The sequence below is a fragment of the Allobosea sp. genome, assembly GCF_017308015.1.
In the GTDB taxonomy this organism is placed as follows: domain Bacteria; phylum Pseudomonadota; class Alphaproteobacteria; order Rhizobiales; family Beijerinckiaceae; genus Allobosea.
Window position 1 is genome coordinate 1 of sequence record NZ_JAFKFW010000015.1, and the last position, 54,874, is coordinate 54,874.

Below are 54,874 nucleotides of genomic sequence, written 5' to 3' on the forward strand. Positions count from 1 at the left end.
GAGTCTCGATCTCGACCATGCCTGGTCCGGCGCCTTCGGGCAGACCGAGGATGGCTTGCCCTTGATCGGGCGGGTGCCCGGCCATCCGCGCCTGCTCGCCGCCTATGGCTATGGCGGCAACGGCATCACTTTCAGCTTCATGGCGTCCCGGCTGATCGGCGCGCTGGTGAGCGGGCGAGAAAAGCGCTGGTTCCGCCATTTCGCGATCGACCGCCCGCGCCCTGGCTGAGCGCCCGTCATTGCAACCATGCAATCGCAGTCTTGCCGGCCGGGTGGGCGACAAGATTGGGTGGAAGCACCATTTTAGGGTCGCGGCCGGCATGGCCGCCGCGAAAGGATTTGCCATGGTCGTAACTGCCGAACGGACGGCCTCCGCCGCCACTCTCGAAGCCCACAAGGCGCCCGTCTTCATCGGCGCAGTGACGCTCCGGGTTCACGATCTCCCGGCACTGACAGCCTATTACCGCGATGCGATCGGCCTGCGCCTGATCCGGCAGGATGCGGAGAGTGCCGAGCTCGGCGTCGGCGCGCAGGTACTGGTCCGACTGGTGGCGGGCGCGGTCCGGCCGACCTCTGCCGCCGGCCTGTTTCATCTCGCCATCCTGCTGCCGTCCAGGCGCGATCTCGCCAACTGGCTGAGGCATGCCGCCGTCAAGCGCATCTCGCTCGAAGGCGCCTCCGACCATCTCGTCAGCGAGGCGCTCTATCTCTCCGACCCCGAAGGCAACGGCATCGAGATCTATCGCGACCGCGCGCGTGCCGAATGGCCGCGCAAGCCCGATGGCGGCATCGCCATGGCGACCGAGCGGCTCGATCTCGACAAGCTGCTGAGCGAGGCCGACGAGACTGCCTATGCCGGCATGCCGGAGAGCACGGGAATGGGCCACATCCATCTGCGCGTCGGTGATACGCAGGCTGCGGAAGCCTTCTATCGCGATCTGCTCGGCTTCGACCTGATGGTGCACTATCCCGGCGCGAGCTTCCTCGCCAGCGGCGGCTATCACCACCACATCGCCGGCAATATCTGGGGGAGCCGCGGGGCCGGGCTGCGCCAGCCGGGCGAGGCGGGGCTCGACCGTTTCGAGCTGATCGCGCGGGACGAGGTCGATTTCGCGGCGATGCGCCAGCGCATCCTGGCGGCCGGCGGCAACGAGGCCGATGGCGAGCCGACGGTGACCGACCCCTGGAATAACCGGCTGGTTCTGGTGCGCTGAGACGCGCTCAGCGCGTCAGCAGATGCGAGCGGCGCGTCCCGCTCGTGTCGGGTTGAAAGCCGTTCGCTTCCCAGAAGGCGCTCGCGCGCGCATCGCCGGCGCGCAATGCCAGCTTGGGCGCCAGGTCCAGCCCCTGCTGGATCAGGGCAGCGGCCAGCATGCGGCCGACGCCGGCGCTGCGGTGCAGCGGCCGGACATAGACATGCCGGACGCGCAGGAGATCGGGCGCGGGATCGTAGGGATCGGGCGTCAGCGCCCCGATCCCGGCAAGTTCGCTTTCATGGAAGGCGGCGAAGGTGACGAAACGCTCGTCCCCGCCGCCGTAATGGCCGGCGAGCCATTCCTCGCGCAGCCCCTCGACGAAACGATAGCTTTCGGCGCTCGCCTCATGCCGCAGCGCCTCGAAATCGTCCGGCAGGCTCTCCGCCAGCCGGACGATCTGGATGGCCGTTGCGGTCACAGACCCTCGAACAGGGCGCTGGAGATATAGCGCTCGGCAAAGGAGGGGATGATCACCACGATGGTCTTGCCGGCATTCTCGGGCCGCGCGCCGATTTCGAGTGCCGCCGCGACCGCAGCACCCGACGAGATGCCGGCGGGGATGCCTTCGCTTTTGGCGAGCGCGCGCGCCGTCTCGAAGGCCGTCTGGTTACCGACGGTGACGACCTCGTCGATGACGCCGCGGTCGAGGATGCCCGGCACGAAACCGGCGCCGAGGCCCTGGATCTTGTGCGGGCCGGCCTGGCCGCCCGACAGCACGGGGGAATCCTCGGGCTCGACCGCGACCATCTTCAGGCCGGGTTTGCGCGGCTTCAGCACCTGTCCGACACCGGTGATCGTGCCGCCGGTGCCGACGCCGGAGACGATGATGTCGACCCCGCCATCGGTATCGTTCCAGATCTCCTCGGCGGTCGTCTTGCGATGGATTTCGGGGTTATGCGGGTTCTCGAACTGCTGCGGGATGATCGCGCCCGGAATCTCGTTCTTGAGCTCCTCGGCCTTCGCGATGGCACCGCGCATGCCGCCGGGGCCGGGCGTCAGCACCAGTTCGGCGCCGAGCAGGAGCAGCATCTTGCGCCGCTCCAGCGACATCGTCTCCGGCATCACCAGGATCAGGCGATAGCCGCGCGCCGCGGCGACGAAAGCGAGCGCGATACCGGTATTGCCCGAGGTCGGCTCGATCAGCGTGCCGCCGGGCTTGAGCGCGCCGGAAGCCTCCAGCGCGTCGATCATGTTGACGCCGATGCGGTCCTTCACGCTCGAGATCGGATTGAAGAACTCGAGCTTGGCCAGGATCGTCGCCTTGACCCCGCGCTCGGCCGGCAAGCGGTTGAGCTTGACCAGCGGCGTATCGCCGATCGTGTCGGTGATCGAGTTGTAGACGCGTCCGCGTCCGGGTGCCTTCGTCGATTTCTGTGCTTCGGCCATGACATGACTCCTCTGGACGAGAGAATATTCGGCCCTGAGGTTAGATCAATTCACAAAAATTGTCGAATAAAGAAATAAATCACACAATTAGATTGTGAAATCTGATTTCGTACCGGGTTCGCCGAAGACGGCTTGCGCTTGCGCGCGCCGGCACAACTCCTCGACGGTCACCATGTCGAGTCCGGCCAGGAAGGCGGCGGAGGCCTGTTCGACCTCCGGCCCGATGACCTCGTCGACAAGCCGCGACTGCGGCTCCGGGCCGAGCCCCTCCTCGATGGCCTCCTGCATCGCGGCACGCGCAATGTCGCCGGCCGTGATCTTGCGCCGTTCGCGGGCAAGTTCGTAGCCGCCGCGCGGGCCGCGCACGCCCTTGAGGATGCCGACGCGCACCAGCGTCTGCAGCAGGGTTTCGAGATGGCGCGGCGGCAGGGCGTGCCGGGCCGCGAGCAGCTTCGCAGCGACCGGCTGCGGCCTTGCATGCAATGCGATATCGACCACGGCGGCGATGGCGAGCAGGCTGCGACGCGAGAGCAGGATCATGATCCGCTTCCCATGCGTGTCCCGCCGCTGACGCCGGTCGAGCCGTAACCGCCGGCGCCGCGCGCGGTTTCGCTCAGCATGTCGACCTCCGAAAGCCGGGCATGGCTGACCGGCGCGATGACGAGCTGAGCGATGCGATCGCCGCGCGTGACCGTGAAATCCTCGCTGCCATGGTTGATCAGCACGACCGAAACCTCGCCGCGATAATCGCTGTCGACCGTGCCGGGTGCGTTGAGGACGGTGATGCCGTGGCGCAGCGCCAACCCGGAGCGTGGCCGTACCTGCCCTTCGAACCCTGCCGGCAATTGCATCGCGAGCCCGGTCGGAACGAGCGCGCGTGCGCCCGGGGCGAGTGTGACAGGCGTGGCAATAGCGGCGCGCAGGTCGAGCCCGGCCGCGCCTTCCGTCTCATAGGCCGGCAAGGGCAGGTCGGCGCCATGCGAGAGGCGCTGCAGCAGGACAGAGACCATCGTCAATCCGCCTGCCGGGCCGGTTTCAGCCCGGCGATATGGGTGATCAGGCGTGCGGCGACCTCGCTCTTCGGCAGGGTCGGCCAGGTCTCGACGCCCGTCGCTGTGACGAGATGCACGGTATTGGCGTCGCCGCCCATCACGCCGGTGCCACCGACATCGTTCGCAACGATCAGGTCGCAGCCCTTTCTGGCGAGCTTGACGCGGGCATAATCGATCACGTTCTGCGTCTCGGCAGCGAAGCCGATGACCAATGGGGGACGCCCGTTCTGGCGATGCGCGACGGTGGCGAGGATGTCGGGATTCTCGACCAGCGAGAGCGGCGGCAATGCGTTGCCGTCCTTCTTCAGCTTGTCAGAGGCCGCGTCGGCGACGCGCCAGTCGGCCACGGCGGCGGCGAAGATCGCGATATCGGCCGGGAGCGCGGTCTCGACGGCGGCCAGCATCTCGCGCGCCGATTCGACATGGATGGTCTCGACGCCGGCCGGGTCGGGCAGATTCACGGGCCCGCTGACCAAGGTCACCCGCGCACCGGCAGCCGCCGCAGCCGCGGCAATGGCGTGACCCTGCTTCCCGGAGGAGCGGTTGGCGATGTAGCGCACGGGGTCGATCGGCTCATGCGTCGGGCCGGAGGTGATCAGCACATGCTGGCCGGCAAGTGCACCGGTCGCGTGTTCGCCGCCCGGCAATCGGCCGAGGAAGCCGATGGCGCGCTGGGCATTGGGCTTCTCGCCGGCCAGCGCCAGCTCGATCGCGGCGAGGATTTCCGGCGGCTCGGCCATGCGGCCCGGCCCGCTCTCGCCGCGCTCGGCCATCGCACCGACATTGGGGCCGACGACCAGAATGCCGTCCTTTTCGAGCTGCGCCATGTTCCGGCGTGTCGCCGGATGCTGCCACATGCGCGGATTCATCGCGGGCGCGATCAGCACGCGCTTGTCGGTGGCGAGCAGGGCGGTCGAGGCGAGATCGTCGGCGTGCCCGTTAGCCATCTTGGCGATCAGGTCGGCGGTCGCAGGCGCGACGACGACGAGATCGGTCGAGCGCGAGAGCTGGATATGGCCGATATCGGCTTCGTCTGTCAGCGAGAAAAGGTCGGTGAAGCAGCGCTCGCCAGCCAGCGATGAGACGGTGAGCGGCGTCACGAACTGCTCGCCCGCCTTGGTGACGATGCAGCGCGAGGCGATGCCGCGATCCTTCAATCGCCGGATCACCTCCAGCATCTTGTAGGCGGCGATGCCGCCGCCGATGATCAGGAGAACGGAGCGGGAAGCGGACAAGACGGCTCCTCGGGCAGCGCGATGGCGGACTGACCGTTACCTAGCATCCGCCGCGCCGCGCTGTCATGCGCGGCGCGATTCGCTGTCTTCCTCAGGTGCGGGGCAGATCCGGCACCTTGTAGGCCGTCGTTGCCTTGATCCGCTCCATCGCAAAGCGCGAGGTCACGTTCTTGAGTGGGATGGTCTCGATCAGCTTCTTGTAGAAGCCGTCATAGGCGGCCATGTCGGCGACGACGACCCGCAGCATGTAGTCGACGTCGCCGGCCATCCTGTAGAATTCCATCACCTCCGGCATGGCGGCGACCATCTGCGCGAATTTTTCCAGCCACGGGCCGGAATGGTCCGCGGTCTCGATCTGGACGAAGACGGTGAGGCCGAGCCCGATCTTTTCGGGCGCGACCAGGGCGACCCTCTTCAAGATCACTCCGGCCTGTTCGAGCTTCTGGATACGCTTCCAGCACGGAGTCTGCGAGAGCCCGACTCGGTCGGCCAGTTCCGCGATCGAGATGTTCGCGTCCGCCTGAAGCACGGTCAGAATCTTGCGGTCGATGGCGTCCATTCTCTCAAGCTCGCTGTCGGGAAAAATGTTGTCGGCCTACTTTGCAGAAAAGAGATAAATCATCTTTTTTGCGACAATTCTTGGCTATCAAATAGAAAAACCTTTTATGGAATGTCAATGAGGTTGTGTTCGAGCCTGCTCGCGAAAGGGATTTGAACGATGGGCGCCGTCGGTTCCTCATCGCCGGGCTGATCCTCGCGGTGGCCATGCTCGTCGCCGGCGCGGCCCATGCGCGGAGCGTCGTCGCGGAGGCCGGGATCGTGCGTGCGGTTCGCGCGGGCTCCGGCACCGATACCGTCCGGGCGGCACAGCGATCTGACTGAACGGTCGCCTGTTTCATCAGCGGCGACATCATGGCACGCTGCCTCCCGGTCAGGGATTGCCCAGAATGCCCGTGACCTCCCGCCTCACTGCCTTGTCATTGGCGGGCGAGGACGGATTGAGGCATGGGGTCCGGATGATCAGGAATGGCGACGGCATCATGCGGCGATATCTAGGCAAGCGGTCCCTGCGGGGGGCGATGCTGGCGTTCGGGCTGGTCGTGCCCGGTTTCGCGCTTGCCGCCGAATCCGCGCCCGTCACTTCGCCGCGCGTGACTGCGACCCTGCTGTCGAGCCGCGATGCGGTCGCGCCGGGCGAGCGCTTCAAGGTCGCGCTCGTTCAGAAGCTCGCTCCGCACTGGCATACCTATTGGCTCAACCCCGGCGATTCCGGCGAGCCGACCCAGATCAACTGGAATCTGCCGGCCGGCGCGACCGCAGGCGAGATTCAGTGGCCGGCGCCCAAGGCGATCCGCGTCGAGCCCCTGGTCAATTTCGGCTTCGAGGGCACGGTGCTGCTGCCGATCGAGATCACCGTTCCGGCCGATGCCAGGCACGGCGAGAGCTTTGCGCTGAAGGCGGAAGCGACCTGGCTGGTTTGCGAGAAAATCTGCATTCCCGAGGAGGGCTCCTTCTCGCTCGAGCTGCCGATCCAAGCCGCGAGCGCAGTCGATCCGGCCGCCGAGACGCGGATCGACGCTTCCGTTGCGGCGTTGCCCAAGCCGGCTTCCTTCCGCGGCAAGCTTCGCGGCGAGGCCGGCAAGCTCGTTCTCGATCTGCCCGGCCTGCCGGCCGGCGCCGCCGATCCGCACTTCTTCCCGGTTTCAGACATGCTGATCGAGCATGCGGCCGATCAGCCCTTCGCAGCCGACGGCAAGCCTGCTCTGACACTGACCCGTTCCAGTGCCTTCAAGCTGGCGAAGCCCGAGATCTCCGGTGTCCTGACCTTCACCGAGGCGGGTGCGCCGAGAGCCGTCACGCTGCTTGCCGATGCCGATCCCGCCCTGATGGCGGCTGACGGGACGGCCGCGCCTGAAGCCAGCCCGGCCGTGGTGCGAATTCCGATGCCCGCCGAGGGCGCGGATCTCACGCTCTGGGCGGCGCTCGCCTTCGCCTTTGCTGGCGGCCTGATTCTCAACCTGATGCCTTGCGTCCTGCCGGTGCTGTTCATCAAGGCGCTCGGCTTTGCGCAGCTCGCGCATCGCAGCCGCTCCGAGGTCCGCGAGCAAGGCCTGCTCTTCCTTGGCGGCGTGCTCGTGACTTTCATGGTGCTGGCCGGCGCGGTGATCGCGCTGGGCAGCTTGGGCAGCAGCGTCGGCTGGGGTTTTCAGCTCCAGTCCCCGCCGCTCGTCATCGCGCTTGCTGTGGTGATGGTCCTGATCGGCCTCAACCTGCTCGGTGCCTTCGAGATCGGCATCTCCGTGACCGGCCTCGGCGATGGCCTCGCCAGCCGGGGCGGGCGTTCCGGCGCCTTCATGACCGGCGTGCTCGCGGTCGTCGTCGCCACGCCCTGCACCGCGCCCTTCATGGGCGCGGCGATGGGGTATGCGGTCACGCAACCGCCGGCCGTCGCCCTGTCCGTCTTCATGGCTCTGGCGCTGGGCTTCGCCTTGCCGGTGGTCGCGCTCTCCTTCGCGCCCGGCCTCCTGCGCCTGCTGCCGAAGCCCGGCCGCTGGATGCTGGTGCTGAAACAGGCCTTCGCCTTCCCGATGTTCGCGACCGCGATCTGGCTGATCTGGGTCGCCGCGGTGCAGAGCGGCCCGCAGGGCGTGCTCGCGGCGCTGGTCGCGGTGCTCGCGGCCGGTTTCGCCGTCTGGCTCGTCGGCGTGACGCGCGGGTCGCTCGCACGCCGTGCCTTTGGTTCGGTGCTCGCGGCGCTGGTCGTGCTCGGTGCCGGGTGGTTCACGCTGCAGAATGCGGTTCCCGGCGCGGCCACCGAGGCACGGGCCGGCGATATCGAGGCCTGGTCGCCCGAGCGGGTCGCAGCCTTGCAGGCGCAGGGCAAGCCGGTCTTCGTCAATTTCACTGCGGCCTGGTGCATCACCTGCATCGCCAACGAGCGCGTCGCGCTCTCGCGGCAGGAGGTGAAGGATGCCTTCGCCAAGCTCGGCGTCGTTTATCTGAAGGCGGACTGGACCAATCGTGACGGCCGCATCGCCAGGGCTCTGGCCGAGCAGGGCCGCGCCGGCGTGCCGCTCTATCTGTTCTATCCCGCCCGCAAGGAGGCGCAGGCCGAAATCCTGCCGCAGCTTCTGACCGTGGATACATTGATAGAAGCGGCCGAGCGCGCGGCTGGCCGCAATGCGAAGACGGCGGCGCTGCCGTAGGTTTTCGACTTCGACCAAGGGAGACAGACATGCAAAGCCTGACCAGACAGACTTTCATCGCCGGCCTCACCCTCGCGGCCCTCGCCTTCCCGGCTGCCGCCTTCGCGCAAGGCGTGGCCAAGGTCGGCGCGCCCGCCCCCGCCTTCCAGGCGACCGATGTCGAGGGCAAGACGCGCAGCCTCTCCGAATTCGCCGGCAAGACGGTGATCCTCGAATGGACCAACCATGACTGCCCCTACGTCCGGAAGCACTACAACAGCGCGACCATGCAGAATCTGCAGAAGGACATGGCGAAGGAAGGCGTGGTCTGGCTTTCGGTGATCTCCTCGCCGCAGGGCGAGCAGGGGCATGTCGACGCTGCCAAGGCGAAGGAGTTGACGGTCCAGCGCAATGCCGCGCCGGCCGGCATCCTGCTGGACCCGAATAGCAAGATGGCACGGGCCTATGGCGCGCAGACCACGCCGCATATGTACATCGTCGATCCCAAGGGCACGCTCGTCTATATGGGTGCGATCGACGACAGGCCGACCTCGGCTGCATCGAGCCTCGATGGTGCGAAGAGCTATGTCCGCCAGGCCGTCGCCGAGCTCAAGGCCGGCAAGCCGGTCTCGGAAGCCAGCACCAAGGCCTATGGCTGCGTCGTGAAATACGCGCCGCAGAGTTGATCGTCTTCAGCCGTCATGCTCGGGGCTTGACCCGAGCATCTCATGCCAACAGAGGCTCCCGAGCCTCTTCCTGCCGCAGGTTCTCGGGTCTGCGCTGCGCTTCGCCCGGGAATGACGGTGTTCCGTCGGCTCGCCTACTGCGACCTCGGGCCGAGATCGCGCGGCGCGGCGTTGATCGTGACGATCTGGCCGTTGCGCAGTTCCAGCACGGCGAGGCCGCGCTCGACCTGCCCGTCCGGGCGGAAGCGGAAGACGCCGTCCGCCCCGGCAAAGCCCGAGCCGTTGGTCAGCACCGCTTCCGAGAATCGCTGCGACCCTTGCGTGCGCGCCAGCGCCGCCGCGAGCGAAACCGCGTCATAGGCCAGCGTCGCTGTGCGGGTCGGTGCGCTGTTGAAGCGCTGCTGATAGCGCCCGGCGAAGGCGTTGAAGCCGGCGGTATCGGGCGAGGCGAACCAGCCGCCCTGGATCGCCGCCACGCGCGCGATGCCGGCGTCGTTCCAGACGCCGGTGCCGAGCGGCTTGACCTTGGCCGGATTGTAGCCGGCCTCCTGCAGAAGCTGGCCGAGCGTTGGCATCGTGTCGGCGGCGGCCGGCACGAACAGCGCATCGGCCTGGGCGAGCGACGGCATCAGGCGCTGGATCGCGGCCTTCATCGCGGCCGGATCGGAGCTGAAGCGCTCGATCGCGGCGACGCGCACGCCGCGATTGGCGGCGGCCTGCTGGAACGCGGCCTCGACGACCTTGCCGTAAGCGGTGTCAGGCACCAGCGCGGCGAAGGACTTGCGACCCTGCTGGGCAGCATAGCCGATCACGCGATTGACGTCGTTCTCGGGTGGGAAGGAGAGCAGGTAGACGCCGCGCGAGGCGACGTTGGAATCGCTGGAGAAGGCGATGATAGGCCGGTTGGCGCCGCGTGCGACCTGCCCGGCGGCCTGGACGGAGGGCGCGAAGAGCGGGCCTACGATCAGTTCGGCGCCTTCCGAAAGGGCCTCCTGCGCCGCGGCGCGGGCCCCGTCGGGTGTACCGCGATCGTCCTTGAGGAGCAGGGTCAGGTCGGCGTTGGGGAACTCGGCCAGCGCCATCTCTGCAGCGTTCTTCAGGGAATTGCCGACAACCGCGCCCTGGCCTTCGGCCGTGAGCGGCAGTATGAGACCGACCTTGACCTTGCCGGTGCCGATGGTCTGGCCGGTCGGCGTAGAGCCCCCGGCGGCCGGCGCGCCCGAATCGAAGCCCGGCAGGCCTGAGGTGCCTCCGCCGCAGGCGGCTAGCGCAAGCGGCAGCATGACGGCAAAGGCGCGTGCCTTGAACCGCAGAATCGGTGCGACATGCCGATGATGGAACACGGGCGATCTCCAGTCGTGACCGGGCCGGCGAAACGCTGCCCGGCGATGGTCCTGCGGAACTGTTCTACCCCCGGACCTCTCGTGCCAGTCCGAAAGCCTATTTTCAAGTTGTTAACTATAGGTTGCACGGGAGCAGATGCGCCTTGCCATGGCGCGGGATCAGCCGCTGTGGCAGCGTGGCACGATGTCGACCGATACCGCCGCCCGTTCTCCCAGCTATACCGCCTTTGGCCTGAGGGCCGAGGCCGAGCCATTGGCACCGGGCCTCCATATCGTCGCGACGCCGATCGGCAATCTCCGCGACATCTCGTTCCGGGCGCTGGCGACGCTTGCTGCCGCCGACGCGATTCTCGCCGAGGATACCCGCACCTCGAAGACGCTGCTGGCGCATTACGGCATCTCGACGCCCCTCCTGCCCTATCACGAGCACAATGCCGCGCAGATGCGGCCGAAGGTGCTGGCCAGGCTGCGCGAAGGCGGCAAGCTCGCCCTGATCTCGGATGCCGGCACGCCGCTGGTCTCCGATCCCGGCTACAAACTCGTCGCCGAATTGGTGGCGGAGGGCCTGCCCGTGACCGGCATCCCCGGTCCTTCCGCGGTGCTGGCTGCTCTGGTGCTGGCCGGCCTGCCGACCGACCGCTTCTTCTTCGAAGGCTTCCTGCCGCCGAAATCGGGCGGGCGCCGCACCCGCCTGACCGAGCTCGCGGCCATTCCCGGCACGCTGGTCTTCTTCGAATCGCCCCGCCGCCTCGCCGAGATGCTGAGTGATGCAGCCGCCGTGCTCGGCGCGCGGCCCGGCGCCGTCGCGCGCGAACTCACCAAGTTCTACGAGACGGTCAGGCGCGGCACGCTCCCCGAACTGGCCGCCCATTACGAGAGCGAGGAGGAGGCGCGCGGCGAGATCGTCGTGATCATCGGTCCGCCCGGCGCCGCCGATCTCGTCACCAGCGACGAGGCGATCGACGCGCGTTTGCGCGCGGCGATGGCTAAGGTGTCGCTGAAGGAGGCCGTAGCGCAGGTAGCGGCCGAAACCGGTCAGCCGCGCCGCAAGGTCTATGCCCGCGCGCTCGAACTCACTCGCGACGATCCGTGACCAAGGCAGGCGCCGATCCGGGCGGGCGCAGCCATAAAGCGCGTCGCTCCGGTCTCACCGGCCACCGTGCCGAATGGCTTGCCATCCTCTGGCTGACCGCAAAGGGCTATCGTTTGCTGGAACGCCGCTTCGGCGGCAAGGGTGGCGAGATCGACCTCGTGATGAAGCGCGGCCGCACCATCGCCTTCGTCGAGGTCAAGGCGCGTAGGGACCTCGACGATGCCATGATCGCGATCACCGCGGAAAAGCAGCGGCTGGTCGAGCGGCGGGTGCGGCACTGGCTTTCGCGCAATCCCTGGGCTGCCGGCTATCATCTGCGAGCTGACGCTGTGTTCCTGGCGCCGTGGTGCCGGCCGCGCCATGTGCCCGCCGCCTTCGCGCTTGTCCTGTGATGCAGGGCGCCCCACTTGCGAGAACCCCGCCCGCGGCCCGATAAGAACGGCCTGCAACAGGAAGCCTGTCATGAGCCTCAACGTCGCCATCCAGATGGACCCGATCGAGCGCATCCGGATCGCCGGGGATACCGGCTTCGCGCTGATGCTGGAAGCGCAGGCGCGCGGCCACACGCTCTACACCTACACGCCGGACAAGCTCTCGATGCGCGACGGCAAGGTCACGGCGCCGATGCGCCCGGTGAAAGTACGGGATGTCGAAGGCGATTATTTCACCGCCGGCGCCGAGGAGAAGATCGATCTGTCCACGCTGGACGTGGTGCTGCTGCGGCAGGACCCGCCCTTCGACATGGCCTATGTCACCACGACGCATATGCTCGAGCGCATCCACCCGAAGACGCTGGTGGTCAACGACCCCACTTCGGTGCGCAACGCGCCCGAAAAAATCCTCGTCACCCATTTCCCCGAACTGATGCCGCCCACGCTGATCACCCGCGACAGGGCGGAAGTTGAGGCCTTCCGCGACGAGCATGGCGAGATCGTCATGAAGCCGCTCTATGGCCATGGCGGCGCGACCGTGTTCAAGACCAGCAGGACCGACCCGAATTTCGGCTCGCTTTTCGATCTGTTCAGCAACCTCTTCCGCGAGCCCTGGGTCGTTCAGGGCTTCATCAAGGAGGTCAGTGAGGGCGACAAGCGCATCATCCTGATCGACGGCAAGGCGGCGGGCGCCGTCAACCGCGTTCCGGCGGTCGGCGACCTCCGCGCCAACATGGTGCGCGGCGGCGCGGCGCGACCGACCGACCTGTCGAAGCAGGAGCTCGCGATCTGCGAGGCGATCGGCCCGACCTTGCGCGAGCGCGGCCTGCTGCTGGTCGGCATCGACGTGATCCACGGCAAGCTCACCGAGATCAACGTCACCGCGCCGACCGGCGTGCGCGCGATCAAGAAGCTCGGCGGGCCGGATCTCGCGGCGCAGCTCTTCGACGTGATCGAGGCGAAGCGCGGCCGCTAGAGCATTTTCAAGCGAAGTGGGGACCGGTTCGCGTGAAGAAAATGCGATAAGACAAAGACCCTAAGCCGGCTTCACATAGCCTTTCCAGCAGCGCCCGAGCGCGATCTCCCGCCGGCCCGTCAGGACCGGTGCGTAGATTCGGCGCAGGGCCTCGTTTGCGACCGTGACCGGGCAGAGCGGGTAGAGCACGAGGTCCGCCTCGCGGGCGAGCGTGATCTCCGTATCGTCCGGCTTCGGCACGGCCCGGAACGGGTCGGCGCCGATGGCGATGCCGCGTGGCGCGCTCCGGTCCATCACGAACGGAAACGGGTTGACGAAATTGAGGCTCATGATCGTCTCGAAACGGCGCCCGCTCGCCTGCTCGTGTGCCAGGATCGCCGAGACGCCCTCGTCGACCGCCATCAGCCACGAAGCCTGGAAGTCGAGTTCGGAATAGAGCTGCGGTGACGGCAGCATCTCGCGGGCAGCGAAATCCCGGAATGTCGCCGAATGGAAGGCGTAAAGGTCGAGCATCGCGCTGGCGCGGCTGACGACATTGGCATGCTGCGAGACCTGGCCGAGACGGCCGAGATGCTGGTTCGGCAGCGCGGTATAGCCCGCCTGCGCCATCAGCGCCCGCGCGGCGCGCTGGAGCACGGTCTCGGCCGGCGGGATCGCGGTGGCCGCGACCAGGCCGCAGACCAGGAGCGCGCCGCGCCGGCCGCTGCCGAGCCAGCGCGACAGGATGACCAGCAGGACCGGCCAGATGAAGATGAAGGCCTGCCCGCCGGTGTTCTGGGTCTCGAAGAACAGCCCCGCTGCGAGGACGACCGCGAGCCAGGCGACATCGCGGTCGAGCAGGCGGACGAAGCCGGCCGCAGACAGGTGGCGGCGCAGCGCAAGAGCAGCCTCCGCGATGTCGCGGCGATCCAGCCAGAGCAGGGCGAGCCCGAGCGCCGCTCCGGCGCCGACGATGTCGAGATGCAGCGAGGTGGCCTGGACGAAGCGCGGCAGGATGCCGCCGGCATTGATCGCGACAAGCGCGAGAATGCTGTCGAGATAGGCGCTGACAAGCCCGGTCGCGAATTCGAGCCCTAGCATCCCGAGACCGGCCGCGGCGGCGACGAGGAGACACTGGCGCCAGCCGATCCGCCCGGCTGCCAAGGCGAAGATCGTGACGAGGCCGCCGGCGAGGAAGCCGGTGATCTTGATCAGGAACAGCGCCGTGAGCGTCCAGCCGATGATCGCCCAGAGTGCGAGGCCACGCAGGAAGACGAGGCCCGAGACCAGCACATAGAGCACGATGCTGACATGGCGGTTGTAGATGCCGAAGCCGTCCGTGCCGGGGAAGAAGGAGTAATGCTCGACATTGATCGGCAGGATCTGGAAGGCGAGATAGGGCAGGAGCAGCGCCGTTGCCTTGGCGCGCGACAGCTTGCCGACCTGGTGCAGGACGAGCGCCATCGCCGGGGCCGTCACCGCGAACAGGCACCATTGCGCCGTAAGCAGCGGCTGCGCGCGCGGAAACAGCGCGTCGAAACCGGCGAAGAGCCAGTAGCCGAGCGGACCGACCGGCGCGATGAAATCGACCAGCGGCACCTGCCCGTCGCCGATCCGGTTGGCGGCGTCGAGATACAGGACGAGGTCCCAGTACATCGGCCCGAGCGGCAGCGTCAGGGGCTGCGTCAACACGAGCGCGCAGGCGAGAAGGGCGATGCCGAGCAGAGCGAGCGGCAGGTTCGGAAACTGTCCCGCCCGTGTCGAAACGCGCGTCCCGATCGTGCCGCCGGCCTGCATGGCGCTCTTCCCCGTCCCTGTGACGGGGTTTGCTAGCAGGATCCGGTTAAAATCGGCCTTCGGCTGCCATGTTGCCGCTGAGCGGGTTGGCCTCGTCCCAGCCATAGCGCAGTGTTTCGAAGCGCATCGTCAGTGAATCGAGCAGGAGGAGCTTGCCGACCAGTGGCTCGCCAAAGCCGGTGATGGCGCGTACCACCTCCAGCGCCATCAGGGAGCCGATCACGCCCGGCAGGGCGCCGAGCACGCCGGCTTCCGCGCAGGTCGGGATCGCGCCGGGCGGCGGTGCTTCCGGAAAGAGGCAGCGCCAGGTCGGGTTCGGCTTTCCGTCCGGCCCGGTCTCATGGGCGCGGATCGTGGTGAGCGAGCCGTCGAAGCGCCCGAGCGCGCCCATCACCACCGGCTTGCGCTCATGGAAACAGGCGTCGGACACGGCATAGCGCGTCGCGAAATTGTCGGAGCCTTCCGCCGCGATATCGTAGAAGGCGATCAGCGCGCGGGCATTATGCGGATCGAGCCGCGTGACATGTTCCTCGACCACGACGTTCGGGTTGAGATTGCGCACGAAGCGGGCGGCGACCACCGCCTTGTGTGCGCCGATATCCTCGGTGGTGAAGATGGTCTGGCGCTGCAGGTTCGAGAGCGAGACGATATCGTCGTCGACGATGCCGATCTTCCCCACGCCGGCCGCGGCCAGATACTGAAGCAGCGGTGCGCCGAGCCCGCCAGCCCCGACGACCAGCACGCGCGCGTTCTTCAGCCGCTGCTGCCCCGGCCCGCCGATCTCGGGCAGGACGATATGGCGCGCATAGCGCTCGATCTCGTCGTCGTTCAGCATCATGGGCGGTAGCCTAAGGCCGGGAGCGGCCTCTGGGCAATCGCCATGCCTGCGCGACCATGCCGTCGTGATGAACATGACCTTTCGCCAGCTTGGCCGCGTCGCTTGGCCATGTCATCGTGCCGCCATCGAGGGCCGGATAACGGCGCCCGGCTGCAACAGGGGATCGCTTCCATGCGTTTGGGTTCTTTCGCGGCGGCGCTCGCCGGCGTGGCGCTTTCGGCCGTGGCGGCACTGGCACAGCCTCAGCCAATCAAGCCGGCGATCGTCTACGACAAGGGCGGCAAGTTCGACAAATCCTTCAACGAGGGTGTGTTCATCGGCGCCGAGAAGTTCAGGAAGGAGACGAATGTCGACTTCCGCGATTTCGAGCCTACTAACGACGCCCAGATCGAGCAGGCCCTGCGCCGCTTCGCCCGGGACGGCCATTCGCCGATCATCGCGGTCGGCTTCTCGCAGGCCACCGCCCTGCAGAAGGTTGCGGCCGAGTTCCCGAACCTGAAATTCACGATCATCGACATGGTGGTCGAACTGCCGAACGTACAATCGGTCGTCTTCAAGGAGCATGAGGGCTCCTATCTCGTCGGGCTGCTCGCGGCGATGGCCTCGAAGTCCGGCAAGGTCGGCTTCGTCGGCGGCATGGATATCCCGCTGATCCGCAAATTCGCCTGCGGCTACGTCCAGGGCGTCAAGGCCGGCAAGGCCGATGCCGAGATCTTCCAGAACATGACCGGCTCGACCCCGGCCGCCTGGAATGACCCGGTCAAGGGCGGCGAGCTCGCCAAGTCGCAGATCGATCGCGGGGCCGACGTGGTCTATCATGCGGCGGGCGGCACCGGTATCGGCGTGCTCCGGGCGGTGGCGGATGCCGGCAAGCTGGGCATCGGCGTCGATTCCAACCAGAACGCCCTCCATCCCGGCAAGGTCCTGACCTCGATGCTGAAGCGCGTCGACATCGCCGCCTACAACTCCTTCAAGGCGGCGCAGGACGGCTCCTGGAAGGCGGGCGTCTCGGTGCTCGGCCTGAAGGAAGAGGGTATCGACTGGGCGCTGGACGATAACAACAAGGCCCTGATCACGCCTCAGATGAAGGCCGCCGCCGACAAGGCCAAGGCCGATATCATTGCCGGCACCGTCAAGATCCACGACTACATGTCCGACCAGAAATGCACGATGTGAGGCGCGGGCGGCTCCCTTGAGTTCCGTGCTCGCCATCGAGCTTGTCGGGATCTCCAAGCGCTTCGGCCCGGTCGCCGCCAACAGGGACGTGTCCCTCTCGGTCGCGGCCGGCTCGATCCACGGCATCGTCGGCGAAAACGGCGCCGGCAAGTCGACGCTGATGTCGATCCTCTATGGCTTCTACGAGGCCGATGCCGGGGAGATCAGGATCGCCGGCGCACCGTGCCGCATCCGCTCCCCGGCCGATGCGATCGCGGCCGGGATCGGCATGGTCCATCAGCATTTCATGCTGGTGGAGACCTTGAGCGTCGTCGAGAACGTCGTACTCGGCGCCGAGGGCGGGGCTTTCCTGAAAAGCGGCGTCGGGAAGGCGCGAGCCGCCCTCGCCAGGCTCTCGCAGGACTACGGCCTCGCGATCGATCCCGATGCCATCGTCGGCGATCTTTCCGTGGGCCTGCAGCAGCGCGTCGAGATCCTGAAGGCGCTCTATCGCGGTGCCGAGATCCTGATCCTCGACGAGCCGACGGCGGTGCTGACCCCGGCCGAGGCCGACCAGTTCTTCGCCTTGCTCCGGGCGCTGAAGGCACAGGGCAAGACGGTGATCCTGATCACCCACAAGCTGCGCGAGATCATGGACGTCACCGACAGGGTCTCGGTGATGCGCCGCGGCGAGATGGTCGCCCATGTCGCCACGGCCGAAACCTCGCTGCCGGCTTTGGCCGAAGCGATGGTCGGCCGGCGCGTGCTGCTGCGGGTCGAGAAGGAGCCGCGCGAGCGTGGCGCGCCGGTGCTGGAGGCGGTCGGCCTCTCCTGCCGCGACGGGCGCGGCACCGAAACCCTGAAGGACGTCAATCTCACGCTTCATGCAGGCGAGATCGTCGGCATCGCGGGTGTCGCCGGCAATGGCCAGAGCGAATTGCTGGAGGTGCTGGCAGGCCTGATCCAGCCGAGCCGCGGCGTGATCCGGCTGGGCGGGCAGATTCTTGCCGCCGCCGACCGTCACCCTGCCCGCCTGCGCGATCGCGGCCTGATGCATATTCCCGAGGATCGCCACCGCAGCGGCCTCGTCACCGCCTTCTCCGCTGCCGAGAACGCCATCCTCGGTTATCAGCATGATCCGGCCTTCGGTTCCGGTCCCTTGCTCTCGCCGGCCCGCATCGAGGCTCATGCGCGCGAGGCCTTCGCGGCCTATGACGTGCGCCCGCCCGACCCGGCGCTGAAGACCGCAAAGTTCTCCGGCGGCAACCAGCAGAAGATCGTGCTCGCCCGTGAGATCGAGCGCGGCCCCAAGGTACTGCTCGTCGGCCAGCCAACACGCGGCGTCGATATCGGCGCGATCGAGTTCATCCATCGCCGGCTGGTGGCGCTGCGCGATGCCGGCGTCGCGATCCTGCTCGTTTCGGTCGAGTTGGAGGAGGTGATGGCGTTGTCCGACCGGATCATCGCCATGTGCGGCGGCCGGATCACCGGCGAGCGCGTCGCCGAGCAGGCCGACGAGCGCGATCTCGGCCTGCTGATGGCCGGCGTGACGGACGAGGCCGCATGAGCGCCGTACCCGTCGACCTCCCGCGCTGGGCCGATGTCGCGCTGGTGCCGCTGGTCTCGGTGATCGCGGCCCTGTTCGTCGCCGGGCTCGTCGTCGTCGGCATCGGCGAGAACCCGCTGGAGGCGACGGCCCTGCTTCTGCGCGGCGCGCTCGGCAGCGCCGAGGGGATGGGTTTCACGCTCTACTACGCCACGAACTTCATCTTCGCGGGGCTTGCGGTCGCCGTCGCCTTCCATGCCGGCCTGTTCAATATCGGCGGCGAGGGGCAGGCGACCGTCGCTGGCATCGCCATGGCGATCGCCTGCCTCGCCTTCTCTGCCTTGCCGGGCTTCTTGGCCGCACCGTTTGCGATCCTGGCGGCGGCGGCGGGCGGCGCGGCTTACGCCTTCATCCCCGGCTGGCTCCAGGCCAGGCGCGGGAGCCATGTCGTCATCACCACGATCATGCTGAACTTCGTCGCGGCGACGCTGATCGTCTATCTCTTGCGCGAAATCATCGGCAAACCCGGCTCGATGCAGCCGGAAACGCCGAATTTCCCGGCACAGGCCGTCCTGACGCCGATGCATCAATGGCTGGCGCCTTTCGGTATCGACCTGCCGTCGACCCCGCTCAACACGGCCTTCCTGCTGGCCCTGATGGCGCTCGTCGCCGTCTGGCTGCTGATCTGGCGGACGCGGTTGGGCTATGCGATCCGCACGGTCGGCGCCAATCCGCGCGCCGCCGCCTATGCCGGCATCTCGCCCGCCACTGTGACCATGATCGCGATGGCGATCTCCGGCGCGCTCGCCGGCGGACTCGCGGTCAACGAGGCGCTCGGCGTCCAGCACCGGCTGGTGCTCGACTTCACCGCCGGCTACGGCTTCGTCGGCATCGCGGTCGCACTGATGGGACGCGGCCACCCGGTTGGCGTCGGCCTCGCCGCCATGCTCTTCGGTGTGCTCTATCAGGGCGGAGCCGAACTCTCCTTCGACAAGCCGGCGATCACCCGCGACATGGTCGTGGTCATTGGCGGCGTGCTCGTCCTCTTCGCCGGAGCGCTGGACGGGCTGTTCCGCCGGCTTGTCGCAAGCGTCCTCCATAGCGGGCGGGAAGCGGCCTGATGGACCTGCTCCAGCTCATCGCCGTCATCCTCGATTCGACCATCCGGCTTTCGATCCCGCTGATCTGTGCAGCGATGGCCGGGCTCTGGTCGGAGCGGGCGGGCGTCGTCGATATCGGCCTCGAGGGCAAGATGCTCATCGCCGCCTTCGCCTCGGCGGTCGCGGCCTTCGTCACCGGCTCGGCCTGGGTCGGACTTGGCGCCGGCATCCTTGCAGCGTTGGCGCTGTCGCTGGTCCATGGCTTCGCCGCGATCACCTGGCGCGGCAACCAGATCGTCTCCGGCGTCGCCGTCAACATGCTGGCGGTGGGGCTCACGATCATCTTCGGCAATGCCTGGTACGGGCAGGGCGGGCGCACCCCCTCGCTCGAAGGCCCGGCCCGCTTCGGCGAGATCACCCTGCCCTTCGCCCGCTGGGCGCGCGAGCATGTGCCCGGGCTCGGCCTGATCTATGACGAGGTCGTCTCCGGCCACGCCGCGCCGGCCTATATCGCCCTGCTTTGCGTGTTCATCACGGCCTTCACCCTGAAGCGGACACGCTTCGGCCTGCGCATCCGTGCCGTCGGCGAGAATCCGGCTGCGGTCGACACGGCCGGCATCTCGGTCGCCGGCCTGCGTTATGGCGCGGTCGGGATCTGCGGCCTGCTCTGCGGCATCGGCGGCACTTACCTTGCCGTGGCACAATCCGCCGGCTTCCTGCCGCATATGACGGCGGGGCGCGGCTTCATTGCGCTGGCCGCCGTGATCTTCGCCAACTGGCGGCCCTGGCCGGCGCTGGGCGCGGGCCTCCTCTTCGGCCTGCTCGATGCGGTCGCGATCCGGCTCCAGGGCGTGACGCTGCCCGGTATCGGCCTCGTGCCGGTGGAAGCGATCCAGGCCTTGCCCTATCTGATGACCGTCGTCCTGCTCGCCGGCTTCATCGGCAAGGCGACACCGCCCAGGGCCTCCGGCCTGCCTTATGTGAAGGAACGCTGATTTGCCGGCCGATCCCGATTTCGAGGCCCTGTTCGCTGCCGCCGTCGCCATCCAGCCGCGCGCCTATGCGCCCTATTCGCGGTTCAAGGTCGGCGCCGCTCTGCTCGCCGATGACGGCGCGGTCCATGCCGGCTGCAATGTCGAGAACGCCGCCTATCCCGTCGGCTCCTGTGCCGAGGCCGGGGCTATCGCCGCGATGATCGGGGCTGGCGGGCGAGCCATTCGTGCTGTGCTCGTCTTTGGCGAGGGCGCCGAGCTGGTCACGCCCTGTGGTGCCTGCCGCCAGCGCATCCGCGAATTCGCGGCACCGGAGATCCCTATCGCGATCGCAGGCCCCGAGGGCATTCGCGCCCGCTTCACCCTGGAAGAGCTGTTGCCAGCCTCCTTCGGACCGGCCAATTTGCCGCGGTGATTTGCGGCCGCCTCGGCGGTCTGAAGGGAGCTTGGGATGGCGGCCGATCCGGCCTTCGACGAGGTGGCATCCATCCTGACGGATCGGGGTGTCGATGCGATCGATTGCGCGATCGTGCTCGGTACCGGCCTCGGCGCCGTCGCCGAGGACATCCAGGACGCGATCCGCATTCCCTATGCCGAGCTGCCCGGCTTCCCGCGTGGCGAGGTCTCCGGCCATGCCCGCCGGCTCTGCTACGGCATGCTGCATGGCCGCAAGGTGCTGATCTACGAGGGCCGCGCCCATTACTACGAGGGCGGCGATTCCGCGGTGATGCGGGTGCCGCTTGGCGTGCTCACCGCCTTCGGCTCGCCGCCGCTGATCCTGACCAATGCGGCGGGCTCGCTTTCGCCGGAGATGCGCCCGGGCAGCCTCGCCCTCATCACCGACCACATCAATCTGAACGGTCCCAACCCGCTGATCGGCGACAGGGGCGACGGGCGCTTCGTGCCGATGGTCGATGCCTATGACCCGCATCTGCGCGGCCGCTTCAAGCGTGCGGCGCAGAGGGCGGCGATCCCGCTCGGCGAGGGCGTCTATATGTGGTTCACCGGGCCGAGCTTCGAGACGCCGGCCGAGATCCGCATGGCCAAGGTTCTCGGCGCCGATCTCGTCGGCATGTCGACCGTGCCGGAGGTGATCCTGGCACGCCGCCACGGGTTGCGAGTCGCCGGCCTGTCCATCGTCACCAATATGGGTGCCGGCCTGCATGGCGGCACACCGCATCATGCCGAGACCCGCGATGTCGCGGGCCTCGCGGCGGGCGCGCTCAAGCGCCTGATCCGCACCTTCCTGTCGGAGTTGTAAGCCATGTCCGATGCCGATCTCGCCCGGCGCGCGCTCGCCTTGCTCGACCTCACCGATCTCGCCGATGACGCCACGGAGGCAGGCACCCGGGATCTCTGCCGGCGTGCCGTCTCCGGTCCCGTGCCGGTGGCGGCGGTCTGCCTGTGGTCCCGTTTCGTCGCGACGGCGCGGGCCGAGCTCGGCGATGGTCCCGTCCGCATCGCGACGGTGGTGAACTTTCCCGACGGCGACACGCCGATCGCCCCGGCCATGCGCGAGACGGAAGAGGCGCTCGCGGCGGGCGTCGACGAGATCGACCTCGTCCTGCCCTGGCGGGCCGTGCTCGCCGGCCAGACGACGGCTGCTACGGCCATGGTGCGCAACGTCAAGTCGCTCTGTGGCGAAAGGCGGCTGAAGGTTATTCTGCAGACCGGCGAATATCCCGATCTCGACAAGGTCAGGACAACCTCGGAGCTCGCCATCGCGGCCGGTGCCGATTTCATCAAGACCTCGACCGGCAAGACCGCGAACTCGGCCAGCATCCCGGCTGCGCGGGTGATGCTGAGCGTCATCGCGGGAGCCGGGCGCCCTGTCGGCTTGAAGCCGTCGGGCGGCATCCGGACGCTCGCCGACGCCAGGAGCTATCTCGAACTCGCCGATGCGATCATGGGCCCCGACTGGGTCTCGCCGACGACTTTCCGCTTCGGCGCCAGTGGTCTCCATGGCGCGCTCGTCGCGGCGATTGAAGGCGCCGCGCCCGATCCTGCGCCGCGCGGGAGTTATTGATGCGCCTGACCCAGGAAATCATCGCCGCCAAGCGCGACGGTGCGGAACTGTCCAATGCCGATATCCGCCAGCTCATCGCCGGCTTGCCGGACGGCACGGTCAGCGAGGGGCAGGCCGCGGCCTTCGCCATGGCGGTCTATTTCAACGGCATGACCGAGCGCGAGCGTGTGGCGCTGACGCTGGCCATGCGCGATTCGGGCACGGTGCTGCGCTGGGACGATCTGCCGGGCCCTGCTCTCGACAAGCATTCGACCGGCGGCGTCGGCGATACTGTCAGCCTGCCCTTGGCGGCGGCGGTCGCGGCCTGCGGTGGCCATGTCCCGATGATCTCCGGTCGCGGCCTCGGTCATACCGGCGGGACGCTCGACAAGCTCGATGCGGTGCCGGGCTACGTCACCCAGCCCGGCATCGACCTCTTTCGCAAGGTGGTGCGGGAGACGGGCTGCGCCATCATCGGCCAGACCGCCGATCTCGCCCCGGCCGACAAGCGCCTCTATGCCATCCGCGATGTCACTGCGACGGTCGAGACGATTCCCTTGCTGGTCTCCTCGATCCTGTCGAAGAAGCTCGCCGCCGGCCTGCACGGCCTCGCCATGGATGTGAAATTCGGTTCCGGCGCGTTTCTGCCTGATTATGGCAAGGCGCAGGCCCTGGCGCAGGCGCTGGTCGGCGTCGCCAATGGCGCCGGTCTGCCGACGAACGCGCTCCTGACCGATATGGGTGAGCCGCTCGCTTCGGCGGCCGGCAATGCGCTCGAGGTCGCCTATGCGCTCGACCACCTGACCGGCCGGCGGCGCGAGCCGCGTTTCCACGAGGTCACGGTGGCGCTCGCGGCCGAGATGCTGCTGCTCGGCAAGCTCGCGCCGGATCTCGACACCGCTCGCACCAAGATCGAGCAGGCTTTCGCCTCGGGTGCCGCAGCGGAGCGCTTCGCCCGGATGATCGTGGCACTCGGCGGTCCGGCGGATCTGCTGGAGGCGCCGCAGAAGCATCTTGCTGCCGCTCCCATCGTGAAGCCGGTCTATCCCGAAACGCCCGGGCAGATCGCGTCCATCGACACGCGCGCCGTCGGGCTGGCCGTCGTCGCGCTCGGTGGCGGCCGCGTGCGCCCGCAGGACCCGATCGACCATGCCGTCGGCATCGTCGCACTGGCGGGGATTGGCGACGCCGTCGGACCGGACCGGCCGCTCGGCATCGTCCATGCCCGTGACGAAGCCGGCTACGCCGCCGCAAGCGAGCGCTTGCACAGAGCCTATCGGATCGGAGAGGGTGCGGCGCGCGGCCCGCTGGTCGCGGAACGGTTGACGGAGAGGGTTACGGGATGAGTCTGCTTCTGGCCATGACGGGTTGGCATGTCGAGGACTGGCGCGCGCGCTTCCAGGCGCTGCTGCCGGATATGCCGATCGTCGTCCTCGGCGAGCCCTTCGACCGTCGCGCCGTCCATTATGTCGCGAGCTGGAAGCACCCGCCCGGCAGCCTGACCGGCCTGCCCAATCTCGCCGCGATCTTCTCGCTCGGCGCCGGCGTCGATTTCCTCTTCGCCGATGACAAGCTGCCGGCGGCCCCGATTGCGCGCATCGTCGATCCCGACCTGACGACGCGGATGAGCGAATACATTGTCCTGCACTGCCTGAGCTACCTGCGCCAGCAGCGCCGCTATGATAGCCAGCAGCGCGAGAAGCTCTGGGACGACGACCGCAACCAGCCGGCCGCGCGCTCGGTCCGCGTCGGCATCATGGGGCTGGGAGAGCTGGGGCAGGACGCGGCCCGCAAGCTCGGGATGATCGGCTTCGACGTCGCCGGCTGGAGCCGCTCGCCAAAGACCATCGAGGGTCTGCAGACCTTCTCCGGCGAGGACGGCATGAAGGCCTTCCTTGCCCGCACCGACATCCTCGTCAGCCTGTTGCCGCTGACTCCCGATACGCGTGGCATCATCGATGCCGAGATGCTCTCGGGTCTCGCCCAGGACGGGCGGCTCGGCGGGCCGTTCCTGATCAATGCCGGGCGCGGCGGCCTGCAGGTTGCGGATGATATCCTCGCCGCGCTCGATGCCGGCACGCTGAAGGGCGCGACCCTCGACGTCTTCGAGGTCGAACCGCTGCCGACGGATTCAGCCCTCTGGACCCATCCCGGCGTGACGGTCACCCCCCATAATTCAGCGATGTCGGAGCCGGAGGCCATCGCCACCGCGGTCGCCCAGCAGATCGGGCGCTTGGAGGCGGGCGAGCCGCTGCTCAACGTGGTCGATCCGGCAAGGGGCTATTGATCGGCCCTGGCGGGCTTCACGTGATCCGCTTGTCCGGGGAGTCGCAGAGGTCGTTCTGGATGCAGCGGACGCATTCGGGGCGAAGCGCCTTGCAGGTATAGCGTCCGTGCAGGATGAGCCAGTGATGGGCGTGCCGGCCGAATTCGGGCGGCACCGCCTTCTCCAGCCCGAGTTCGACCTGCAGTACGTTCTTGCCCGGCGCGATGCGCAGGCGGTTGGCGATCCGGAAGACATGGGTGTCGACCGCATGGGTGATCTCGCCGAAGGCGATGTTGAGCACGACATTGGCGGTCTTGCGGCCGACGCCCGGCAGGCTCTCCAAGGCTTCGCGCGTCGCCGGCACCTCGCCGCCATATTCGGCGATCAGCCGCTCGCAGAGCGCGATCACGTTCTTCGCCTTGGTACGGTAGAGCCCGATCGTCTTGACGTATTCGCGGACGGTCTCCTCGCCGAGCGCGAGCATCTTCTCAGGCGTGTCGGCAATGGCGAAGAGCGGGCGCGTTGCCTTGTTCACCCCGGCATCGGTCGCCTGCGCCGACAGGACAACGGCCACCAGCAAGGTGAAGGCGTTGGTGTGGTCCAGCTCGCCCTTGGGCTCGGGATTGGCCGCCTGGAAGCGGCGAAAGATCTCGTAGATCTCCGCCGGCTTGCGCGCGCGCGGCAACGTGATGCGCTTTACCGGCGCCGCGGCGCGAGGGGGCCTGTTCCGCTGATCCATGACGGCGTTATAATCGCCGCATGACACCCGGCAATAGCCTTGGCAGCAAGATCGCGGACGCGTCGCAGCGACCGGTCTTCGACGCCACGATCACGCCGCATCGCTCGCTCGGCCAGAACGGCTTTCGCATCGTGATGACGCTGGTCTGCCTTGCCAGCGTCATCTCCTCGGTCCCCTTCGTCGTGCTCGGCGCCTGGCCGGTGGCCGGTTTCTTCGGGCTCGACATTCTTGCGCTCTTCGCCGCTTTCCACCTCAACTTCCGGCATGCGCGCTCCTTCGAGCGCATCGTGGTGACGCCGCTGGAGATTTTCCTGCGCAAGGTCTCGCATCATGGCCGCGAGACGGTCTGGCGCTTCAATCCGATCTGGACGAGGCTCGAACGCCAGACGGACGAGGATTACGGCCTGCTCGGCCTGAAGCTGGTCTCGCGCGGGCAGAGCGTCGCGGTCGCCTCCGCGCTTTCGCCGCATGAGCGCTCGGGCTTTGCCGATGCATTGGGCTTGGCGCTGTCGAGTGCCCGCCGTGGCCCTGACTACGGTGCATCCTGAGCGGCGCTCGCTCTGGCGAGCCATATCGTATGTCCTCCGCAACTTGGGTCCTCGGTGACGTGGTCGACGACCGAGAAGCCGTTTTCCGCCAGCAGAGCCCGGTATTCCTGTGGGGCGAGGCTGCCATGATAGAGCGCCTCTCCCTCGAAACGGCCGATCGCCTCGCCGTGGGCCGGGCCGCTGGTGAACATCAGGGCAGCGCCCGGCGCGGCATGCGCCGCGAAGACCTTGAACATCCCGCGCTGGTCCTCGGGAGTCAGGTGGAAGAACGAGTCCCAGGCAATCAGCCCGCCGAAGCGGCGGCCGAGCGCAAGGCGGCGCATGTCGGCAACCTGCCAGTCGCCCTTCGGAAAACGCGCCCGGCACAGCGCGATCATCGCCGGGGCGGAGTCGACGCCGGTGACGGGATGGCCCTGCTCGCCGAGATGGCGGGCGATCGGCTGGCCGGTGCCGCAGCCGATATCGAGAATTGTGGCACCGGGCGCGAGCAGGCTCCGGAAGCGTGCCAGCCAGGGACCTTCCATGAGCAGCTTGCCGCGTAAACCGTCATAGGTGGCGGCATGGCGCTGGTAGAGGTCGATGACGGCGTCGGCGGGGGAGGTCATGGCCTTATGAACCCTCATCCTGAGCAGGTCCGCAAGCTCTCGCGAAGGAGGCTGGGAACGATCTGGAGCCTCCTTCGCGGCGCCGCTCGCGCGGCTCCTCAGGATGAGGGTCGATCGACAAGGACGACGGGGAGTGCAACCCCGCCCTTGCCAGCTTTCGGGTGGGAACGGCATGGTGGAGACCCTAGATTCGCATCATGACGAATGATGCGAGGTTCCCATGAACGCTCATGCTTCCATGAAAACGGCGATGACCCCGACGCGCTTCTCCAATGCAGTGCTGGCGCGCGCCACGGATGCGATGCCGAGCGAGGCCGATTTCCCGGCCGTCGCCCCCGGCTCCGACTATGACACGGTCCGGCGCATCCTCTCCTTCATCACCCATAACTGGCGCGAGCAGCCGACGATCGAAGCGATCGCCGAGGCCGCCGGAGCGACTCCGACCGATGTCCACCACCTCTTCCGGCGCTGGTGTGGGCTGACGCCGAAGGCGTTCCTGCAGGCGATCACGCTCGACCATGCCAAGGGGCTGCTCTCGTCTTCCGCCAGCATCCTCGATACGGCGCTGGAAGTCGGCCTGTCCGGCCCCGGCCGCCTGCATGATCTCTTTGTGACGCATGAGGCGATGTCGCCCGGCGAATGGAAGACCGGCGGCGAAGGCCTGAAGCTCTCCTACGGCTTCCATGCATCGCCCTTCGGCGAGGCGCTGGTGGTCATCACCGATCGCGGCCTTGCCGGTCTCGGCTGGGTCTCGAACAGCGCCGATGGCGGCAAGGTCGTCGGCGGCCGGGCCGAAGCGCTGGCCGACATGATGCGGCGCTGGCCTCATGCCGACTACCATTATGATCCGGTGCTGACGGCGCCCTATGCCGGCCGGATCTTCGAGCCCAAGGCCTGGTCGCCGGAGACGCCCTTGCGCGTCGTGCTGATCGGCACGGATTTCGAGGTGCGGGTCTGGGAGACGCTGCTGCGTATTCCGGTCGGCTGCGCCACGACCTATGGCGAGGTCGCCAGCCATATCGGCAAGCCCAGCGCGGCACGCGCCGTCGGCATGGCGGTCGGCAAGAACCCGATCTCCTTCGTGGTGCCCTGCCACCGGGTCATCGGCAAGTCCGGTGCGCTGACCGGCTATCACTGGGGCCTGACGCGCAAGCGCGCCATCCTCGGCTGGGAGGCCGGCCAGACCGCTGCCGGCTGAGCTGCCCGCTCTATTTCTTCAGATACATGTCCCAGCAGGGCGCGAGCGCGATCCGCTCGCGCCCTTCGAGTGCGGCGGCGAAGTGACTGCGGATCATCTCGCGCGGCGTCGTTACCGGGCATTTCGGCATCAGCATCGCGTCGGTCTGCCTGAGCGCCTCGATGGTGCCCGGCTGCAAATCGGGTGTGCTGCGGCCGGGATCGACGCCGACCGGCACGATCCGTGGCGGCGTACGCTGCAGCAGGACGTTCAGCGGATCGACGAAATCGAACGTGAAGAAGCCGTTGAGCTCGCGCTTGTTGGCGGTTTCCCAAGCCTTGATCGCGGTGATCGCCTGCTGGATCTCGAGCATCCAGGTCGCCTGGTAGTCGATCTCGGAATAGAGCGTGTAGGAGGGCAGGATGTCGCGTCGTATCAGGTCGCGATAGCCCTCCGGCTGCGTCGCGTAGTGATCGAGCATCGTGGCGGCGCGGGTGGCGATGTCCGGCTTCACGCTGACGCGGCCGAGGGGCCCGAGATCAGGCACGTCGAGCGCGACATAGGTCGCCCCGCCGATCACCGCGCGCATGCCCCGCTCCATGCAGATCACGGCGCTCGGCAATGCGACTGCGAGCGCGAGCACGAGTACGACGGGTCGCATGCGATCCTCGCGCCGCTCCCGCCAGTCGAGGATGAGCGGCAGAAGAATCGGCCACAGACCGATGAATTCGAGCGAGCCTGTATTCTGCGTCTCGAACAGGGCGAGCGCGACCAGGCCGACGGCGAACCAGCCGATCGGCGCATCGGCCAGTGTCCGCCAGTCGGCAAGCGCCGTCGGCAAACCGTTGCGCCAGGAGGCGTAAGCCAGAGCGGCCAGCAGCAGCAGCGATGGCCCGATCACGTTGAACTTGACGGAGGCTACGGTCAGGAAGCGCGGCAGCAGCGTATCCGTGTTGAGGCCGAGCAGAGTCAGGATGTCGAGGACATAGGCCGAGCTCAGCCCGGTCGCGAGTTCGAGTACCCCCAGTGCGAGGATGACGAGGCCGGCGGCGATGACCGCATCGCGGAAGCGCATCCGGCCGCTCAGCGTGGCGTAGCCGACGAGCAGCGTGCCGGAGACGGCCCCGGTGACTTTGGTCAGGAAGAGCGTCAGCATCAGCACGGCCACGAGCCCGATGCTGAGGCTGCGTCGCTGCGCGAAGATCAACGTGGCGATCAGCAGATAGAGCAGCAGCGCCACATGGCGGTTGTAGAAGCCGTATCCGTCAAATCCGGGCGAGGGATAGAGCCCGTGGAGGTTGATCGGCAGTGCCGCGAACAGCAGGAAAGGCAGCACCAGCGCAAGGGCCTGCGGACGGGAGCGCCGGCAGACCTCGCCGGCGATGAGGGCGAGCACCGGCAGCATGACCGGCAGCAGGGCCCAGTTGATGAGCAGCATCGGCTGCGCATTCGGGAAGGCAATGTCGAGAGCCGCGGCAAGGTAGAAGCCGAGCGGACCGATCGGCGCGAAGAAGTCGATGGTCGGGACCTGGCCGAGCTCGATGCGCTGGATCGCGTCGAGATAGACCACGGTATCCCAGGCATTCGGTCCGAGCGGAAGACGCAGCGGCAGGATCAGGCCGGCGACCGCCGTCAGCGCGAAGGCCGCGATCCATACGAGGGGCGAGCCGACCATGCGCAGCACCCATCCCTTGCCACCGATACGCCCGTCGTCGACTCGGGAGTTCCGCCTCTCGATCTCGCTCATCGCCATGCCGAACCCTCCTGGTCCAGCCCGCTCTCTGGCAGAAAAAACTTACCAGTTGCCTGACGCATAGGCAGGTTCTTGCCGGGTTTCGGCAGGAACCCCCGGCTTCGGAGGTGTGTTGCGCTCCGGTGCCCTGCGCGGGCCTCCGATCAGAGCAGCCCGCGCCCGGCGAGGTGGCGCATCAGATGCGAGGCGCCATAGGTCCAGGGCGCACATTCGTCGGTGCGCTTCATCCGGTTGACGAGGCTGCCGAGCTCGGGCGCGGCGATGGTGACGATGTCCCCGTATTTATGGGTGAAGCCACCGCCCGGCGCATCGCGATCCTTGATCGGCGCGAACATCGTGCCGAGGTAGAGCGCTGCCCCGTCCGGATACTGATGATGCGGGCCGATCATTTGCGCGGCCAGGTCGGCCGGGTCGCGACTGATCTTCGCGATCGAGGAAGAGCCCTCCAGCGTGAAGCCGTCCTCGCCCGCGACCGTCAGCGTCACGGTCGTCCTGCGGACATGATCGAGCGTGAAGCCGGCATCGAACAGGCGGATGAAGGGGCCGACGGCCGCGGCGGCGTTGTTGTCCTTGGCCTTGCCGAGCAGGAGCGCCGAGCGGCCCTCGACATCGCGCAGGTTGACGTCGTTGCCGAGCGTGGCGCCGACGATTGCGCCGGTCGAGGCGACGACCAGCACGATCTCGGGCTCGGGATTGTTCCAGCTCGAGGCCGGATGCAGGCCGGCATCCGCGCCGGTACCGACCGTCGACATCGGTGGGGCCTTGGTGAAGATCTCGGCATCCGGCCCGATGCCGACTTCGAGATACTGGCTCCAGGCGCCCTGCTTGATCAGCACCTCCTTGAGACGCATCGCCTCCGGCGAGCCGGGCTTCAGCTTGGAGAGATCATCGCCGATGAGCTTGCCGATTTCCGCGCGGATCGTCGCGGCGGCGGCCGGGTTGCCGCGCGCCTTCTCCTCGATCACGCGCTCCAGCATCGAGACCGCGAAGGTGACGCCGGCGGCCTTCACCGCCTGCAGATCGAGGGGCGAGAGGAGCCAGGGCCGCTTCGGATCGCGGCCGTCCACGGGCGTGTTTGCGAGAATGTCGGCGAGCGAGCCGATCGCCTCGCCGTCGGCGGCGCGCAGCGCGGCGGCCGGTTCGTGACTTTCGCAGAGATCCCGGCTGGTCGGGAAACTCCTGGTCACGTCCACGACCTGCCCGCCGCGGAGCGTCACCACGGCCGGTCCGCCGATCTCGGGGCGCCAGACGCGGCCGGCGAGTGCGGCGGCATCGGCGTCTACCGGCAAGGTTGCGGTCGCGGAAAGATCGAGGCTGGGCATGGCGGCATCCACGAAGCGGGTTCGGATAGGCTGAGCAGATCAGCCGGTTATGCGCGAATGTGCAAGCCGCCCCCAGACCATAGGCGGATTGCGCCGGCTGTCATCGATTTGTCATTGAAATGTCGCCTGCGCTACATGCTAGCTTGCGCACCAACGACAAGAACCGCGGCGGCGCTCGCCCGCGGAAGGGAGACATTCCATGACCATCAAATCGCGCATCCTGATGTCGGTCGCGGCTTTTGCGCTCGCTGGCGCCTCGCCTGCCCTGGCGCAGACCGAGATCCAGTGGTGGCACGCGCTGACCGGCGCCAATAACGACGTTGTCGTCAAGCTCTCCGAGGACTTCAACGCCTCGCAGAAGGACTACAAGGTCGTACCCGTTTACAAGGGCTCCTATCCCGACACGCTGAATGCCGGCATCGCCGCCTTCCGTGCCGGCCAGGCCCCGCATATCCTGCAGGTCTTCGAGGTCGGCACCGGCACGATGATGTCGGCCAAGGGCGCGATCAAGCCGGTCCACGAGATCATGAAGGAAGCCGGCGAGAAGTTCGATCCGAACGCCTATCTGCCTGCGATCACCGGTTATTATTCGACGGCCAAGGGCGAGATGCTCTCGATGCCGTTCAACTCCTCGTCGATGGTGATGTGGTACAACAAGGACGCCTTCAAGAAGGCGGGCCTCGACCCGGCCAAGCCGCCGAAGACCTGGCCCGAGACCTTCGAGGCCGCCAAGAAGCTGAAGGCTGCCGGCTACGACAAGTGCGGCGTCTCGAACGCCTGGGCGACCTGGGCCAATATCGAGCAGTTCGGCGCTTGGCACAACATCGCGCTCTCGACGAAGGTCAATGGCATGGCCGGTTTCGACGCCGTGCTGGAGTTCAACAAGAGCCCGGCTTTCCTGAAGCACTGGACCAACCTGGTCGAGCTGCAGAAGGACAAGACCTATGACTATTCCGGCCGCACCAACAATGGCGAAGGCCGCTTCACCTCGGGCGAATGCCCGATCTTCCTGACCTCCTCGGGCTTCTTCGGCAACGTCAGGGCGAACGCCAAGTTCGACTGGGGCAATGCGCCGATGCCGTATTATCCTGACGTGCAGGGCGCCCCGCAGAACTCGATCATCGGTGGCGCTTCGCTCTGGGTGATGGGTGGCAAGAAGGCCGACGAATACAAGGGTGTCGCGAAGTTCTTCACCTTCCTCTCGAATGTCGATCGTCAGGTGAAGCTGCATACCGAGTCGGGCTATCTGCCGATCACCAAGGCGGCCTACGAGAAGGTCAAGGAATCCGGCTTCTACAAGGACAAGCCCTATCTCGAGACCCCGATCCTGGAGCTGACCAACAAGGCTCCGACCGATAATTCGAAGGGCCTGCGCTATGGCAGCCTCGTCCAGATCCGCGACATCTGGTCGGAGGAGCTGGAGGCGGCGCTGAACGGCCAGAAGTCGCCGCAGGCGGCGCTGGACGCGGCGGCCGAGCGCGGCAACCAGATGCTGCGCCAGTTCGAGCGTACCGCCGCCCGCTGAGCGGTTAGCGCTTGCAAACCCAAGGCCATCCCGGACACTCTCCGTCCGGGATGGCCGTCTCGTTCCAGGGAAGCCGATGCAGAAGAACGCATACTTCAAGGGGCTGACGATCCCCTTCCTGCTGCTTCTGCCGCAGCTCGCCATCACCGTCGTGTTCTTCTACTGGCCGGCGAGCCAGGCGGTCTGGCAGAGCTTCCTGCTCGAGGATGCCTTCGGTACATCGACGGAATTCGTCTGGTTCGAGAACTACCAGATGCTGTTCGCCGATCCCGGCTATCTGAAGGCCTTCGTCAATACGGTCATCTTCTCGACCTTCGTCTGCGTGTTCTCGCTCTCGATTGCGCTGCTCTTCGCCGTGATGGCGGACCGGCAGATCCGCGGCGCCGAAATCTACAAGACCCTCCTGATCTGGCCCTATGCGGTGGCGCCTGCGATTGCCGGCGTGCTTTGGCTCTTCATGTTCGATCCTTCGCTCGGCATGCTGGCGCGCGGCCTGCAATCCCTAGGTATTCCGTGGAATCCGCGCCTCAACGGCAACCATGCCATGCTGCTGGTCATCCTCGCGGCGACCTGGAAGCAGATCAGCTACAATTTCCTGTTCTTCCTCGCCGGCCTGCAGTCGATCCCGAAGAGCGTGATCGAGGCGGCCGTGATCGACGGCGCCCGGCCGATGCGCCGGTTCTGGACCATCGTCTTCCCGCTGCTCTCGCCGACGACCTTCTTCCTGCTCGTCGTCAACATCGTCTATGTCTTCTTCGACACCTTCGGCATCATCGACACCATGACCGGCGGCGGTCCCTCGGGCGAGACCGAAACGCTGGTCTACAAGGTCTTCTCCGACGGCAAGGGCGGCTCCAATCTCGGCGGCTCGGCGGCGCAGTCGGTGCTGCTGCTGATCATGGTGATCGGCCTGACCGCGGTCCAGTTCCGCTTCATCGAGCGCAAGGTCAGCTACTGATGGCCTCCGTGCTCTGGATGGATCTCACCGCCGAGGAACTGCGCGCCAAGGCGGCGACGGACGCCATCGTCGTCCTGCCCGTCGCCTCCATCGAACAGCACGGCCCGCATCTGCCCGTCGGCGTGGACACGATCCTGTGCAGCGGCGTCTGCAAGGCTGCGGCCGAGCGTGCCGGTGATGTCGATGTGGTGGTCGCGCCCACGCTCTGGTGCGGCATGGCCGAGCATCACATGGCTTTCGGCGGCACCTTCACCTTCGACATCCCGACCTATCGCGCCGTGCTGCTCTCCTTCCTCAAGAGCATTGAGCGCCACGGTTTCCATCGCGTGCTGATCGTCAACGGCCATGGCGGCAACATTGCCGCGCTCACGGCCTTCCTGCCGGATTTTGCGGGCGAGACGAGCCTCCATGTCGAGGTGACGACCTATTTCATGCTGGCGCAGGACGCATTCCCGCCCTTGCTGCAAGACCAGCAGGGCGTCCAGCATGCCTGCGAGGTCGAGACCTCGATGATGATGGTGCTGGCGCCGGGCTCGGTCCGCGAGCCGCGTCTTCCGGAAGCCTTCGGCGCGCTGGATCGTGCCCCGCGCCGGCAGGTCGTCTCGCGCCACCGCTCCTTCCGGGAGATGACCGATACCGGGGTGGTCGGCGACGCCCGCCGCGCCACACCTGAGAAGGGCCGGGCCTGCCTCGATGCCTGCGCCGACGCGCTGGCCGGATTGCTGCGCGAGATGGGGAGGGCCGCCTGATGGTCGAGGACCGCCGCCTGGGCGACCTGATCGCCTATGTCATCCTGACGATCGGCGTGCTGATCGTCGCCTTCCCTGTCTGGCTGACCTTCGTCGCCTCGACCTGGGACGCGGCGACCGTGATCAATGGCCAGATGCCGCTCTATCCCGGGCCGTATTTCCTGGAGAATTACAACCGCATCCTCTTCGTCGGCACGTCGGGCACGACGCGCGAGCCGGTCATCGGGATGATGCTGAACTCCTTCGTCATGGCAATGGCGATCGCGCTCGGAAAGATCTTCATCTCCGTACTCTCGGCCTATGCGGTGGTCTATTACCGCTTTCCGTTCCGCATGGCGGCATTCTGGATCATCTTCGTCACGCTGATGCTCCCGGTCGAGGTCCGCATCTTCCCGACCTTCAAGATCGTGTCCGATCTCAACATGCTCGACACCTATCAGGGTCTTGCCGTGCCCCTGATCGCCTCGGCGACGGGCACGCTGCTCTTCCGGCAATTCTTCATGACGATCCCCGACGAGTTGCTCGAGGCCTCCAAGATCGACGGCGCCGGTCCGTTCAGGTTCTTCAAGGACACGCTGATCCCGCTCTCGATGACGACGATCGCGGCACTCTTCGTCATCCAGTTCATCTATGGCTGGAACCAGTATCTCTGGCCGCTGCTGGTGACGACGAAGGACTCGATGCAGACCATCGTCATCGCCATCAAGAAGATGATCGTCACCGCCGACGCCCTGACGGAATGGCAGCTCGCGATGGCCACGGCCATGCTGGCGATGCTCCCGCCCGTCCTCGTCGTCATCGCCATGCAGAGGCTCTTCGTGAAGGGCCTGGTCGAAACCGAGAAGTAATCCGCGAATGGCCCAGGTCACTCTCAGCAACGTCAAGAAGGTCTATGCCGGCGGCGTCGAAGCCGTGAAGGGCGTCTCCTTCGACATTCCCGATGGCGGCTTCTGCGTGTTGGTCGGCCCCTCCGGCTGCGGCAAGTCCACGCTGCTGCGCATGGTCGCCGGTCTCGAGACGATTTCGTCCGGTGAGGTCGCGATCGGCAATCGCGTCGTCAACGAGATCGAGCCGGCCGACCGCGACATCGCCATGGTGTTCCAGAATTATGCGCTCTACCCGCATATGAACATCTACGACAACATGGCCTATGGCCTGCGCAACCGCGGCACGCCCAAGGACGAGATCGACAAGCGCGTGAAGGAAGCCGCCCGCATCCTCGCGATCGAGCCCTTCCTTGAGCGCCGGCCGCGCCAGCTCTCCGGCGGCCAGCGCCAGCGCGTCGCCATGGGCCGCGCCATCGTGCGCAAGCCGCAGGTCTTCCTGTTCGACGAGCCGCTCTCGAACCTCGACGCCAAGCTGCGCGTCCAGATGCGCGTCGAGATCAAGAAGCTCCAGCGCGCGCTCGGCGTCACCGCGATCTACGTCACCCATGATCAGGTCGAGGCGATGACGCTCTCCGACAAGCTGGTCGTGATGAATGCCGGCCAGGTCGAGCAGATCGGCCTGCCGGCCGAGGTCTACCGCAAGCCGGCGAGCAAGTTCGTCGCAACCTTCATCGGCTCGCCTCCGATGAACATCCTGCCCGGTGCGGTCGATGGCCACGGCATCGTCGCGCTCGGCGATGCCATCATCGAGGTCCGCGACCTGCGCGAGGATCTGGCGGCGCAGGCGCCGGTCGAGATCGGCCTGCGTCCCGAGGATGTCGAGATCGCCTCGGAAGGGCAGGCGGGCTCGCTGCCCTTCGACGTCGAGTTCATCGAGGAACTGGGCGCCACACAGCTCTTCCACGGCAAGCTGTCGGGTCACCCCTTCGTGATGCAGGCGGCAACCGGCGAAGTCGCGGCACAGGAAGGCCGGCTCTGGATCACCGTCGATCCCGACAAGGTCCACGTCTTCGATCCGAAGAGCGGGGCGCGGCTGGGGAAGGGCTGAACGCCTGACCGGCACCCGTCATGCTCGGGCTTGACCCGAGCTTCTCGGAAACCAGCGCCCTCTCGTCATGGGATTCCCGGGTCTGCGCTTCGCTCCGCCCGAGAATGACGGCAAGCCTTAAGCCGCCAGATCGGCCACCAGCGCATCCAGCAGGAGCGCCCCATCCGGCGTCGCTGCGAGCCGGCCGCCTGTGCGCTCCATCAGCAATTTCTGCTCGATCAGGCTCGAGACGCGCGTGGCGTTCAGCGCGCGCCCGGCCAGCGCCTTGAACACTTCGGGGTCGATACCCTCGACGAGGCGAAGCCCCATCAGCAGGTATTCGTCGCCCTGCGCCTCCTCGGACAACCGCTCGTCCTCGACCAGCGCATGGCCCTCGGCTTCGACCCGTTCCAGCCAGACTTCCGGCCGCTTCTCGGTCGAATGCGCCATGCGGCCCTGCGCCGTCACCAGCCTGCCATGGGCGCCGGGGCCGATGCCGGCATATTCGCCATAGTGCCAGTAGACGAGGTTGTGTCGGCATTCGGCGCCGGGGCGCGCGTGGTTCGAGATCTCGTAGACCGGCAGGCCGTGCCTGGCGGTTATCTCCTGGGTCGTCTCGTAGAGTGCCGCGCCCGCATCGTGATCGGGGATGGCGAGCTTGCCGGCGCGGAACAGCCGGTCGAAGGCGGTGCCGGGCTCGATCGTGAGCTGATAGAGCGAAAGGTGCTCGGCCGCATGGCTGATCGCCAGTTCCAGCTCGGCGCGCCACAGCGCGGGCGTCTGCAAGGGCGAGCGGGCATAGATCAGGTCGAAGGAATAGCGCTCGAAATATTGCCGCGCGATCGCGACGGCCGCCAGCGCCTCCTCGGCCGAATGCATCCGGCCGAGCGCCTTGAGATCGGTATCGTTCAGCGCCTGCACGCCGAGCGAGACGCGGTTGACGCCGGCCGCGCGGAAATCGCGGAAGCGCCCGGCCTCGACGCTGGTCGGGTTGGCCTCCAGCGAGACCTCGCAATTCGGATCGACCGCCCAGTATTCGCCGATCGCATCGAGGATCGCGCCGACCGTTCGGCCTTCCATCAGGGAGGGCGTGCCGCCGCCGAAGAAGATCGAGGAGACCGTGCGTCCCGGCGCCAGCGCTGCTCGATGCGCGATCTCGCGACGGAAGGCGGCGATATAGCGCTGCTGGTCGGGCGGCTGCAGCCGGACATGGCTGTTGAAGTCGCAATAGGGGCATTTGGCCAAGCAGAACGGCCAATGCACATAGACGGCGAAGCCCGCATCCGCGGTCGGATGCAGGATCGAAGGCCGCGCGGCGAGGGCGGCCGGGGCGCTCACGCCGGCTTCCTCAGGCAGGCGGCGGCCAGCACATGGAAGGCGCGCGCACGATGCGACAGGCCGGGCGAACCGTCGGCCGGAATGCCGTGCTTCTCTTCCGCACTCATCTCGCCGAAGGTCTTGTCATGGCCATCAGGCAGGAAGATCGGATCGTAGCCGAAGCCGCCGAGGCCGCGCGCCTGCTCGGTCACCGTCCCGAAGACGCGGCCTTCGAACAGCTCCTGATGTCCGTCCGGCCAGGCGATCACGAGTGCCGAGACGAAATGCGCCTTGCGCTTGTCAGGCGTGACCGCGCCGCGCTTGGCGAGCTCCATCTGCACGCGCCCGATCGCCGGGGCGAAATCCTTGCCGGGGCCGGCCCAGTTGGCCGAGAACAGGCCGGGCGCGCCGTCGAGCGCATCGATGCAGATGCCTGAGTCGTCGGAGAGCGCGGGCAAACCGCTGGCGCTCGCCGCGGCGACCGCCTTGATCGCCGCGTTCTCCGAGAACATGGTGCCATCCTCGACCGGCTCGGGCAGGCCGAGTTCGCCTGCCGAGACCAGCTCGATGCCATAGGGCGCCAGCAGGTCGCGCATCTCGCGCAGCTTGCCCTGGTTATGGGTCGCGATCACGACCTTGCCGGTGAGGAGGCGGTGTTGGCTCATGCTCAGGCCACCGCCGCCTTCTGCAGCGTGACGAGCTTGGCGACGCCGCCCTTGGCGAGCTTCAGCAGCGACAGAAGCTCTTCCTCGGAGAAGGGCGCGCCTTCGGCCGTGCCCTGCACCTCGACGATGCCGCCCGAGCCGGTGATGACGAAATTTGCGTCGGTCTGCGCGCCGGAATCCTCGACATAGTCGAGATCGATCACCGGGTTGCCGGCGACGATGCCGCAGGAGATCGCGGCGACATGGTCCTTGAGCGGGTTCGTGCCCTTGAGCAGGCCGCGCCCTTCCATCCATTTCAGCGCATCGTGCAGCGCGACCCAGGCGCCGGTGATCGAGGCGGTGCGGGTACCGCCATCGGCCTGGAGCACGTCGCAATCGACGACGATCTGGCGCTCGCCAATCGCGGTGAGATCGACGACGGCGCGCAAGCTGCGGCCGATCAGGCGCTGGATTTCCTGCGTGCGGCCGGAGGGCTTGCCGGAGGTGACTTCGCGGCGCGTGCGCTCATGCGTGGCGCGCGGCAGCATCGAGTATTCGGCGGTGACCCAGCCCTTGCCGGTGCCGCGCAGCCACGGTGGCCCCTTTTCCTCGACGGTCGCGGCGCAGAGCACCTTGGTCTCGCCGAACGTGACCATGCAGGAACCCTCGGCATAGCGCACCACGCCGCGTTCGAGCGTGACCTTGCGCATCTCGTCGGCGGCGCGTTTGGAGGGTCGCATGAAATGATCCTGTCTTTGGGGAAGTGGCGGCTTGTAGGCGCTTGCGCCGCGCACGGCAAGGCGCCGGCCCGGCCTGCCCCTTGATCCGCACGCTCTGCATGACGACAATAGGACGAGAACGACGGTTCGCCTGAAAAAGGTTCATGAGCGCGCACACGCCCCGCCCCGAGACGATGAGTGGCCTGGTCGAGACCGACCAGCGCTCGCGCGAGATTTTTCGCCAGATCGTCGACGGATACCTGACGACCGGCGAGCCGGTCGGCTCCCGCAACATCGCCCGCCTGCTGCCGATGGCGCTCTCGCCCGCGACGGTGCGCAATGTCATGACCGACCTCGAAATGGCCGGGCTGATCTACGCGCCGCACACCTCGGCGGGGCGCCTGCCGACAGAGCGGGGCCTGCGCTTCTTCGTCGATGCGATGATGGAGGTCGGCAATCTCACGGCCGATGAGCGCTCGCGCATCGAGGCACAGATCAGGGTCGCCGCCAGCAACCGCAATCTCGATCAGACCCTGACCGAAGCCTCGGCTCTGCTCTCCGGTTTGTCGCGCGGCGCCGGCGTCGTCGTCACCACCAAGGCCGATGTCCGGCTGAAGCATATCGAGTTCGTCCGGCTCGATCCGGCCCGCGCGCTGGTCGTGCTGGTCTCGGAGGATGGCACGGTCGAGAACCGCCTGCTGGCGCTGCCGCCCGGCCTGCCGGCCTCGGCCCTGAGCGAGGCCGCGAATTTCCTCAACGCCCGCATCCTCGGCAAGACGCTGGCCGAATTGCGCAGCGAGATCGGCGGGCAGCGCGCCCTGATGGAGCGCGAGCTCGACGCCCTGACCGCTCGGCTCGTTGAGAGTGGCATCGCGACCCAGGCCGGCCCGGGCAGCGACCGCCATCTCATCGTGCGCGGCCAGGCGAACCTGCTCGACGATCTCCGGGCGCGGGAGGATCTCGAGCGCATCCGCATGCTCTTCGGCGATCTTGAGACGCAGACCGACGTCATCGACCTGCTGACCCGGGCCGAGGATGGCGATGGCGTGCGAATCTTCATCGGCTCGGAGAACAAGCTGTTCTCGATGTCCGGCTCCTCGATGGTGGCTGCGCCCTTCCGCGACGCCGAGCAGCGCATCGTCGGCGTCGTCGGCATCATTGGCCCGACGCGCCTGAACTATGCGCGCATCGTCCCGATGGTCGATTACACCGCCAAGGTCGTCGGCCGTCTGCTGGATGGCAGCCGCTAGGCTTTAGTCCGAGCTCTGAGTTGGCTTTGCGGGCGGAAGCGGTTATCGAGCGGGCAAAGCAACATTTTCCGCAGTTTAGGTGCGACACATGTCCGAGCAGCTTCCCGACCGCCTCTCCGTCAATCCGGACAGCCCTTTCTACAATGAAGAGGTGCTGGCGCGCGACATCGGCATCCGCTTCAAGGGCGTCGAGAAGACCAATGTCGAGGAATATTGCGTTTCCGAGGGCTGGGTGAAGGTTGCCGCCGGCGCCGCCAAGGATCGTTTCGGCCGCCCGATGACGATCACGCTCAAGGGGCCGGTCGAGCCTTACGTGCGCGGCAACACCGAGGGCTGAGCACTCGTTCCCACCGCCGTCATTCTCGGGCTTGACCCGAGAATCTCTTGGAAGCGAAGTGCCGGAGCCTTCATTGGCAAGAGATGCTCGGGTCAAGCCCGCGCATGACGCCCGTCACTCACGCAAGGCTCTTGTAGAAAAACGTCGACCCGCAATCGGAACCGTCCGGCATCAGCGCATAACGCGGGATGGTGCCGGCCTCGGTCCAGCCCAGCCGGTTATAGAGCCGCCGCGCCGCGCCGTGCTCGTCGGTGTCAAGCACCAGGAGGTCGCGGCCCTTTTCCCGTGCTATGGCCTCGGCGCGCTGCATCAGTGCCTCGCCGATACCCTGCCGTCGTGCGCGCGAATGCACCAGCACCTTGGCGATTTCGGCCCGGTGCGGCTGGTTCGGCTTGCCGATCAGGTGAAGCTGCGCCGTACCGACGATGCCGTCCTCGTTCCGCGCCGCCAGCAGGATGATCTGACCGCACGCGACGCCGGTCGCGACACCGCGCCAGAAGCGCTCGTAATCGGGGGCCGTGTTCCCGTTCATGAAGCCGACCGAAGCGCCGTTCGCGACGCTGTCGCGCAGGATGTCCGTCAGTGCAGGAATGGCCGCCTCGGCAGTGCTGGCGTCAAGCGTTCCGATAGTGACGGTGAAGGCGCTCGCATTCATGCGATATGTCCCGGGAAGGCCCCGCTTTTCGCGGCAAGGATGACGGCGTAGCGGACGGGTGTCTCGCCCGGATTGCGATAGATGATCGGGCCGCGCAGATGCATCTGCAGGCAGTCGCCCGCGGCAAGCTCGTGGCGGGTGCCTTCGACGGTGAGATCGAGCCGGCCGTGCAGTACCCAGATCTGCTGATCCAGAGCTGCCGTACCGGTGGCATTGTCGAGCCGCACTTCCGCTCCACCCGGCAACTCCACCTCGACGATCTCGAAGCCCGAGCCCGTCCCGCGCGGCGAGACGTTGCGGCGCAGATAGCCGCTCGCCGGATCGCGCCAGACCGGCTGGGCGTCGCGGCGCGCCAGCGGCCCGCTCCCTGCTTCCTCTTCCAGCAGCGCCGAGAGCGAGAGGCCTAATCCGGAGCCGAGCCGGACCAGCAGCGCCGCCGTCGGGCTCGATTCGCCGCGCTCGACGCGGGATATCATCGCCCGGCTGACGCCGCTGCGCGCCGCAAGCGCGTCGAGCGTCATGCCGTGATGCTGGCGCGCTGCCTTCAGGCGCTGGCCGAGTAGCCGATCGATCTCGGTGTCGTGTTTAAATTCCATCAATCAAGAATAATTCTTAGATATTGGAATAGGCAAGTTCTTTTCGCGATCATTCGGACCGGCGCCCTCATTCTGGCTTGCCCAGGCATCGATGAGAGAGCGCCGGAGCGTTGCCACGGGTCCGTTTCTTCGCTTCCCGCGACAGCGATGAGGCGATGGCTCAGCGAAAAGCGAGCCTGAATGACGTTCATAGGGGCCAACCGCTTGGCGCCAAGCGGCATCACTGCTATGGCGCGCGCATGAGCACCCGCACCATCGACAACATCCGCAACTTCTCGATCGTTGCCCATATCGACCACGGCAAGTCGACGCTGGCCGACCGTCTGATCCAGCAGACCGGCACCGTCGCTGCCCGCGACATGAGCGACCAGATCCTCGACTCGATGGATATCGAGAAGGAGCGTGGCATCACCATCAAGGCGCAGACGGTGCGGCTCGACTACCGGGCCAAGGATGGCAAGGATTACATCCTGAACCTGATGGACACCCCCGGCCACGTCGACTTCGCCTATGAGGTCTCGCGCTCGCTCGCGGCCTGCGAGGGCTCGCTGCTGGTGGTCGATGCATCGCAGGGAGTCGAGGCGCAGACCCTCGCCAACGTTTATCAGGCGCTCGACGCCAATCACGAGATCGTTACGGTCCTCAACAAGATTGACCTGCCGGCGGCCGATCCCGACCGGATCAAGGAGCAGATCGAGGACGTGATCGGCCTCGACGCGTCGGACGCCGTGCCGATTTCGGCCAAGACGGGGCTCAATATCGAGGGCGTGCTCGAAGCCATCGTCGAGAAGCTCCCCGCCCCGAAGGGCGATATCGATGCTCCGCTCAAGGCGATGCTGGTCGATTCCTGGTACGACGCCTATCTCGGCGTCGTCGTGCTCGTGCGCATCATCGATGGCGTGATGAAGAAGGGCATGACCATCCGCATGATGCGTGCCAACGCCTCCTATGGCGTCGATCGCGTTGGCGTGTTCAAGCCGAAAATGGCCGAAGTGAAGCAGCTCGGCCCCGGCGAGGTCGGCTTCTTCACCGCCTCGATCAAGGAAGTCGCGGATACCGCCGTCGGCGATACCATCACCGACGAGAAGAAGCCGATCGCCGAGCCGCTGCCGGGCTTCAAGCCGGTGCAGCCGGTGGTGTTCTGCGGCATCTTCCCGGTCGATGCGGCTGATTTCGAACTGCTGCGCGGCGCCATGGCGAAGCTGCGCCTGAACGATGCCTCGTTCTCCTACGAGATGGAGACCTCGGCCGCGCTCGGCTTCGGCTTCCGCTGCGGCTTCCTCGGGCTGCTGCATCTGGAGATCATCCAGGAGCGGCTGGAGCGCGAGTTCAACCTCAACCTGATCTCGACGGCGCCCTCGGTCGTCTATCACCTGCGCCTGCGTGACGGCTCGACGCTGGAACTGCACAACCCGGCCGACATGCCGGACGTGATGAAGATCGAGGCGATTGACGAGCCCTGGATTCGCGCCACCATCTTCACGCCGGACGAGTATCTCGGCTCGGTGCTGAAGCTCTGTCAGGATCGCCGTGGCTTGCAGATCGACCTCGGCTATGTCGGCTCGCGCGCCAAGGTCGTCTACGACCTGCCGCTCAACGAAGTCGTCTTCGATTTCTACGATCGCCTGAAGTCGATCTCGAAGGGCTACGCTTCCTTCGACTACCAGATCACCGATTATCGCGAGGGCGATCTCGTGCGCATGTCGGTCCTGGTCAATGCCGAGCCGGTCGACGCGCTCTCGATGCTGGTCCACCGGACGCGGGCCGAGTCGCGCGGCCGCGCCATGTGCGAGAAGCTCAAGGAGCTGATCCCGCCGCATATGTTCCAGATCCCGGTCCAGGCGGCGATCGGCGGCAAGATCATTGCCCGCGAGACCATCCGTGCGCTGCGCAAGGACGTCACCGCCAAGTGCTATGGCGGCGACGCCACCCGCAAGCGCAAGCTTCTGGAGAAGCAGAAGGAAGGCAAGAAGAAGATGCGGCAGTTCGGCAAGGTCGAAATCCCGCAGGAAGCCTTCATCGCCGCCCTCAAGATGGACGATTGAGCGGCGCGCCGGCGCCGCTTCACTCCGCTGCCTAGAGCGCTTCCGCGCCGAGCTTCGCCTGCCAATGGGCGAGGCGCTCCTTCAGCACGCGGTCCAGGACATAGGCGATATCCTCGTCTTCCAGCCTTTCCAGCCTCTCGAAGCGGAAGGCTTCGGGGCCATGCGTGTGCCAGGCGGCCTGCAGGGAGCGCAGCCGATGGCTGCCATGGCGCAGCGTGAAGCGCAGCCGGTTCTCGATCGTGGAAAGATCGGGCGCCCGCCCGACCCATGTCAGCGCTGCCGCCGCACAGTGGAAGGCGAAGATGCCTGCCACCGTCTTCCGTTCCTTGTAGGCGGCGGTTGCCGCCTTCCTGTCTGCCATCTGCATCGGTGCTGCCCATCCTGTTCGATGGGCGTTTAATAATACCCGGCTATTAATAAGGCAATATTTTATCCGGGTAATTTATATCCGGCCGCATTTTCATGATGAACCAACACGCTGCTGGCGCGTTCTCTAGGGGAATCCACTCTCAAAACGAGGAGGTCCCCATGGACTGGAACCGCGTCGAAGGAAACTGGAAGCAGCTCAAGGGCAAGGTCAAGGAGCAATGGGGCAAGCTGACGGATGACGATCTCGACGTCATCGCCGGCAAGCGCGATCAGCTCGAAGGCAAGATCCAGGAGCGCTACGGCCTCGCCAAGGACAAAGCCCGCAGCGACGTCGATGCCTGGTATGGCCGCCAGACCTGGCAGTGACCAGCCGCCGATCGGTGAAGATGAATCAGGGAGCCTCGGCGTCCGCGCCGGGGCTCTTCGACGTTTGGGCGCCTTGATCGCCACCGGCAACCGGCCGAGACTTGGCCGAGGCCGAAGCGGGATGTCCGATGTTCGAGGATCTTTCGGGTAAGAGCGCTCTGGTGACCGGGGCTTCGGGAGGGCTGGGGCTGCACTTCGCCAGGCTGCTTGCGCGCCATGGCGTCGACGTCACGCTGGCCGCGCGCCGGCAATCCGCGTTGGATCAGGCGGGCGCGGAGATCGCGGCATTGGGCGGCACCGCGGAACATCTGGTGCTGGACGTGACCGACGCCGCCTCGGTAGCCGAGACGCTCGCTGGACGACATTTCGACATCCTCATCAACAATGCCGGGATCAGCGGCGCCGGTCCGGCCGCTGGCCTCTCGGAAGCGGATTGGGATGCCGTGCTCGACACCAACCTGAAGGGCGTCTTCCTCGTCGCGCAGGCTGTGGCTCGCGGCATGCGCGAAAGCGGCCGGGGTGGCGCCATCGTCAATATCGCCTCGATCCTAGGCCATCGCGTCGCCGGCGGCGTCAGCGCCTACGCGGCCTCGAAGGCGGGCGTGATCCAGTTGACCAAGGCGCTGGCCCTCGAATGGGCGCGAGACGGCATCCGCGTCAACGCGCTCTGCCCTGGTTATATCGAGACCGATATCAATCGCGATTTCTTTGCGACCGAAGCCGGCTTGAACCTGATCAGGCGCATCCCGCAGCGAAGGCTGGGCCAACCGGATGAGCTCGACGGTGCGCTGCTGCTGCTCGCGTCCGCCGCTGGCAGCTACATCACCGGCGCGACCATCGAGGTCGATGGCGGCCATCTCGTTTCGTCCCTGTGAGAACCGCCATGGATTTCGAGATCTCTCCCCGCATCGAGGATTATCGCGCCCGCATCGCGGCCTTCGTCGAGCGCGAGATCCTGCCGCTCGAAGCCGACCGGGCCTCCTACGATCCTCATGGCAATATCGCGCTGCCTTTACTCGGGACCATGCGGGCCAGGGCCCGTGCCGAGGGGCTCTGGTGCCTGCAGCTCAAGCCGGAGACCGGCGGTGCCGGCCTGGGCAAGATGGGCATGGCCGTCGCTTACGAGGAGATGAACCGTTCGATCTTCGGTCCGGTCGTCTTCAATTCGGCCGCGCCCGACGACGGTAACATGATGGTGTTGGAGGCGCTCGGCACGCCCGAGCAGAAGGAGAGCTGGCTGAAGCCGATCGTCGAGGGCAAGCTGCGCTCCGCCTTCGCCATGACCGAGCCGCATCCGGGCGGTGGCTCCGACCCCTCGATGATCCAGACCAGGGCCGAGCGGCGCGGCGACAGATACGTCGTCAGAGGCCGCAAATGGTTCATCACCGGTGCCGAGGAGGCCAAGCACTTCATCCTGATCGCCCGCACCTCGGACGATCCGCGCAACGGCCTCACCGCCTTCCTCTTCCATGCCGACCAGCCGGGCTGGCGCATCCTGCGCCGCATCGAGATCATGGGGCCGGAGGAGCATGGCGGCCATTGCGAGATCGAATTCGACGGGCTGGAAATTCCCGTCGAGAACGTGCTGGCCGGCGAGGGCAAGGGCATGAAGGTGACGCAGGTGCGCCTCGGCCCGGCCCGCCTGACCCATTGCATGCGCTGGCTGGGACTTTCCAAGCGCTGCATCGAGATCGCACAGGCCTATGCCGCGGAGCGTCATGGCTTCGGCCAGCGCCTCGCCGATCGCGAGAGCATCCAGCTCAAACTCGGCGATCTCGCGATGCGCATCGAGATCGGTCGCCTGCTGGTGATGAAGGCGGCCTGGGAGCTCGATCGCGGCGGTTTCGCCCGCAAGGAGGTCTCGATGGCCAAGGTTCAGGTCGCCAATGTCCTGCACGATGCCGCCGATGTCGCGATCCAGGTCAACGGCGCTCGCGGCTATTCCAGGGACACCGTGCTCGAATGGATCTACCGCTATGCCCGTCAGGCGCGATTGGTCGACGGCGCCGACGAGGTCCACAAGATGGTGCTGAACCGCTTCCTGACGCAGGAGGGCCGGGATTTCTGGCGCTGGTCCGTAGCCGGGCAGGCGCAGGGCTGAGGCGATGGCAGCGCTGGCGCCCGCCGCGATCGATTTCGATCCGGCTGCATTGGCGAGCGTCCTGCGCGCGCAGTTCGGTGTCGGCGATCTCGCGCTCGAACGCATCGGCGGCGGCCAGTCCAACCCGACCTATTTCGTCGATTGGGGGAAGCGCCGCCTCGTTCTGCGCAAGCAGCCGGCTGGGCCGATCCTGCGTGGCGCTCACGCGATCGACCGAGAGTTCCGCGTGCTCGAAGCGCTCTCGCCGACGAACGTGCCGGTGCCGCGCGCCGTGCTGTTCCATGCCGATCCTGAGGCACTGGGGACGCCCTTCTACCTGATGGAGCGGCTTGAAGGCCGCGTCTTCCATGATTGCGCCCTGCCGGGGCTGGAGCCGGCCGAGCGGCGCGGTCTTTATCTCGGCATGGCCGAGGCGCTGGCGAAGCTCCATGCCGTGAGGCCCGATGAAGTCCGCCTCGGGGATTTCGGCCGGCCGGGCAACTATTTCGAGCGTCAGATCGCACGCTGGACCAGACAATTGCGGGAATCGCCGGGCGAGCGGATCGGCGAACTGGAGATGGTCGCCGACTGGCTGCCGGACAATCTGCCCGACGATGACGGCCATGTGGCGATCGCCCATGGCGATTTCCGGCTCGGCAACCTGCTCTTTCATCCGGAAAAGCCCGAGGTGATCGGCATCCTCGACTGGGAATTGTCGACGCTAGGCCATCCGCTCGCCGATCTCGGCTATTGCGCCATGCCCTGGCACACCGCGCCCGACGAATATGGTGGCATCCTCGGGCTCGACCAGGCCGCGCTCGGCATTCCCACGCAGGCCGAGTTCCTGGTGCATTACTACGCCCGCGCCGTGCCGACGGCGCCACTGTTACGCTTCCACCTCGTCTTCGCGCTGTTCCGCTTCGCGGTAATCTTCGTCGGGATCGCCGACCGGGTGCGTGCCGGCACGGCGGCGGCGGCGAATGCGGCCGAGGTCGCGCCGCTCGCCCGGCGTTTCGCGGTCCGAGCCGGCGAGGCGGTGGAGGGGCCGGAACGCCTCGGTTGAGCGCAAGACAATAACAGGATTCGTGAGGGCGTCGTCTTGGGTATGTGATGTTACTCTCAATGAATTCCAGAATTCACCTAGTTTGTATCAATTCAAAACAAGCAGATTTGCTTTGCCGTCCCAAGACGAGCTGTGATAGCGCGAGGGCATCTTCCCCGGCAGGATACTTTTCCGATGCCCGCTCCCCTTTGGTTTGCCCGCTTGTCTTCCGCCGTGCTATTCGGTGCGTCCGTGCTGTTTGGGGGTGTCGCTGCCGCCGAGACGATCGAGGTCACCGATCTCGCCGGCCGCGTCGTCAACGTCACGCGCGACCCCTCGAAGATCGTGCTGAGCGAGGGCCGCCAGCTCTATACGCTGGCGATGCTGGACCGCGAGGACCCGTTCAAGCGCGTCGTCGGCTGGGGCAACGACTTGATCGAGAATGATCCGGGCGCCTGGCAGAAGTACCTCGCCAGGTTCCCGAAGGCGAAGGATGTCGCGAACATGGGCAACCCCTATGCCGCCGATGTCAGCATGGAGAAGATCGCCGCGCTCGGCACCGAGGTCTACATCCTCGACCTCTCCAACTACTTCAAGGCGCAGGAGACGGGCCTGCTCGCCAAGCTCGAAAAGGCCGGCATCACCACGGTCTTCGTCGATTTCCGCCAGGACCCGACCCAGAACGTGCTGCCGAGCGTGCAGTTGCTCGGCCGCATCCTCGGCCGCGAGAAAGAGGCCAACGCCTTCGCCGACTACTACATGCGCCAGACCCGCAGCATCTATGCCCGCGTCGGCGCGATTCCCGACAAGCAGAAGCCGATGGTCTTCGTCGAGCGCGCGGCGGGCCTGCTGCCGTGCTGCGCCACCTTCGGCCCCTTCAATTTCGGCCGCTTCATCGAGGAGGCTGGCGGGCGCAACTGGGGCAGCCAGTTTTTCACCGCCTTCCAGGCGCAGGCCGCGCAGGAGAAGGTGCTCGCCGACAATCCGGATATCTATTTCCTCACCGGCGCCAACTGGTATGGCAGCAATCCCGGCAGCACCGCGGTCGCCCTCGGCTATGATGCGACGCCGGAGCAGGTGCAGAAGCAATTGGTGGCGCTGATGAACCGGCCCGGCTTCCAGCAGCTCAAGGCCGTCCAGGGCAAGAAGGTCATGGCCTTCTACCACCAGTTCTACGACATGCCCTATTACTTCATCGCCGAGCTCGCCATGGCGAAGGAGTTCTATCCGGACCGGTTCAAGGACGTCGATCCGGAGGCGGTCTTCAGGGAATTCCACGAGAAATTCCTGCCGATCCCCTATTCCGGCGTGTTCTGGGCCAAGCTCCAGTGATGATGGCCTGAGCGACGATGGCCGCGACCCTGTCCATGACGGCAACCGCCACCGGGGACTATCGCCGGCGCAACGCGCGCCGGCTGAAGCTCGTCCTGCTCGGCGTCGTCGCGCTCGCGGTCGCGCTGGCTCTCGATGTCTCGATCGGCCCCGGCAACCTCCCGCTCGGCGACGTCCTGCGCACGCTGGTCGATCCGCAATCGGCCACGCCGCGGCTGTCCGTCATCGTCTGGGACCTGCGCCTGCCGATCGCGCTGATGGCGATGGCTGTCGGCGCCATGTTAGGGCTCAGCGGCGCGGGTATGCAGACCATCCTCGCCAACCCGCTGGCCGATCCCTTCACGCTCGGCGTCTCCGCCGCCGCGACGGTCGGCGCCTCCGTGGCGATCGTCTTCGGCTGGAGCGTCATTCCCGGTGCCGGCCCCTATATCGTCACGGCCAATGCCTTCGTCTTCGCGCTGGCCGCCTCGCTTGTCCTGTTCTTCATGACCAAGCTGCGCGGCGTCAGTGCCGAGACGATGATCCTCGTCGGCATCGCCCTGCTCTTCACTTGCAACGCCATCACCGCCTTGCTGCAATACCGCTCGAACGAGGTGCAGCTCACCCAGATCGTGTTCTGGACGCTGGGCAGCCTCGCCCGCGCCAGCTGGGAGAAGGTAGGCGTCGCCGCGCTCCTGATCGCGCTGGCTTTGCCGTTCTTCCTGATGCGCGGCTGGGCGCTGACCGCCTTGCGCCTCGGTGACGAGCGCGCCGAGAGCCTCGGCGTCCGCGTCGACCGCCTGCGCCTGGAAATCCTGATCGCGACCTCGCTGCTCGCCGCCGTCTCGGTCTCCTTCGTCGGCGGCATCGGCTTCATCGGCCTGGTCGGCCCGCATATCGCGCGGCTGCTCGTCGGCGAGGACCAGCGCTTCTTCCTGCCGGTCGCGACGATTGCGAGCGCCGTGCTGCTCTCGCTCGCCTCCACCGTCTCGAAAGTGATCACGCCCGGCGTGATCTACCCGATCGGCATTATCACGGCGCTGATCGGCGTGCCCTTCTTCATCAGCCTGGTCATGTCCATTCGCGGACGAGGAGTCTGAGCCATGGCGTTGCAGCTTCGCGATCTCGACTTCCGCTATGGCCCGACGCCGATCCTGCAGGGGCTCGGCACCGAGGCCCTGCCGCGCGGCGAGCTTGCCGCTTTGGTCGGCCCCAACGGCTCCGGCAAGTCGACGCTGTTCCGCTGTGCTGCCGGCCTGCTGCGCCCCGAGCGCGGCACGGTCGCGCTCGACGGCTATGACCTGTCGCAGCTTTCGCAGCGCGAGCGGGCCCGGAAGGTCTTCTATCTCGCGCAGGATACCGGCGCGCGCGTGGCGCTCTCGGTTTTCGACATCATCCTGCTCGCCCGCAAGAGCCTGCATCGCGGCTATGCACTCGCGGCCTCGCCCGAAGATACCCGTGCCGTCGAGGCGGTGATCGAGGAGCTTGGTCTGGCGCCCTTCGCCTCGCGCGATATCGCCACGCTCTCGGGCGGCCAGCGCCAGCTCGCCGCGATCGGCCAGGCGCTGGTGCGCGAGCCCGACGTGCTGCTGCTGGACGAGCCGACCAGCGCGCTCGACGTGCGCCGCCAGCTCGACGTCATGGCGACGATCCGCGAAGCGACGCGCCGGCGCGACATCGTCACCGTGGTGGCGATCCACGATCTCTCGCTCGCTGCCCGCTTCGCCGACCGGGTGCTGGTGATGAATTCAGGGCGTATCGCGCAGGCCGGCGCGCCCGCCGCGGTGCTTGCGCATGAGGCGGTCTCGGAGACATATGCCGTCGGCGTGCATCTGGAGCATTCGGCTCGCGGCACGCTTCTCGTCGAGCCCTATATCCAGGTTCACTGACACATGTCCGCTCCCTCGACGCATGACAATTTCACCCTGAAGGAAGAGATCCGCGCTTATTGGTCGGCGCGGGCGGAGAGCTTCGATCTCTCCTTCGGCCACGCGATCAAGTCGGACCGCGAACTAAAGGCCTTCCAGCGCCTGATAGGCGATTCCTTCGGCTCGGAGCCGCTCGACGTGCTCGATCTCGCCTGCGGCACTGGCGAAATCACCCGCGCCCTGCTCTCGCTGAACCACCGCGTCACCGCGCTCGATTTCTCTGAGGCGATGCTGGAGCGTGCCCGCGCCAAGCACGGCAAGGCCGCCCGCTTCCGCCTTTGCGATGCCGAGCACCTGCTCGACGAGGATGAAAGCTACGACGCGGCCATCACCCGCCATCTCGTCTGGACCCTGACCGATCCGGAAGCGGCGCTGAGCGAATGGTTCCGCGTCCTGCGCCCCGGCGGTCGCCTGCTGGTGATCGACGGCGACTGGGTCAACCGCACGCGCTGGCAGGCGCTGGTCAACCGTTTCGGCACCTGGCTGCGCGAGAAGCGCGGTGCGGCCGTCCACCAGATCGATGCCGACACGCATGCCTCGATCACCAGCCGCTTCTATTTCAAGGACGGCCTGAGCCGCCAGCAGCTCGAGACGATGCTGACCGCCGCCGGCTTCACTGACATCGTTTCTGCCGATTACCATCAGGTCGTGCGCGAGCAGCAGCGCGCCGCGCCACTGCACGATGCGATCCGGCTGGCTTCCTCGACCCGTTTCGCCCTTCTCGCACGCAAGCCTGCGGACGCAGGCGTTTCGCGCTAGAAGAAATCGATAGCCCGCTGCTCGCGGCGCGGGTTGCGGGACAGGAGCGAGCGATGAACGCCAGGCCGGATTGGGACGCCGCGCAATATCTGCGCTTCGAGGACGAGCGTACGCGGCCCTCGATCGATCTCTTGGCGCGCGTGCCGCTGAGCGACCCCAGGCGCTGCATCGATCTCGGCTGCGGGCCCGGCAACAGCACGGAGCTGGTCGCCGCCCGCTATCCCGGCGCGGTCAATGAAGGCCTCGATTCCTCGCCGGACATGCTGGAGAAGGCGAGGAAGCGCCTGCCCAACCTCTCCTTCATCCTCGGCGACGTGAACAGCTGGTCGGATGCGACGGGCTACGACGTGATCTTCGCCAATGCCGTGCTGCAATGGCTGCCGGACCATGCCGCGCTGTTCCCGCGCCTTGCACGCTCGCTGACATCTGGCGGCTGCCTTGCCGTGCAGATGCCGAACAATCTCAACGAGCCCTCGCATGTCGCTATGCGCGAGGTCGCGGCCGATGGCCCCTGGGCGGAGAAGCTCGCGAACGCCAAGGCCGAGCGCGCCACGATCGGCTCCTTCGGCGACTATCGGCGCTGGCTCGGCGAGGCCGGCTGCCGCGTCGATATCTGGCAGACGACCTATGTTCATGCGCTCGCCAATCTCGAAGCCATCGCCGAATGGTTCAAGAGCACCGGCCTGAAGCCCTATCTCGACCGTCTGACGGCCGAGGAGCAGAAGGACTTCCTCGCGCGCTATCTCGAGCGCATCGCGCCGCATTATCCGGTCGAGAGCGACGGGAAGGTGCTGTTGCGCTTCCCGCGCCTGTTCGTGGTCGCGGTGCGCGAGGGCTGATCAGGCCTTCGCGGCTTCAGCCTTCTTCGCAGCGACATGTTCCTCGTCGGAGGCTCCGGCGCGCCAGTAGCTGACGACGAGATTCTGGTCGCGATCCGGCCTGAGCCTTCCCCGCGAAGCCGCCCGGATCGCCTTGAACGCGGCGTGCTCCGCGGCAGCCCAGAGATAGGTCGCGGGGCCGTCAGCCGGCCAGTCGATCGTCGCGAAGGCGTCCTGCAGCAGCGACAGGCTCCCCGGCGCGGCGTCGCCACGATGCAGCCAGGTCAGCGAGATGCCGGCAGGGTGGCGCAGGGGCTGTTCCTCGCTGGCATCGGCGACCTCGATGAAGACTTGGCCCATGGCCTCGGCCGGCAGGTTCTCCAGCATCCGCGCCACCGCCGGCAGGCCGGTCTCGTCGGCGAGGAAGACATAGCGCTCGGCTGGCTTGAGGCCGCGCCCGCCGGGACCTGCCATGCCGATCCGGTCGCCGGCCTTGGCCCGGAAGGCGAAGGCCGAGCCCGGGCCGGCATCCTCGTGCAGCACGAAATCGAGCGCGAGCGTGCCTTTGGCGACGTCGATCTCGCGAATCGTGTACTTCCGCACCAGCGGCCTGGTTTCTGCCGGCGCGGGCAGCAGCAGACCGTCATCGCCGACCATCGGCCAGCTCGGCTCGGTGACGCCGACTGGCGGGATGAACAGGCGGACATGCAGCGCGTCGATATGGTCGTAGCGGGCGAGATTCTCGCCCGTGAAGCGGATGCGGGCCATATGCGGCGTGATCCGCTCGACGCCGGTGACCGTCAGGATGCGGAACTCCGGCGGCAGGGCGGGGCCGGTACCGTCGCCGGTCCAGCGCATCTCGGGCGCTGCGTCCTTCGGGGCGAATTCGATGACATGGCTGGCGATGGCGCGTTTCATCCCGAGCAGGGTGGAGAGATCAGGCGCCTCGACATGGACATCGAGCGCGGCAGTCGTGAGTTCGATCCGCGCGTGGCTGCCGTCGAGGGCGATGAGCGTCGTGCCGCCCTGCTCGGTGATGACAGCCTCATGCTCGACGAGATGCTCGCAGAGCGGCTTCAGGACGCTCGCGGGGTTGGCGAGTGCGATCCGGGTCGAGGTGGCCAGCATGATCGTCTCCGTCAGGGCTTGGGCGCTGCCGTGATCCAGAGCGTCCCGTCGAGCGGGATCGCCGAGAAGCGGGCGCCCTCGGCAAGCGTCGCGGCCGGATCGATATCGGCGAAGCGCTCCGGGTGGAGCCATTTCGCGAGAACCTCGATCGCGGCGACATGCAGGGGGGTGTCGTTGAACAGGTGCCAGAAGCCGAAGGCGCGGCGCTTCTCGATGGCGCTGAGCATCTTGAGCGACGGCGTGCCGAGGAGCTTGGCGAAGCTGGCGGCGGCATCCGTCTCGCTCACACCAAGACCGAGTACGAGCCCGCCGAGTTTGGCGAGATGCGTGCCGCCGGTCGCGACATAGACATCCGGATCGGCGCCGATCAGTTGCTCCAGCCCGATCTGCCCGGTCGCTCCCGGCAGCATCGCGGCGGCGATATTGCGACCGCCGGCGGCCTGGATGAACTCGTTGAACGTGCCCTGTCCGGCCGTCATGCAGCAATCGTAGCCGCCGGCATGGGCATGGATGAAGACGGAGGGGCGCTTTGCGCCGGCGACCCGACTGGCGACCCGCGTCATCCGCTCCTCGTAGAAGCGGATCAATCGCTCGGTCTGTTCCTGCTGGCCGGTGAGGATGCCCAGCGCCCGAAGGCTCGGCACGGTGTCGCGCAGCGGCTCCAGGAAGAAATCGACCACCGCTACGGGAATGCCGGCCCCTTCCAGCTTCTCGACGAGATCGCCGGGACCGCGGCGCGTGCCGGCGAGCGATTTGCTGAGCACGACGAGATCGGGCCCGAGCGCGATTGCCTGCTCCAGCGAGAAGCCGGCGGCCGTTCCGCCGTCGCCGACGAGCGGCAGCTTGCTGATGGCTGGGAAGCGCGCCCGATAGCGCGCGAGCCCGTCCGGGTTCTGCCGTTCGAGATCGCTGCCCCAGCCGGCGAGGATGCTGACCGGATCAGGATGGATCAGGCCGAGCGCATTGAGCTGGCGGCCCTGCGCCAGCACGATCCGCTTCGCCGGCGCGGCGAGCTTGACGGTGCGGCCGAGCACATCGGTCGCCACGACTGGGTTGGCAGCCAGGGCCGGCAGCACCGGCAGGCTCAATCCGCCCAGGATCAGCGAGCGCCTGTCGAGCATCATGCGGCAGTCGCCTTGTCCTGAGCCGTGCCGGCGAGCGCGAAGGCCACGCTGCGCGAGAGCATCGGCAGAATTACCGAGACATGGTTTTCGCCGGGGAATTCGGTGAAGTCGCAGGCGATCCGACCGGAAGCAGCCAGGCGTTCGGCCATCTCGGCGGCATTGTCGCGCATCCGCGCCCGCGCCAGCCGCTGGGCCCTTTGCGCCGTGACGGCGAGGATGGGGGCCTGCTCGTGGCTGCCGACCGTGATCAGGAGACGTCCGGCCGGAGCCAAGCCGCCGCGGCGGAATGCTTCCTCGCTCGCGAGGATGGCATGGTCCTGCCACCAGATCGAAGGGCTGCCGGCGACATGGGCTTCGAACAGGCCTGGCCGGGCGAACAGCGCGTGCAGTACGAACAACCCGCCATAGGAATGGCCGGCGAGAGCGCGGCGGCACGGATCAAGCGGCGCGATCCCTGCGACCGCCGGCAGCACCTCCTCGACGATCGTATCGAGGAAGCGGTCGGCTCCATCGGGCACGGGCAGGAGGTCGCGCTGGCGCCGTTCGGCATCGAAGGGCCGCCCGTCGGGATAGCCGATGCCGATGACCACGGCAGGTCCGACCCCGGTCGCCTCCGGACGTTGCGCCTGCAACCGGGCTGCCGTGGCCGCGACCGGGAACAGCGCGTGGCCGTCGACCAGAACGAGCACGGGAAAGCCCCGCGCCGGAGCGGGGCCTTCCGGCACGGAGATCAGCAGCCTGTAGCGCGAACCGTCCCGTGCTTCGAAGTCACGCT

Annotated in this window: 58 protein-coding genes (1 of these 58 cut by a window edge); 36 read left to right on the top strand and 22 right to left on the bottom strand. The window is 66.9% G+C overall.

Annotated elements, in window-relative coordinates; genetic code table 11:
- Together J0I42_RS13735 and J0I42_RS13740 are read left to right on the top strand one after the other, a co-directional pair.
- Nucleotides 1-229 (top strand): FAD-dependent oxidoreductase (locus J0I42_RS13735; protein ID WP_291655534.1); only part of this gene is annotated, 229 nt, incomplete at its 5' end.
- 115 nt (nt 230-344) lie between these two features.
- Nucleotides 345-1,214, top strand: a complete 870-nt coding sequence (locus tag J0I42_RS13740) for a VOC family protein (protein WP_291655535.1) — start codon at nt 345-347, stop codon at nt 1,212-1,214.
- A 7-nt stretch (nt 1,215-1,221) separates the two neighbouring features.
- Here the strand turns inward: J0I42_RS13740 and J0I42_RS13745 are convergent, their stop codons facing one another.
- From J0I42_RS13745 to J0I42_RS13770, 6 genes are all read right to left on the bottom strand, one after another.
- Entirely contained in the window at nt 1,222-1,674 is a 453-nt protein-coding gene (locus tag J0I42_RS13745) for a GNAT family N-acetyltransferase (protein ID WP_291655536.1), read from the bottom strand.
- Nucleotides 1,671-2,642 carry a cysteine synthase A gene (gene cysK / locus J0I42_RS13750; protein WP_291655537.1) on the bottom strand — a complete coding sequence of 324 codons (972 nt, stop codon included), beginning with the start codon at nt 2,640-2,642 and terminating at the stop codon, nt 1,671-1,673. The genes J0I42_RS13745 and cysK overlap by 4 nt, the downstream gene beginning before the upstream one ends.
- An 87-nt stretch (nt 2,643-2,729) precedes the next feature.
- On the bottom strand, nt 2,730-3,182 hold the full coding sequence (locus tag J0I42_RS13755) for an RrF2 family transcriptional regulator (RefSeq protein ID WP_291655538.1): 453 nt from the start codon (nt 3,180-3,182) through the stop codon (nt 2,730-2,732).
- A complete protein-coding gene (gene dut / locus J0I42_RS13760; protein WP_291655539.1) occupies nt 3,179-3,652 on the bottom strand; it encodes a dUTP diphosphatase in 474 nt (157 codons plus the stop codon). The genes J0I42_RS13755 and dut overlap by 4 nt, the downstream gene beginning before the upstream one ends.
- Nucleotides 3,653-3,654: 2 nt before the next feature.
- On the bottom strand, nt 3,655-4,929 hold the full coding sequence (locus J0I42_RS13765; RefSeq protein WP_291655540.1) for a phosphopantothenoylcysteine decarboxylase domain-containing protein: 1,275 nt from the start codon (nt 4,927-4,929) through the stop codon (nt 3,655-3,657).
- 91 nt (nt 4,930-5,020) lie between these two features.
- On the bottom strand, nt 5,021-5,488 hold the full coding sequence (locus tag J0I42_RS13770; RefSeq protein WP_248311537.1) for an Lrp/AsnC family transcriptional regulator: 468 nt from the start codon (nt 5,486-5,488) through the stop codon (nt 5,021-5,023).
- A 152-nt stretch (nt 5,489-5,640) separates the two neighbouring features.
- Between J0I42_RS13770 and J0I42_RS13775 the strand changes: the two genes are divergently transcribed.
- The 3 genes from J0I42_RS13775 to J0I42_RS13785 all read left to right on the top strand — a co-directional run bounded on the left by J0I42_RS13775 (nt 5,641) and on the right by J0I42_RS13785 (nt 8,800).
- A complete protein-coding gene (locus J0I42_RS13775) occupies nt 5,641-5,811 on the top strand; it encodes a hypothetical protein (protein ID WP_291655541.1) in 171 nt (56 codons plus the stop codon).
- 158 nt (nt 5,812-5,969) lie between these two features.
- Nucleotides 5,970-8,135, top strand: coding sequence for a protein-disulfide reductase DsbD family protein (locus J0I42_RS13780; RefSeq protein WP_291655542.1), 2,166 nt, complete (start codon nt 5,970-5,972; stop codon nt 8,133-8,135).
- A gap of 29 nt (nt 8,136-8,164) precedes the next feature.
- Entirely contained in the window at nt 8,165-8,800 is a 636-nt protein-coding gene (locus J0I42_RS13785) for a thioredoxin family protein (RefSeq protein ID WP_291655543.1), read from the top strand.
- Nucleotides 8,801-8,934: 134 nt separating this feature from the next.
- On the opposite strand, the gene J0I42_RS13790 is transcribed toward J0I42_RS13785, so the two are convergent.
- Nucleotides 8,935-10,143, bottom strand: coding sequence for a penicillin-binding protein activator (locus J0I42_RS13790; RefSeq protein ID WP_291655544.1), 1,209 nt, complete (start codon nt 10,141-10,143; stop codon nt 8,935-8,937).
- A gap of 184 nt (nt 10,144-10,327) precedes the next feature.
- On the opposite strand from J0I42_RS13790, the gene rsmI reads away from it, so the two are divergent.
- The 3 genes from rsmI (at nt 10,328) to gshB (ending at nt 12,643) form a co-directional block, all read left to right on the top strand.
- A complete protein-coding gene (rsmI, locus tag J0I42_RS13795) occupies nt 10,328-11,236 on the top strand; it encodes a 16S rRNA (cytidine(1402)-2'-O)-methyltransferase (RefSeq protein ID WP_291655674.1) in 909 nt (302 codons plus the stop codon).
- Nucleotides 11,233-11,628: a YraN family protein gene (locus J0I42_RS13800; protein WP_291655545.1), complete on the top strand. Its 396-nt coding sequence runs from the start codon at nt 11,233-11,235 to the stop codon at nt 11,626-11,628. Before rsmI ends, J0I42_RS13800 begins: the two co-directional genes overlap by 4 nt.
- A gap of 70 nt (nt 11,629-11,698) precedes the next feature.
- Nucleotides 11,699-12,643, top strand: a complete 945-nt coding sequence (gshB, locus tag J0I42_RS13805) for a glutathione synthase (protein ID WP_291655546.1) — start codon at nt 11,699-11,701, stop codon at nt 12,641-12,643.
- 60 nt (nt 12,644-12,703) lie between these two features.
- On the opposite strand, the gene J0I42_RS13810 is transcribed toward gshB, so the two are convergent.
- Both J0I42_RS13810 and J0I42_RS13815 read right to left on the bottom strand, forming a co-directional pair.
- Complete coding sequence (locus J0I42_RS13810) at nt 12,704-14,419, bottom strand: hypothetical protein (RefSeq protein ID WP_291655548.1); 1,716 nt, start codon at nt 14,417-14,419, stop codon at nt 12,704-12,706.
- A gap of 46 nt (nt 14,420-14,465) precedes the next feature.
- On the bottom strand, nt 14,466-15,257 hold the full coding sequence (locus J0I42_RS13815) for a HesA/MoeB/ThiF family protein (RefSeq protein ID WP_291655550.1): 792 nt from the start codon (nt 15,255-15,257) through the stop codon (nt 14,466-14,468).
- Between the two features lie 171 nt (nt 15,258-15,428).
- On the opposite strand from J0I42_RS13815, the gene J0I42_RS13820 reads away from it, so the two are divergent.
- From J0I42_RS13820 to J0I42_RS13860, 9 genes are read left to right on the top strand one after another with little or no spacing between them, the layout of a single operon-like run.
- Nucleotides 15,429-16,433, top strand: a complete 1,005-nt coding sequence (locus tag J0I42_RS13820) for a BMP family lipoprotein (protein WP_291655552.1) — start codon at nt 15,429-15,431, stop codon at nt 16,431-16,433.
- A 16-nt stretch (nt 16,434-16,449) separates the two neighbouring features.
- Nucleotides 16,450-17,979, top strand: a complete 1,530-nt coding sequence (locus J0I42_RS13825) for an ABC transporter ATP-binding protein (protein ID WP_291655553.1) — start codon at nt 16,450-16,452, stop codon at nt 17,977-17,979.
- Nucleotides 17,976-19,079 carry an ABC transporter permease gene (locus J0I42_RS13830; protein ID WP_291655554.1) on the top strand — a complete coding sequence of 368 codons (1,104 nt, stop codon included), beginning with the start codon at nt 17,976-17,978 and terminating at the stop codon, nt 19,077-19,079. Before J0I42_RS13825 ends, J0I42_RS13830 begins: the two co-directional genes overlap by 4 nt.
- A complete protein-coding gene (locus J0I42_RS13835) occupies nt 19,079-20,053 on the top strand; it encodes an ABC transporter permease (RefSeq protein WP_291655556.1) in 975 nt (324 codons plus the stop codon). The genes J0I42_RS13830 and J0I42_RS13835 overlap by 1 nt, the downstream gene beginning before the upstream one ends.
- A gap of 1 nt (nt 20,054) precedes the next feature.
- The gene (locus J0I42_RS13840) at nt 20,055-20,465 is read left to right on the top strand and encodes a cytidine deaminase (protein ID WP_291655557.1); all 411 of its coding nucleotides are present in this window, start codon (nt 20,055-20,057) and stop codon (nt 20,463-20,465) included.
- Between the two features lie 36 nt (nt 20,466-20,501).
- Nucleotides 20,502-21,311: a purine-nucleoside phosphorylase gene (locus J0I42_RS13845; protein WP_291655558.1), complete on the top strand. Its 810-nt coding sequence runs from the start codon at nt 20,502-20,504 to the stop codon at nt 21,309-21,311.
- Between the two features lie 3 nt (nt 21,312-21,314).
- Nucleotides 21,315-22,076 carry a deoxyribose-phosphate aldolase gene (gene deoC / locus J0I42_RS13850; RefSeq protein ID WP_291655559.1) on the top strand — a complete coding sequence of 254 codons (762 nt, stop codon included), beginning with the start codon at nt 21,315-21,317 and terminating at the stop codon, nt 22,074-22,076.
- Nucleotides 22,076-23,401: a thymidine phosphorylase gene (gene deoA / locus J0I42_RS13855; RefSeq protein WP_291655560.1), complete on the top strand. Its 1,326-nt coding sequence runs from the start codon at nt 22,076-22,078 to the stop codon at nt 23,399-23,401. The genes deoC and deoA overlap by 1 nt, the downstream gene beginning before the upstream one ends.
- Complete coding sequence (locus J0I42_RS13860; RefSeq protein ID WP_291655561.1) at nt 23,398-24,342, top strand: 2-hydroxyacid dehydrogenase; 945 nt, start codon at nt 23,398-23,400, stop codon at nt 24,340-24,342. The genes deoA and J0I42_RS13860 overlap by 4 nt, the downstream gene beginning before the upstream one ends.
- A gap of 16 nt (nt 24,343-24,358) precedes the next feature.
- Here J0I42_RS13860 and nth read toward each other — a convergent pair whose 3' ends face one another.
- Entirely contained in the window at nt 24,359-25,060 is a 702-nt protein-coding gene (gene nth, locus J0I42_RS13865) for an endonuclease III (protein ID WP_291655563.1), read from the bottom strand.
- A 20-nt stretch (nt 25,061-25,080) separates the two neighbouring features.
- Between nth and J0I42_RS13870 the strand changes: the two genes are divergently transcribed.
- Nucleotides 25,081-25,608: a DUF2244 domain-containing protein gene (locus J0I42_RS13870; protein ID WP_291655564.1), complete on the top strand. Its 528-nt coding sequence runs from the start codon at nt 25,081-25,083 to the stop codon at nt 25,606-25,608.
- Here the strand turns inward: J0I42_RS13870 and J0I42_RS13875 are convergent.
- The gene (locus J0I42_RS13875) at nt 25,593-26,213 is read right to left on the bottom strand and encodes a class I SAM-dependent DNA methyltransferase (RefSeq protein ID WP_291655565.1); all 621 of its coding nucleotides are present in this window, start codon (nt 26,211-26,213) and stop codon (nt 25,593-25,595) included. The genes J0I42_RS13870 and J0I42_RS13875 overlap by 16 nt on opposite strands.
- A gap of 301 nt (nt 26,214-26,514) precedes the next feature.
- Here J0I42_RS13875 and J0I42_RS13880 point away from each other — a divergent pair, with 301 nt between their 5' ends.
- Nucleotides 26,515-27,411, top strand: a complete 897-nt coding sequence (locus J0I42_RS13880) for a methylated-DNA--[protein]-cysteine S-methyltransferase (protein ID WP_291655675.1) — start codon at nt 26,515-26,517, stop codon at nt 27,409-27,411.
- 10 nt (nt 27,412-27,421) lie between these two features.
- Here J0I42_RS13880 and J0I42_RS13885 read toward each other — a convergent pair whose 3' ends face one another.
- Nucleotides 27,422-29,143: a hypothetical protein gene (locus tag J0I42_RS13885; RefSeq protein WP_291655567.1), complete on the bottom strand. Its 1,722-nt coding sequence runs from the start codon at nt 29,141-29,143 to the stop codon at nt 27,422-27,424.
- A gap of 143 nt (nt 29,144-29,286) precedes the next feature.
- On the bottom strand, nt 29,287-30,465 hold the full coding sequence (locus J0I42_RS13890; RefSeq protein ID WP_291655569.1) for a fumarylacetoacetate hydrolase family protein: 1,179 nt from the start codon (nt 30,463-30,465) through the stop codon (nt 29,287-29,289).
- 205 nt (nt 30,466-30,670) lie between these two features.
- Between J0I42_RS13890 and ugpB the strand changes: the two genes are divergently transcribed.
- The 5 genes from ugpB (at nt 30,671) to J0I42_RS13915 (ending at nt 35,632) form a co-directional block, all read left to right on the top strand.
- A complete protein-coding gene (ugpB, locus tag J0I42_RS13895; RefSeq protein ID WP_465247681.1) occupies nt 30,671-31,990 on the top strand; it encodes a sn-glycerol-3-phosphate ABC transporter substrate-binding protein UgpB in 1,320 nt (439 codons plus the stop codon).
- 76 nt (nt 31,991-32,066) lie between these two features.
- Nucleotides 32,067-32,948 carry a sn-glycerol-3-phosphate ABC transporter permease UgpA gene (gene ugpA, locus J0I42_RS13900; RefSeq protein ID WP_291655573.1) on the top strand — a complete coding sequence of 294 codons (882 nt, stop codon included), beginning with the start codon at nt 32,067-32,069 and terminating at the stop codon, nt 32,946-32,948.
- Nucleotides 32,948-33,697: a creatininase family protein gene (locus J0I42_RS13905; RefSeq protein ID WP_291655575.1), complete on the top strand. Its 750-nt coding sequence runs from the start codon at nt 32,948-32,950 to the stop codon at nt 33,695-33,697. Before ugpA ends, J0I42_RS13905 begins: the two co-directional genes overlap by 1 nt.
- Entirely contained in the window at nt 33,697-34,545 is an 849-nt protein-coding gene (gene ugpE, locus J0I42_RS13910) for a sn-glycerol-3-phosphate ABC transporter permease UgpE (RefSeq protein WP_291655577.1), read from the top strand. The genes J0I42_RS13905 and ugpE overlap by 1 nt, the downstream gene beginning before the upstream one ends.
- A gap of 7 nt (nt 34,546-34,552) precedes the next feature.
- The gene (locus tag J0I42_RS13915) at nt 34,553-35,632 is read left to right on the top strand and encodes a sn-glycerol-3-phosphate import ATP-binding protein UgpC (protein WP_291655579.1); all 1,080 of its coding nucleotides are present in this window, start codon (nt 34,553-34,555) and stop codon (nt 35,630-35,632) included.
- 117 nt (nt 35,633-35,749) lie between these two features.
- On the opposite strand, the gene hemW is transcribed toward J0I42_RS13915, so the two are convergent.
- The 3 genes from hemW to rph are packed head-to-tail and all read right to left on the bottom strand — an operon-like array spanning nt 35,750 to nt 38,312.
- The gene (hemW, locus tag J0I42_RS13920; protein ID WP_291655580.1) at nt 35,750-36,949 is read right to left on the bottom strand and encodes a radical SAM family heme chaperone HemW; all 1,200 of its coding nucleotides are present in this window, start codon (nt 36,947-36,949) and stop codon (nt 35,750-35,752) included.
- Entirely contained in the window at nt 36,946-37,593 is a 648-nt protein-coding gene (rdgB, locus tag J0I42_RS13925; protein WP_291655582.1) for an RdgB/HAM1 family non-canonical purine NTP pyrophosphatase, read from the bottom strand. Before rdgB ends, hemW begins: the two co-directional genes overlap by 4 nt.
- Before the next feature lie 2 nt (nt 37,594-37,595).
- Nucleotides 37,596-38,312: a ribonuclease PH gene (gene rph / locus J0I42_RS13930; protein WP_265057160.1), complete on the bottom strand. Its 717-nt coding sequence runs from the start codon at nt 38,310-38,312 to the stop codon at nt 37,596-37,598.
- Between the two features lie 143 nt (nt 38,313-38,455).
- Here rph and hrcA point away from each other — a divergent pair, with 143 nt between their 5' ends.
- Both hrcA and J0I42_RS13940 read left to right on the top strand, forming a co-directional pair.
- On the top strand, nt 38,456-39,541 hold the full coding sequence (hrcA, locus tag J0I42_RS13935; RefSeq protein ID WP_291655586.1) for a heat-inducible transcriptional repressor HrcA: 1,086 nt from the start codon (nt 38,456-38,458) through the stop codon (nt 39,539-39,541).
- A gap of 88 nt (nt 39,542-39,629) precedes the next feature.
- Complete coding sequence (locus J0I42_RS13940; RefSeq protein ID WP_291655588.1) at nt 39,630-39,878, top strand: DUF3297 family protein; 249 nt, start codon at nt 39,630-39,632, stop codon at nt 39,876-39,878.
- Between the two features lie 118 nt (nt 39,879-39,996).
- Here the strand turns inward: J0I42_RS13940 and J0I42_RS13945 are convergent, their stop codons facing one another.
- Nucleotides 39,997-40,533: a GNAT family N-acetyltransferase gene (locus tag J0I42_RS13945; protein WP_291655590.1), complete on the bottom strand. Its 537-nt coding sequence runs from the start codon at nt 40,531-40,533 to the stop codon at nt 39,997-39,999.
- A complete protein-coding gene (locus J0I42_RS13950; protein ID WP_291655592.1) occupies nt 40,530-41,129 on the bottom strand; it encodes a helix-turn-helix domain-containing protein in 600 nt (199 codons plus the stop codon). The genes J0I42_RS13945 and J0I42_RS13950 overlap by 4 nt, the downstream gene beginning before the upstream one ends.
- A gap of 239 nt (nt 41,130-41,368) precedes the next feature.
- On the opposite strand from J0I42_RS13950, the gene lepA reads away from it, so the two are divergent.
- The gene (lepA, locus tag J0I42_RS13955; RefSeq protein ID WP_291655594.1) at nt 41,369-43,174 is read left to right on the top strand and encodes a translation elongation factor 4; all 1,806 of its coding nucleotides are present in this window, start codon (nt 41,369-41,371) and stop codon (nt 43,172-43,174) included.
- Between the two features lie 31 nt (nt 43,175-43,205).
- Here lepA and J0I42_RS13960 read toward each other — a convergent pair whose 3' ends face one another.
- Nucleotides 43,206-43,541: a GIY-YIG nuclease family protein gene (locus J0I42_RS13960; protein ID WP_291655596.1), complete on the bottom strand. Its 336-nt coding sequence runs from the start codon at nt 43,539-43,541 to the stop codon at nt 43,206-43,208.
- A 161-nt stretch (nt 43,542-43,702) separates the two neighbouring features.
- Here J0I42_RS13960 and J0I42_RS13965 point away from each other — a divergent pair, with 161 nt between their 5' ends.
- From J0I42_RS13965 to tam, 9 genes are all read left to right on the top strand, one after another.
- Nucleotides 43,703-43,909, top strand: a complete 207-nt coding sequence (locus tag J0I42_RS13965; protein ID WP_047573131.1) for a CsbD family protein — start codon at nt 43,703-43,705, stop codon at nt 43,907-43,909.
- Between the two features lie 128 nt (nt 43,910-44,037).
- Complete coding sequence (locus tag J0I42_RS13970; RefSeq protein WP_291655599.1) at nt 44,038-44,784, top strand: SDR family NAD(P)-dependent oxidoreductase; 747 nt, start codon at nt 44,038-44,040, stop codon at nt 44,782-44,784.
- A gap of 8 nt (nt 44,785-44,792) precedes the next feature.
- Nucleotides 44,793-46,010 carry an acyl-CoA dehydrogenase family protein gene (locus J0I42_RS13975; protein ID WP_291655601.1) on the top strand — a complete coding sequence of 406 codons (1,218 nt, stop codon included), beginning with the start codon at nt 44,793-44,795 and terminating at the stop codon, nt 46,008-46,010.
- A 4-nt stretch (nt 46,011-46,014) separates the two neighbouring features.
- Nucleotides 46,015-47,052: a phosphotransferase family protein gene (locus J0I42_RS13980; RefSeq protein WP_291655602.1), complete on the top strand. Its 1,038-nt coding sequence runs from the start codon at nt 46,015-46,017 to the stop codon at nt 47,050-47,052.
- A gap of 174 nt (nt 47,053-47,226) precedes the next feature.
- Nucleotides 47,227-48,363, top strand: coding sequence for an ABC transporter substrate-binding protein (locus J0I42_RS13985; protein ID WP_291655603.1), 1,137 nt, complete (start codon nt 47,227-47,229; stop codon nt 48,361-48,363).
- 17 nt (nt 48,364-48,380) lie between these two features.
- The gene (locus J0I42_RS13990; protein WP_291655604.1) at nt 48,381-49,442 is read left to right on the top strand and encodes a FecCD family ABC transporter permease; all 1,062 of its coding nucleotides are present in this window, start codon (nt 48,381-48,383) and stop codon (nt 49,440-49,442) included.
- A 3-nt stretch (nt 49,443-49,445) separates the two neighbouring features.
- Nucleotides 49,446-50,231: an ABC transporter ATP-binding protein gene (locus J0I42_RS13995; RefSeq protein WP_291655605.1), complete on the top strand. Its 786-nt coding sequence runs from the start codon at nt 49,446-49,448 to the stop codon at nt 50,229-50,231.
- 3 nt (nt 50,232-50,234) lie between these two features.
- On the top strand, nt 50,235-51,029 hold the full coding sequence (locus J0I42_RS14000) for a class I SAM-dependent methyltransferase (protein ID WP_291655606.1): 795 nt from the start codon (nt 50,235-50,237) through the stop codon (nt 51,027-51,029).
- Between the two features lie 53 nt (nt 51,030-51,082).
- Nucleotides 51,083-51,868 carry a trans-aconitate 2-methyltransferase gene (gene tam / locus J0I42_RS14005; protein ID WP_291655608.1) on the top strand — a complete coding sequence of 262 codons (786 nt, stop codon included), beginning with the start codon at nt 51,083-51,085 and terminating at the stop codon, nt 51,866-51,868.
- Here the strand turns inward: tam and J0I42_RS14010 are convergent, their stop codons facing one another.
- The 3 genes in view from J0I42_RS14010 to J0I42_RS14020 are tightly spaced (at most 11 nt apart) and all read right to left on the bottom strand, a layout consistent with a single transcriptional unit that may run on beyond the window.
- Nucleotides 51,869-52,975 carry a siderophore-interacting protein gene (locus J0I42_RS14010; RefSeq protein WP_291655610.1) on the bottom strand — a complete coding sequence of 369 codons (1,107 nt, stop codon included), beginning with the start codon at nt 52,973-52,975 and terminating at the stop codon, nt 51,869-51,871.
- Between the two features lie 11 nt (nt 52,976-52,986).
- The gene (locus J0I42_RS14015) at nt 52,987-54,099 is read right to left on the bottom strand and encodes an ABC transporter substrate-binding protein (protein ID WP_291655611.1); all 1,113 of its coding nucleotides are present in this window, start codon (nt 54,097-54,099) and stop codon (nt 52,987-52,989) included.
- Nucleotides 54,096-54,874, bottom strand: partial view of an alpha/beta hydrolase gene (locus tag J0I42_RS14020; protein ID WP_291655612.1) — the 3' portion only. It continues 61 nt past the right edge of the window; only the last 779 of its 840 coding nucleotides appear in the window; its start codon lies beyond the right edge, outside the window — the gene reads right to left on this strand; the stop codon is at nt 54,096-54,098. The genes J0I42_RS14015 and J0I42_RS14020 overlap by 4 nt, the downstream gene beginning before the upstream one ends.

Coding starts and splice junctions, on each gene's coding strand:
- J0I42_RS13740 (WP_291655535.1), top strand. CDS start 345: ATGGTCGTAACTGCCGAACGGACGGCCTCCGCCGCCACTCTCGAAGCC.
- cysK (WP_291655537.1), bottom strand. CDS start 2,642: ATGGCCGAAGCACAGAAATCGACGAAGGCACCCGGACGCGGACGCGTC.
- J0I42_RS13755 (WP_291655538.1), bottom strand. CDS start 3,182: ATGATCCTGCTCTCGCGTCGCAGCCTGCTCGCCATCGCCGCCGTGGTC.
- dut (WP_291655539.1), bottom strand. CDS start 3,652: ATGGTCTCTGTCCTGCTGCAGCGCCTCTCGCATGGCGCCGACCTGCCC.
- J0I42_RS13770 (WP_248311537.1), bottom strand. CDS start 5,488: ATGGACGCCATCGACCGCAAGATTCTGACCGTGCTTCAGGCGGACGCG.
- J0I42_RS13780 (WP_291655542.1), top strand. CDS start 5,970: ATGCGGCGATATCTAGGCAAGCGGTCCCTGCGGGGGGCGATGCTGGCG.
- J0I42_RS13785 (WP_291655543.1), top strand. CDS start 8,165: ATGCAAAGCCTGACCAGACAGACTTTCATCGCCGGCCTCACCCTCGCG.
- rsmI (WP_291655674.1), top strand. CDS start 10,328: ATGTCGACCGATACCGCCGCCCGTTCTCCCAGCTATACCGCCTTTGGC.
- gshB (WP_291655546.1), top strand. CDS start 11,699: ATGAGCCTCAACGTCGCCATCCAGATGGACCCGATCGAGCGCATCCGG.
- J0I42_RS13810 (WP_291655548.1), bottom strand. CDS start 14,419: ATGCAGGCCGGCGGCACGATCGGGACGCGCGTTTCGACACGGGCGGGA.
- J0I42_RS13815 (WP_291655550.1), bottom strand. CDS start 15,257: ATGATGCTGAACGACGACGAGATCGAGCGCTATGCGCGCCATATCGTC.
- J0I42_RS13820 (WP_291655552.1), top strand. CDS start 15,429: ATGCGTTTGGGTTCTTTCGCGGCGGCGCTCGCCGGCGTGGCGCTTTCG.
- J0I42_RS13830 (WP_291655554.1), top strand. CDS start 17,976: ATGAGCGCCGTACCCGTCGACCTCCCGCGCTGGGCCGATGTCGCGCTG.
- J0I42_RS13835 (WP_291655556.1), top strand. CDS start 19,079: ATGGACCTGCTCCAGCTCATCGCCGTCATCCTCGATTCGACCATCCGG.
- J0I42_RS13845 (WP_291655558.1), top strand. CDS start 20,502: ATGGCGGCCGATCCGGCCTTCGACGAGGTGGCATCCATCCTGACGGAT.
- deoC (WP_291655559.1), top strand. CDS start 21,315: ATGTCCGATGCCGATCTCGCCCGGCGCGCGCTCGCCTTGCTCGACCTC.
- deoA (WP_291655560.1), top strand. CDS start 22,076: ATGCGCCTGACCCAGGAAATCATCGCCGCCAAGCGCGACGGTGCGGAA.
- J0I42_RS13860 (WP_291655561.1), top strand. CDS start 23,398: ATGAGTCTGCTTCTGGCCATGACGGGTTGGCATGTCGAGGACTGGCGC.
- nth (WP_291655563.1), bottom strand. CDS start 25,060: ATGGATCAGCGGAACAGGCCCCCTCGCGCCGCGGCGCCGGTAAAGCGC.
- J0I42_RS13870 (WP_291655564.1), top strand. CDS start 25,081: ATGACACCCGGCAATAGCCTTGGCAGCAAGATCGCGGACGCGTCGCAG.
- J0I42_RS13875 (WP_291655565.1), bottom strand. CDS start 26,213: ATGACCTCCCCCGCCGACGCCGTCATCGACCTCTACCAGCGCCATGCC.
- J0I42_RS13880 (WP_291655675.1), top strand. CDS start 26,515: ATGCCGAGCGAGGCCGATTTCCCGGCCGTCGCCCCCGGCTCCGACTAT.
- J0I42_RS13885 (WP_291655567.1), bottom strand. CDS start 29,143: ATGGCGATGAGCGAGATCGAGAGGCGGAACTCCCGAGTCGACGACGGG.
- J0I42_RS13890 (WP_291655569.1), bottom strand. CDS start 30,465: ATGCCCAGCCTCGATCTTTCCGCGACCGCAACCTTGCCGGTAGACGCC.
- ugpA (WP_291655573.1), top strand. CDS start 32,067: ATGCAGAAGAACGCATACTTCAAGGGGCTGACGATCCCCTTCCTGCTG.
- J0I42_RS13905 (WP_291655575.1), top strand. CDS start 32,948: ATGGCCTCCGTGCTCTGGATGGATCTCACCGCCGAGGAACTGCGCGCC.
- ugpE (WP_291655577.1), top strand. CDS start 33,697: ATGGTCGAGGACCGCCGCCTGGGCGACCTGATCGCCTATGTCATCCTG.
- J0I42_RS13915 (WP_291655579.1), top strand. CDS start 34,553: ATGGCCCAGGTCACTCTCAGCAACGTCAAGAAGGTCTATGCCGGCGGC.
- rdgB (WP_291655582.1), bottom strand. CDS start 37,593: ATGAGCCAACACCGCCTCCTCACCGGCAAGGTCGTGATCGCGACCCAT.
- rph (WP_265057160.1), bottom strand. CDS start 38,312: ATGCGACCCTCCAAACGCGCCGCCGACGAGATGCGCAAGGTCACGCTC.
- hrcA (WP_291655586.1), top strand. CDS start 38,456: ATGAGCGCGCACACGCCCCGCCCCGAGACGATGAGTGGCCTGGTCGAG.
- J0I42_RS13940 (WP_291655588.1), top strand. CDS start 39,630: ATGTCCGAGCAGCTTCCCGACCGCCTCTCCGTCAATCCGGACAGCCCT.
- J0I42_RS13945 (WP_291655590.1), bottom strand. CDS start 40,533: ATGAATGCGAGCGCCTTCACCGTCACTATCGGAACGCTTGACGCCAGC.
- J0I42_RS13950 (WP_291655592.1), bottom strand. CDS start 41,129: ATGGAATTTAAACACGACACCGAGATCGATCGGCTACTCGGCCAGCGC.
- lepA (WP_291655594.1), top strand. CDS start 41,369: ATGAGCACCCGCACCATCGACAACATCCGCAACTTCTCGATCGTTGCC.
- J0I42_RS13960 (WP_291655596.1), bottom strand. CDS start 43,541: ATGCAGATGGCAGACAGGAAGGCGGCAACCGCCGCCTACAAGGAACGG.
- J0I42_RS13965 (WP_047573131.1), top strand. CDS start 43,703: ATGGACTGGAACCGCGTCGAAGGAAACTGGAAGCAGCTCAAGGGCAAG.
- J0I42_RS13970 (WP_291655599.1), top strand. CDS start 44,038: ATGTTCGAGGATCTTTCGGGTAAGAGCGCTCTGGTGACCGGGGCTTCG.
- J0I42_RS13975 (WP_291655601.1), top strand. CDS start 44,793: ATGGATTTCGAGATCTCTCCCCGCATCGAGGATTATCGCGCCCGCATC.
- J0I42_RS13980 (WP_291655602.1), top strand. CDS start 46,015: ATGGCAGCGCTGGCGCCCGCCGCGATCGATTTCGATCCGGCTGCATTG.
- J0I42_RS13985 (WP_291655603.1), top strand. CDS start 47,227: ATGCCCGCTCCCCTTTGGTTTGCCCGCTTGTCTTCCGCCGTGCTATTC.
- J0I42_RS13990 (WP_291655604.1), top strand. CDS start 48,381: ATGGCCGCGACCCTGTCCATGACGGCAACCGCCACCGGGGACTATCGC.
- J0I42_RS13995 (WP_291655605.1), top strand. CDS start 49,446: ATGGCGTTGCAGCTTCGCGATCTCGACTTCCGCTATGGCCCGACGCCG.
- J0I42_RS14000 (WP_291655606.1), top strand. CDS start 50,235: ATGTCCGCTCCCTCGACGCATGACAATTTCACCCTGAAGGAAGAGATC.
- tam (WP_291655608.1), top strand. CDS start 51,083: ATGAACGCCAGGCCGGATTGGGACGCCGCGCAATATCTGCGCTTCGAG.
- J0I42_RS14010 (WP_291655610.1), bottom strand. CDS start 52,975: ATGCTGGCCACCTCGACCCGGATCGCACTCGCCAACCCCGCGAGCGTC.
- J0I42_RS14015 (WP_291655611.1), bottom strand. CDS start 54,099: ATGATGCTCGACAGGCGCTCGCTGATCCTGGGCGGATTGAGCCTGCCG.